This is a genomic window from Alteromonas halophila, from assembly GCF_014651815.1.
Taxonomy (GTDB): domain Bacteria; phylum Pseudomonadota; class Gammaproteobacteria; order Enterobacterales; family Alteromonadaceae; genus Alteromonas; species Alteromonas halophila.
Genome location: NZ_BMXP01000007.1, coordinates 1 through 57671, shown reverse-complemented (window position 1 = coordinate 57671; position 57671 = coordinate 1). Strand labels below are relative to the sequence as shown.

53 protein-coding genes (1 of these 53 running past the window's edge) are annotated in these 57671 nt (G+C 51.2%); 29 read left to right on the top strand and 24 right to left on the bottom strand.

The window, feature by feature from the left end:
• Nucleotides 1–135, top strand: the end of a protein-coding gene (locus IE054_RS13200; RefSeq protein ID WP_189407151.1) for a phosphoenolpyruvate carboxykinase. The gene continues 1440 nt to the left of window position 1, outside the view; only the last 135 of its 1575 coding nucleotides appear in the window; its start codon lies off the left edge, out of view; the stop codon is at nucleotides 133–135.
• 183 nt (nucleotides 136–318) lie between these two features.
• Entirely contained in the window at nucleotides 319–1491 is a 1173-nt protein-coding gene (locus IE054_RS13195; RefSeq protein ID WP_189407149.1) for an MFS transporter, read from the top strand.
• Nucleotides 1492–1534: 43 nt separating this feature from the next.
• Here the strand turns inward: IE054_RS13195 and envZ are convergent, their stop codons facing one another.
• The 4 genes from envZ to IE054_RS13175 all read right to left on the bottom strand — a co-directional run bounded on the left by envZ (nucleotide 1535) and on the right by IE054_RS13175 (nucleotide 5739).
• Complete coding sequence (envZ, locus tag IE054_RS13190; RefSeq protein WP_189407146.1) at nucleotides 1535–2860, bottom strand: two-component system sensor histidine kinase EnvZ; 1326 nt, start codon at nucleotides 2858–2860, stop codon at nucleotides 1535–1537.
• A gap of 29 nt (nucleotides 2861–2889) precedes the next feature.
• On the bottom strand, nucleotides 2890–3615 hold the full coding sequence (ompR, locus tag IE054_RS13185; RefSeq protein WP_189407144.1) for an osmolarity response regulator transcription factor OmpR: 726 nt from the start codon (nucleotides 3613–3615) through the stop codon (nucleotides 2890–2892).
• 153 nt (nucleotides 3616–3768) lie between these two features.
• On the bottom strand, nucleotides 3769–4668 hold the full coding sequence (locus tag IE054_RS13180) for a phosphoribulokinase (RefSeq protein ID WP_189407143.1): 900 nt from the start codon (nucleotides 4666–4668) through the stop codon (nucleotides 3769–3771).
• Nucleotides 4669–4788: 120 nt separating this feature from the next.
• A complete protein-coding gene (locus IE054_RS13175) occupies nucleotides 4789–5739 on the bottom strand; it encodes an ion transporter (protein WP_189407141.1) in 951 nt (316 codons plus the stop codon).
• 420 nt (nucleotides 5740–6159) lie between these two features.
• Here IE054_RS13175 and IE054_RS13170 point away from each other — a divergent pair, with 420 nt between their 5' ends.
• The gene (locus IE054_RS13170) at nucleotides 6160–7026 is read left to right on the top strand and encodes a PEP-CTERM sorting domain-containing protein (RefSeq protein WP_189407138.1); all 867 of its coding nucleotides are present in this window, start codon (nucleotides 6160–6162) and stop codon (nucleotides 7024–7026) included.
• An 80-nt stretch (nucleotides 7027–7106) separates the two neighbouring features.
• Here IE054_RS13170 and purD read toward each other — a convergent pair whose 3' ends face one another.
• From purD to prmA, 6 genes are all read right to left on the bottom strand, one after another.
• A complete protein-coding gene (gene purD / locus IE054_RS13165; RefSeq protein ID WP_189407136.1) occupies nucleotides 7107–8399 on the bottom strand; it encodes a phosphoribosylamine--glycine ligase in 1293 nt (430 codons plus the stop codon).
• 13 nt (nucleotides 8400–8412) lie between these two features.
• Entirely contained in the window at nucleotides 8413–9228 is an 816-nt protein-coding gene (locus IE054_RS13160) for a class I SAM-dependent methyltransferase (RefSeq protein WP_189407133.1), read from the bottom strand.
• A gap of 219 nt (nucleotides 9229–9447) precedes the next feature.
• Nucleotides 9448–11046, bottom strand: coding sequence for a bifunctional phosphoribosylaminoimidazolecarboxamide formyltransferase/IMP cyclohydrolase (purH, locus tag IE054_RS13155; RefSeq protein ID WP_189407131.1), 1599 nt, complete (start codon nucleotides 11044–11046; stop codon nucleotides 9448–9450).
• A gap of 78 nt (nucleotides 11047–11124) precedes the next feature.
• Entirely contained in the window at nucleotides 11125–11418 is a 294-nt protein-coding gene (gene fis / locus IE054_RS13150) for a DNA-binding transcriptional regulator Fis (RefSeq protein WP_012520109.1), read from the bottom strand.
• Between the two features lie 30 nt (nucleotides 11419–11448).
• Complete coding sequence (gene dusB, locus IE054_RS13145; protein WP_189407128.1) at nucleotides 11449–12447, bottom strand: tRNA dihydrouridine synthase DusB; 999 nt, start codon at nucleotides 12445–12447, stop codon at nucleotides 11449–11451.
• A 210-nt stretch (nucleotides 12448–12657) separates the two neighbouring features.
• Nucleotides 12658–13536: a 50S ribosomal protein L11 methyltransferase gene (gene prmA / locus IE054_RS13140; RefSeq protein WP_189407126.1), complete on the bottom strand. Its 879-nt coding sequence runs from the start codon at nucleotides 13534–13536 to the stop codon at nucleotides 12658–12660.
• A gap of 202 nt (nucleotides 13537–13738) precedes the next feature.
• On the opposite strand from prmA, the gene IE054_RS13135 reads away from it, so the two are divergent.
• A complete protein-coding gene (locus IE054_RS13135) occupies nucleotides 13739–14479 on the top strand; it encodes a substrate-binding periplasmic protein (RefSeq protein WP_229805144.1) in 741 nt (246 codons plus the stop codon).
• On the opposite strand, the gene IE054_RS13130 is transcribed toward IE054_RS13135, so the two are convergent.
• From IE054_RS13130 to IE054_RS13115, 4 genes are all read right to left on the bottom strand, one after another.
• A complete protein-coding gene (locus tag IE054_RS13130; protein ID WP_189407120.1) occupies nucleotides 14455–15975 on the bottom strand; it encodes a S10 family peptidase in 1521 nt (506 codons plus the stop codon). The genes IE054_RS13135 and IE054_RS13130 overlap by 25 nt on opposite strands.
• A 208-nt stretch (nucleotides 15976–16183) precedes the next feature.
• Nucleotides 16184–16477, bottom strand: a complete 294-nt coding sequence (locus tag IE054_RS13125; RefSeq protein WP_189407118.1) for a high-potential iron-sulfur protein — start codon at nucleotides 16475–16477, stop codon at nucleotides 16184–16186.
• A gap of 213 nt (nucleotides 16478–16690) precedes the next feature.
• Entirely contained in the window at nucleotides 16691–17338 is a 648-nt protein-coding gene (locus IE054_RS13120) for a flavin reductase family protein (RefSeq protein ID WP_189407115.1), read from the bottom strand.
• A complete protein-coding gene (locus IE054_RS13115) occupies nucleotides 17331–17522 on the bottom strand; it encodes a zinc ribbon domain-containing protein (protein ID WP_189407113.1) in 192 nt (63 codons plus the stop codon). Before IE054_RS13115 ends, IE054_RS13120 begins: the two co-directional genes overlap by 8 nt.
• A gap of 168 nt (nucleotides 17523–17690) precedes the next feature.
• Here IE054_RS13115 and IE054_RS13110 point away from each other — a divergent pair, with 168 nt between their 5' ends.
• From IE054_RS13110 to IE054_RS13100, 3 genes are all read left to right on the top strand, one after another.
• Complete coding sequence (locus IE054_RS13110; RefSeq protein ID WP_189407110.1) at nucleotides 17691–17987, top strand: HNH endonuclease; 297 nt, start codon at nucleotides 17691–17693, stop codon at nucleotides 17985–17987.
• Nucleotides 17988–18083: 96 nt separating this feature from the next.
• Nucleotides 18084–20201, top strand: a complete 2118-nt coding sequence (locus IE054_RS13105) for an exonuclease domain-containing protein (RefSeq protein ID WP_189407108.1) — start codon at nucleotides 18084–18086, stop codon at nucleotides 20199–20201.
• A gap of 63 nt (nucleotides 20202–20264) precedes the next feature.
• Entirely contained in the window at nucleotides 20265–20531 is a 267-nt protein-coding gene (locus IE054_RS13100; protein ID WP_189407105.1) for a TIGR03643 family protein, read from the top strand.
• 109 nt (nucleotides 20532–20640) lie between these two features.
• Here IE054_RS13100 and IE054_RS13095 read toward each other — a convergent pair whose 3' ends face one another.
• From IE054_RS13095 to cutA, 8 genes are all read right to left on the bottom strand, one after another.
• Nucleotides 20641–21075: a hypothetical protein gene (locus IE054_RS13095; RefSeq protein ID WP_189407103.1), complete on the bottom strand. Its 435-nt coding sequence runs from the start codon at nucleotides 21073–21075 to the stop codon at nucleotides 20641–20643.
• A 245-nt stretch (nucleotides 21076–21320) separates the two neighbouring features.
• Entirely contained in the window at nucleotides 21321–22214 is an 894-nt protein-coding gene (locus tag IE054_RS13090; protein ID WP_229805143.1) for a hypothetical protein, read from the bottom strand.
• A 302-nt stretch (nucleotides 22215–22516) separates the two neighbouring features.
• A complete protein-coding gene (accC, locus tag IE054_RS13085; protein ID WP_189407101.1) occupies nucleotides 22517–23860 on the bottom strand; it encodes an acetyl-CoA carboxylase biotin carboxylase subunit in 1344 nt (447 codons plus the stop codon).
• A 13-nt stretch (nucleotides 23861–23873) separates the two neighbouring features.
• Nucleotides 23874–24332, bottom strand: a complete 459-nt coding sequence (gene accB, locus IE054_RS13080) for an acetyl-CoA carboxylase biotin carboxyl carrier protein (protein ID WP_189407098.1) — start codon at nucleotides 24330–24332, stop codon at nucleotides 23874–23876.
• Between the two features lie 8 nt (nucleotides 24333–24340).
• Complete coding sequence (gene aroQ, locus IE054_RS13075) at nucleotides 24341–24787, bottom strand: type II 3-dehydroquinate dehydratase (RefSeq protein WP_189407096.1); 447 nt, start codon at nucleotides 24785–24787, stop codon at nucleotides 24341–24343.
• A gap of 287 nt (nucleotides 24788–25074) precedes the next feature.
• Nucleotides 25075–25854, bottom strand: coding sequence for a M23 family metallopeptidase (locus IE054_RS13070; protein WP_189407093.1), 780 nt, complete (start codon nucleotides 25852–25854; stop codon nucleotides 25075–25077).
• 9 nt (nucleotides 25855–25863) lie between these two features.
• Entirely contained in the window at nucleotides 25864–27645 is a 1782-nt protein-coding gene (locus tag IE054_RS13065) for a protein-disulfide reductase DsbD (RefSeq protein WP_189407091.1), read from the bottom strand.
• A gap of 10 nt (nucleotides 27646–27655) precedes the next feature.
• A complete protein-coding gene (gene cutA, locus IE054_RS13060; RefSeq protein ID WP_189407088.1) occupies nucleotides 27656–27988 on the bottom strand; it encodes a divalent-cation tolerance protein CutA in 333 nt (110 codons plus the stop codon).
• Between the two features lie 155 nt (nucleotides 27989–28143).
• Between cutA and IE054_RS13055 the strand changes: the two genes are divergently transcribed.
• The 12 genes from IE054_RS13055 (at nucleotide 28144) to IE054_RS13000 (ending at nucleotide 42241) form a co-directional block, all read left to right on the top strand.
• A complete protein-coding gene (locus IE054_RS13055) occupies nucleotides 28144–28641 on the top strand; it encodes an FxsA family protein (protein ID WP_189407086.1) in 498 nt (165 codons plus the stop codon).
• Between the two features lie 236 nt (nucleotides 28642–28877).
• Nucleotides 28878–29168, top strand: coding sequence for a co-chaperone GroES (locus IE054_RS13050; RefSeq protein WP_189407083.1), 291 nt, complete (start codon nucleotides 28878–28880; stop codon nucleotides 29166–29168).
• A gap of 42 nt (nucleotides 29169–29210) precedes the next feature.
• The gene (groL, locus tag IE054_RS13045; RefSeq protein WP_189407081.1) at nucleotides 29211–30854 is read left to right on the top strand and encodes a chaperonin GroEL; all 1644 of its coding nucleotides are present in this window, start codon (nucleotides 29211–29213) and stop codon (nucleotides 30852–30854) included.
• A 139-nt stretch (nucleotides 30855–30993) separates the two neighbouring features.
• The gene (locus tag IE054_RS13040) at nucleotides 30994–32103 is read left to right on the top strand and encodes a Gfo/Idh/MocA family protein (RefSeq protein WP_229805141.1); all 1110 of its coding nucleotides are present in this window, start codon (nucleotides 30994–30996) and stop codon (nucleotides 32101–32103) included.
• A 337-nt stretch (nucleotides 32104–32440) separates the two neighbouring features.
• Nucleotides 32441–33598, top strand: coding sequence for an NAD(P) transhydrogenase subunit alpha (locus tag IE054_RS13035; RefSeq protein ID WP_189407076.1), 1158 nt, complete (start codon nucleotides 32441–32443; stop codon nucleotides 33596–33598).
• A gap of 1 nt (nucleotide 33599) precedes the next feature.
• Nucleotides 33600–33884 (top strand): NAD(P) transhydrogenase subunit alpha part 2, encoded by a 285-nt coding sequence (locus IE054_RS13030; protein ID WP_189407074.1) that lies wholly within the window; start codon nucleotides 33600–33602, stop codon nucleotides 33882–33884.
• An 11-nt stretch (nucleotides 33885–33895) separates the two neighbouring features.
• On the top strand, nucleotides 33896–35284 hold the full coding sequence (locus IE054_RS13025) for an NAD(P)(+) transhydrogenase (Re/Si-specific) subunit beta (RefSeq protein WP_189407073.1): 1389 nt from the start codon (nucleotides 33896–33898) through the stop codon (nucleotides 35282–35284).
• Nucleotides 35285–35393: 109 nt separating this feature from the next.
• Nucleotides 35394–36227: an SEL1-like repeat protein gene (locus tag IE054_RS13020; protein ID WP_189407070.1), complete on the top strand. Its 834-nt coding sequence runs from the start codon at nucleotides 35394–35396 to the stop codon at nucleotides 36225–36227.
• A 234-nt stretch (nucleotides 36228–36461) separates the two neighbouring features.
• The gene (locus tag IE054_RS13015; RefSeq protein WP_189407068.1) at nucleotides 36462–37289 is read left to right on the top strand and encodes a tetratricopeptide repeat protein; all 828 of its coding nucleotides are present in this window, start codon (nucleotides 36462–36464) and stop codon (nucleotides 37287–37289) included.
• 299 nt (nucleotides 37290–37588) lie between these two features.
• Nucleotides 37589–38011 (top strand): hypothetical protein, encoded by a 423-nt coding sequence (locus IE054_RS13010; RefSeq protein WP_189407066.1) that lies wholly within the window; start codon nucleotides 37589–37591, stop codon nucleotides 38009–38011.
• A gap of 116 nt (nucleotides 38012–38127) precedes the next feature.
• Nucleotides 38128–40038, top strand: coding sequence for a biosynthetic arginine decarboxylase (gene speA, locus IE054_RS13005; RefSeq protein WP_189407365.1), 1911 nt, complete (start codon nucleotides 38128–38130; stop codon nucleotides 40036–40038).
• A 211-nt stretch (nucleotides 40039–40249) separates the two neighbouring features.
• A complete protein-coding gene (locus IE054_RS13000) occupies nucleotides 40250–42241 on the top strand; it encodes a serine hydrolase domain-containing protein (protein WP_189407064.1) in 1992 nt (663 codons plus the stop codon).
• Nucleotides 42242–42254: 13 nt separating this feature from the next.
• Here IE054_RS13000 and IE054_RS12995 read toward each other — a convergent pair whose 3' ends face one another.
• A complete protein-coding gene (locus IE054_RS12995) occupies nucleotides 42255–43355 on the bottom strand; it encodes a serine hydrolase domain-containing protein (RefSeq protein ID WP_189407363.1) in 1101 nt (366 codons plus the stop codon).
• 360 nt (nucleotides 43356–43715) lie between these two features.
• On the opposite strand from IE054_RS12995, the gene IE054_RS12990 reads away from it, so the two are divergent.
• The 3 genes from IE054_RS12990 to IE054_RS12980 are packed head-to-tail and all read left to right on the top strand — an operon-like array spanning nucleotide 43716 to nucleotide 46485.
• Complete coding sequence (locus IE054_RS12990) at nucleotides 43716–45101, top strand: DNA-3-methyladenine glycosylase 2 family protein (protein ID WP_189407060.1); 1386 nt, start codon at nucleotides 43716–43718, stop codon at nucleotides 45099–45101.
• Nucleotides 45102–45115: 14 nt separating this feature from the next.
• A complete protein-coding gene (locus IE054_RS12985; protein ID WP_189407058.1) occupies nucleotides 45116–45574 on the top strand; it encodes a methylated-DNA--[protein]-cysteine S-methyltransferase in 459 nt (152 codons plus the stop codon).
• Nucleotides 45575–45576: 2 nt separating this feature from the next.
• The gene (locus tag IE054_RS12980) at nucleotides 45577–46485 is read left to right on the top strand and encodes a DMT family transporter (protein WP_189407056.1); all 909 of its coding nucleotides are present in this window, start codon (nucleotides 45577–45579) and stop codon (nucleotides 46483–46485) included.
• 27 nt (nucleotides 46486–46512) lie between these two features.
• Here the strand turns inward: IE054_RS12980 and IE054_RS12975 are convergent, their stop codons facing one another.
• Nucleotides 46513–47937, bottom strand: coding sequence for a sensor domain-containing diguanylate cyclase (locus IE054_RS12975; protein ID WP_189407054.1), 1425 nt, complete (start codon nucleotides 47935–47937; stop codon nucleotides 46513–46515).
• 243 nt (nucleotides 47938–48180) lie between these two features.
• Between IE054_RS12975 and glmU the strand changes: the two genes are divergently transcribed.
• From glmU to IE054_RS12940, 7 genes are all read left to right on the top strand, one after another.
• Nucleotides 48181–49542, top strand: coding sequence for a bifunctional UDP-N-acetylglucosamine diphosphorylase/glucosamine-1-phosphate N-acetyltransferase GlmU (glmU, locus tag IE054_RS12970; protein WP_189407051.1), 1362 nt, complete (start codon nucleotides 48181–48183; stop codon nucleotides 49540–49542).
• 74 nt (nucleotides 49543–49616) lie between these two features.
• Nucleotides 49617–50642, top strand: coding sequence for a Gfo/Idh/MocA family oxidoreductase (locus IE054_RS12965; protein ID WP_189407048.1), 1026 nt, complete (start codon nucleotides 49617–49619; stop codon nucleotides 50640–50642).
• A 75-nt stretch (nucleotides 50643–50717) separates the two neighbouring features.
• Nucleotides 50718–51485: a DeoR/GlpR family DNA-binding transcription regulator gene (locus IE054_RS12960; protein ID WP_189407046.1), complete on the top strand. Its 768-nt coding sequence runs from the start codon at nucleotides 50718–50720 to the stop codon at nucleotides 51483–51485.
• Nucleotides 51485–53317, top strand: a complete 1833-nt coding sequence (gene glmS / locus IE054_RS12955; protein WP_189407045.1) for a glutamine--fructose-6-phosphate transaminase (isomerizing) — start codon at nucleotides 51485–51487, stop codon at nucleotides 53315–53317. The genes IE054_RS12960 and glmS overlap by 1 nt, the downstream gene beginning before the upstream one ends.
• 153 nt (nucleotides 53318–53470) lie before the next feature.
• Nucleotides 53471–54289: a TnsA endonuclease N-terminal domain-containing protein gene (locus IE054_RS12950; RefSeq protein WP_159120557.1), complete on the top strand. Its 819-nt coding sequence runs from the start codon at nucleotides 53471–53473 to the stop codon at nucleotides 54287–54289.
• Complete coding sequence (locus IE054_RS12945) at nucleotides 54276–56360, top strand: TnsB C-terminal domain-containing protein (protein ID WP_159120558.1); 2085 nt, start codon at nucleotides 54276–54278, stop codon at nucleotides 56358–56360. Before IE054_RS12950 ends, IE054_RS12945 begins: the two co-directional genes overlap by 14 nt.
• Nucleotides 56357–57550 (top strand): ATP-binding protein, encoded by a 1194-nt coding sequence (locus IE054_RS12940; RefSeq protein ID WP_189407042.1) that lies wholly within the window; start codon nucleotides 56357–56359, stop codon nucleotides 57548–57550. The genes IE054_RS12945 and IE054_RS12940 overlap by 4 nt, the downstream gene beginning before the upstream one ends.
• Nucleotides 57551–57671: the final 121 nt, after the last annotated feature.

Here is a 57671-nt window from a genome sequence, read left to right as displayed (position 1 = left end):
GACACGTGGCAAAGTGGTGATGAGTATGATGCCTATGCCAGCCGTTTGATCGCGCAGTTTCAGAAAAATTTTGCTCGCTACGAAGTGAGCGAAGAGATCATCAACGCCGGTCCTCATAACGATTCCCAACGATAATCACAACCGTGATTACTTTCACCCGCAGCATCCGCTGCGGGTTTTTTATCTTGCCCGAATTTCGTCACTGTGACACAGTAATAGCGATTAAAAAGAGGCGAAACAGGCCCAGAGTCCAACAAACGCCCACCCTACAGACAAACCCTGTTTTTAACATTTCCTGATATCCAGCGAGGAGTATGCATGCAGCGTCGACCTGTGACGGTGGTGGTCTTTGCCGGCTTTTTTCTGCTCGGTAATCTTTTTATTCTGTGGGGGATCCTGCTGCCCGATATCGCGCGTAACCTGGCGATGTCGGAACTTGTCAGTGGCGCACTGTTTTCCTTATTTTCACTGGGCATGATGATTGGTGCCATACTGGGCGGCAAATATGCAAACCGGTATGATTTTGTTTCTCTCTTAGGGATCCTGTTTGCGCTTGATGCCGTGTCAGTCATGGTAATGACGCACTTCACGCACTGGTCGGGTGTGATTGGCATGGCGTTTATTATCGGCATTATCAGCTCGGCTATTATCACCATTGGCCACACCCTCATCGCACAGATTTACGCACAGAAACGCTTTGCCATGATGGGACTAATGGACTTTATGTTCAGTCTGGGTACGCTGGCAGCGTCATTTTTTGTCACCCTGATGTATCAGGTTAGAGAAGACTGGCACCTGCCCATGCAGGTGTTGTCGTTTATCATGCTGGGGGTGGCGGCACTGGCTTTTTTCACTGCCAGTGCCAATGCCCGTAAGGTCGCCACGTCTGCCTATAACCAGGATAAACGTACGCTGGCATTTACACAGATTATCCGTCAGCCGGTTTTTATGTTTATGGCCTTGCTGAGCTTCGGTTATGGGGCTGTTGAGTTTGGTAACGCCAACTGGTTTGTCAGCTATGCCCACAATGGTCATGGCTTCAGCGGCGAGCAATCACGAAACCTGCTGGCCTGCTTTACGGCCGGTATGGTGATAAGCCGGCTTGGTTTTGCGTGGCTGCTGCGAATTGTCAGCGTACCGCGTTTAATCGTTCTGATGGCGACCATGTCACTGATGGGGACACTGGGTATAAAGCTCAGCAGCGAATTGGTATCAATGGGTGCCAGCAATCTGTTACTGGGGTTAGGGCTTGGCGGTCTCTTTCCGTTGATGCTGTCAGCTGCCATGAGTATGGATGAACAAAACGGTCCGGTGCTGTCGGGGATCAGCATTATCGGCAACTCCACAGGCGTTCAGGTTGCCTCGTTCAGTACCGGGGTATGGGCCAATTACGTGCCTTTGACCGTCGCGTTCTGGGTCATTCCCATCGCGGGATGCTGGTTATGGCTGGCGGCGGTGGGATACAGCAAAATGGTCCGGCAAGGACAGTAGCTGAGGCGCGGCAGGTGCACGTGCAAACCTGATAACGTGACAACTACAACTTGTCGCGCTGCGGCAGCCAGAATTCAGCAATCAGACCGCCCTGAGGATGGTTGCGAAGCCGGATCTGACCCTCGTGCGCTTCGATAATACGTCGCGTAATCGCCAGTCCAAGCCCTGAGCCCAGACTGCCCCGGGCCTTATCGCCCTGTGCAAACGGCATAAACACGTCGCTCAAGCTGGCTTCGGGGATACCCGGACCAAAGTCGCGAATTTTGCAATAAACACGTTGCTCGCGCGCATCATAAAACGTATTGATAACGATAGTATCCGAGCCATAGCGAAAGGCATTTTCAATCAGATTTTCAATCACCCGCTTAATGGCAATACGGCGCAGGTTAAGTGCGGGCAGGTCGCCGAGCTTCAGTGCAATATGGTGTGATGCGTCAAGCTGACGGGCCTGAGTTGCCTCGCTTATCAGCGTGTTGAGGTCAGCCTGTTCGTGAATTTCTTCGGTATCAAAGCGGGCGTACTCGATAAACTGATCGATAATGGCATTCATATCTTCAATGTCATTGACGATCCCTTCTTTTATCCAGTCCTGTTCGTCGGGGAGCATTTCTGTCGCCAGCCGGATACGGGTGAGCGGTGTGCGCAAATCATGGGAAATACCCGCAGTCATCAGCGTCCGGTCGTGCTCAAGTTGTTTGATGCCCTGGTTCATGCGGTTAAACGCACGGGTTACCGCCATAATCTCACTGCTTCCCTCTTCTTCCAGCGGCGGAGGAAAGTGCCCGCGTCCTACTTCGACCGCCGCGCGCTGAAGCGATTGCAATGGCCGCGTCATGCGGCGCACAAACAGCCAGCCACCGGCCACACTTAAGATCCCAATCACCATAAGGTACATGGTCAGCGGCGAGATATTGGCCTCGTTGAGACCCGTAATAGGGATGGCGATCCAGGTGTCCGGATAACGCTGCACCGAAATCCAGACCAGGTAGGGGGGCTCGTTTGCGGCGCTGCGATCTGAGCCGGTGCTGATGCGCACATCGGCATTCATCTTAAGCTGATCAGATACTTCGTCCGACATAAAGCCATAAAACGTGGCGTTTTCCAGTCCGGTCTTTTGCGCGTCACTTTCATCAATGACACGAATGGCGGTTTGCTTGTAATAACGTTCCCGGGCCGCCTGGTTGCTAACCAGCAAATCATCAGCAATCACGCTTTTCACCTGGGTGGCCAGCAGACTGTTAATTTGCTGATAGCTGGGGCGAATAAAGTAGTAGGTGACCGACAGATAAGACACCACCTGATTGATAAGCAGCAGCACGCCTATCAATAAGACAGTCTGGCCGAAGGCACTTTTAGGGAGCAGTCGCACGACAGGGGCGGCAGGTTAGGCGGCTAACATCATGCGCTTTTTTCGCCGTCCGGCACAAACACATAACCCAGTCCCCATACCGTCTGTATGTATCTGGGGTTGGTCGGATCCTTTTCCAGCATGCGACGAAGGCGTGATACCTGGACATCGATACTGCGCTCCAGTGCACTGTAATCCCGGCCCCGGGCCAGGTTCATCAGCTTGTCCCGCGACAAGGGCTCGCGCGGATGGGTAACCAGCGATTTAAGCACGGCAAATTCGCCGCTGGTGAGGGTCATAGGGGTGCCCGAGTCGGTCATTTCGCGGGTCGCCAGGTTCAGTGCATAGGTGCCAAACTCGACAACCTGTTCATCCCGGGAAGGTGCGCCGGGGGCTTCATTTGACTGGCGACGCAGCACCGCTTTCACGCGAGCCAGTAATTCGCGGGGATTAAAGGGTTTGGGCAGGTAGTCATCGGCGCCCATTTCCAGGCCTATAATACGATCTACTTCGTCGCCTTTTGCCGTCAGCATGACGATGGGCAGCGGATTATCGGACTTGCGGATGCGGCGGCAAATCGACAGGCCATCTTCGCCGGGTAACATCAGATCCAGGACCATCAAATGAAAATTCTCCCGTTCCAGCATGCGATCCATTTGATCAGCGTTCGCCGCTGCCCGCACCTGATAGCCCTGTTCTACCAGATAGCGCTCAAGCAGGCTTCTGAGACGCATATCATCGTCAACAACAAGAATTTTTGAGGTTTCCTGACCCATACTGATATCCCGGACGTTTTTTTATACTATAACCACAAGGTTGGCATCGACAAAGCAAAACTGCCTGCAGTGAGGACAGTGCTTTGTTACAAATAGTGTCATTGATGGCGGTGTTGCATGACGCGTGTCATCGCTGCCAGCTTTACGCTGCCGTTAGTCACTCACCCAGTCCATCTGATGACCGGCGCGTCGCTTCTTCGCCAGCAGATCTTCTATCAGTGGTGTCAGGATCAATTCCATGGCCAGCCCCATTTTGCCGCCCGGCACCACCAGTGTGTTAATGCGTGACATAAACGCACCATCGATCATTTGCATCAGATAGGGGTAGTCGACATTTTTCATTTCCCGGCGAAAGCGCACCACCACAAAGCTTTCATCCTGTGTCGGGATTTCTCTGGCACTGAAGGGGTTTGAGGTATCGACAGTAGGAACACGCTGAAAATTGACATGGGTGCGGGAAAACTGTGGGGTAATATACTGAAAATAGTCATCCAGCCCACGCACAATGCTGCTCATTACCGCTTCTCTCGAATGGCCCCGGTCAGTGGTGTCGCGTACGATTTTCTGGATCCACTCCAGGTTCACAATGGGCACCATGCCGACCAGCAAATCAACATGTTTGGCAACATCATTTTCTTCGGTTTTTACGCCGCCATGTAACCCTTCATAAAACAGCAGGTCGGTGTTTTCGGGAAGATCCTGCCAGGGGGTAAACGTACCGGGCATCTGGTTGAACGGTACCGCTTCATCAAAGGTATGCAGGTACTGGCGAAAACGACCGGTACCGGCGCTGCCATATTCCCGGAATACCGTTTCAAGCAGTTCGAAATCATTCGCTTTTGGCCCAAAGTAACTGATATGACGTCCCTGTTCCTGCGCTTTGCGGATCTCCACTTCCATCTCGGGACGAGTGAACCGATGAAAGCTGTCACCGCCGACCACGGCCGCATTGATCTTCAGGTTCCTGAAAATGTGGCGGATAGCATTGGTTGTTGTGGTAGTGCCAGCGCCGGAGGACCCGGTAATGGCAATAATCGGGTGTTTTACAGACATAGCGTCACTTGAGGTTAAGCCGGACCCTAGTTATAAGCTTATGACTATCATTAATCAAGGGAAGATACGCACTCGCCGCCAGGGCTGTACAATTTCTGTCAGGGCCAGATATGAGACGTTTTATTCCATTGAAGTGTCGCTTTGACTGTCATCATGGTTGCGATGGTGGTGCTGTAATAACCTGATGATAAGCTCGGCTTCTTCCTCGTCCAAATCAAGCAGCTCTCTGACCCGCTCCAGATGATGTGCGTCATGTTCGCTGATCGCTCCATCGGCAATAATGGTTTTAACGGTGTCCTGAAACCGGGCGCGGCGCTGCTGCATGTGTGCGGTAAAACTGGATGACAGGATCCCCGCTGGTAACGCATACAGGCCCACACCCAGCAGGGTTATAAACCCGCCAAAGACCTTTCCCAGAGCCGTCACTGGCACCACATCGCCATAGCCTACCGTAGTAAGAGTGACCAGCGCCCACCATAACGACGCAGGGATACTGGTAAATACGTCGGGCTGTGCATGGTGCTCCAGGTAAAAAATAATGGTGGCAGCGATAACCATTAATATCAGCAGCATGCTGGTGGCGGCGAGCAGCGTGCGGGCTTCTTTACGTATTACCGTGAAAATGGTTTGCATAGAGCGTGAGTAGCGGCCAAGCTTGATCATGCGTACAACCCTCAGCAGGCGTAATACCCGCAAGTCAATATTGACCAGTGACCCTAAATAAAACGGCAGTATCGCCAGCAAATCAATCAAGGCCATGGGGCTTAACAGGTAGTCGATACGCCGTTCCCAGCGCGGCTCATCCGGGTTCTTCGGATGGGGGATGAGCGGTGCTACCCAGATCCTTAACAGGTATTCGATGCTGAATATCGCCACCGACACTACTTCAAACATCGCGAGTTCGACATGCCACTGCTGGTACAGTGCCGGCACCGTTTCCAGCATCATGGCAACCACATTGGCGATGATAAGCACGATCAGTAACATGTTGACAAGGCGTGCGCTGCCAGTGCCGACGGGTGAGGAGGGAGGCGTGTGCAAGGCGTGGTAAACGTGGCGCTGAAAAGACATAGGCTTACAGTTCCGATTCTGTCATGGCGTCTTCCCTATATACAGCGTTCGCTGCGTTGCTTGTTAGTACAGCAGAGTTTGCGAAGATAATCTATAGACGAACTCGCGACAATGACCTCTGCAAATAGAGAGGTGGGCAGTGCGGATAATCAAAGTGTCAGATATTTTTACAGTTTTTGATGGCGCTTACTACTTTGGTTTAGTTGTTAATAAAATGCGATAAAAATCAGGTAGTAAGTACGCTACAGGCTATCTGAAGCTGTCGAAATTCTATTCATATGCGTGTTTTCTTATGTCGGTGATTTTAACAATGTCGTTTGCTTATGGTTAAAAGTTCAACAATGTCAATGAGATAAGTGGTTGGACCTAAACTTGCTACTGCTGCCCCTGCGGGAACGCAAAAACTAAAAAGGAAATAACATGAAGAATGTATTAACAAGCGCCGTTGCAGCGCTGTCCTTAGTTTCAGGGGTTGTTCAGGCAGCGCCCATAGAGAGTGGGTCTGGCTGGATCAGCAGCGACAGGTTTGGCTATGAAGGCACCATTACAGTGTACAGTGATGCGGGGCTCGCCAATCAGGTTGATCTGATTAATGTGAGTGAGCGAGACCTGTCACTCTATTCGATTTTTGGCAACCCTGGGGTTGGTGCTGATGCAGCAATTGCGATGGGCTCCTGGTGGTACAGTACTGCGGTGGATGGTACAGGAGCCCCCCGTGGTAATGGCTGGGGTAATACACACGGTAATACCGGTGCTGGTTTTATGCAGTATTACAACGCGGCCTCGTACAGCGATCCCGCTGCATTGCAGGATGTGAGTTTCGGATTTGATAACTTCAATGGAACCCACTGGACTGACTTTTTGTTTTCTATGTCGGTACGTAACGGTGATTCTGCATCGCGCTTAAGTGCACCAAGCAATGTGGCAGACGCCGGGACATTCCTGGAACTGGATATTGACTTACATGCCACCGGTCTGGAAGGCTTGCAGATTGGCAACATGATTGAAGCCAACGGCGATCCGCTGGGTGTGACTGGCAGCATGAGTGGCCTGTTCCTGGGTAGCGAAACACAGAACGGTCAAACCAACGACGGCTTGTACTACGTGTTTGACTTTGACCTGAATATGGATAACTGGGCGTACGCGAACCGTGATGATTTGGTTGGTATTGAATACGCCAGCAGCACGTTTGCGGTCAATGTTTCGCAGGTTCCAGAGCCTGGTGTGCTGGGGCTGTTCGGTCTGAGTCTGATTGGGCTGGCGATACGTCGCCGAAAGTCTGCCTAGCAGAAACCTTCTAATTGCGTCTCGCAAAAAAAACGGGCTTTAAAGAAAGCCCGTTTTTTTATCTTTAAGACAGCGCCTCTTTACTGCGCAGTACTTTCCCGGCTAATAGCCCGGTGGGCGATATCTGTACGGAAGTAGGCATCGGTAAAGTGCAGTTTGCCGGTAAGGTCATACGCACGTTGCTGCGCCTCAGTAACATTTTTCCCCAGTGCAGTGGCACACAATACCCGGCCACCGCTGGTGACGACATCGCCATCCTGAAGCTTGGTGCCGGCGTGAAAGACTTTACCGTGTTCATTATCGGCAGTGTCCAGGCCGCTTATTGTATGGCCCTTTTCATACGCACCGGGATAGCCGCCTGCGGCGAGGACCACGCCAACCGCGGCGCGTTCGTCAAATTCAATGGCTTTGTCATTCAGCTCGCCTTCACAGGCAGCCAGACACAAGTCCACCAGATCAGACTGCAAACGCAGCATAATGGGCTGAGTTTCCGGATCACCGAACCGGCAGTTATACTCAATCACTTTTGGTGTTCCGTCTGCCATGATCATTAACCCGGCATACAAAAAGCCTTTGTACGGCATACCTTCTGCTGCCATACCGTCGACGGTCGGCATTATGACTTCCTGCATAATACGGTCGTGGATGGCCGGCGTGACCACTGGCGCCGGTGAGTAGGCGCCCATCCCGCCGGTGTTCGGACCAGTATCACCATTGGCGGCACGTTTGTGATCCTGACTGGTGGCGAAAGGCAGCACGTTTTTACCGTCAACCATGACAATAAACGAGGCCTCTTCGCCATCCAGAAACTCTTCAATCACTACCCGGCTGCCGGCTTCACCAAAGGCATTGCCGGATAACATATCGCGGATAGCGGCTTCGGCATCGGCTTCATTCATGGCGACAATTACGCCTTTACCCGCGGCCAGACCATCGGCTTTTACAACAATCGGCGCGCCCATTTTCTGCATGTACGCAATGGCCGGATCTACTTCGGTAAAGGTCTGGTAGCCAGCGGTAGGAATAGCGTGGCGCGCCAGAAAATCTTTGGTGAACGCTTTCGAGCCTTCCAGCTGCGCAGCAGCCTGCGTTGGCCCGAAAATGGCCTGGCCTGCTGCCTCAAAGGCATCTACGACACCTGCAACCAGCGGCGCTTCCGGACCGACAATAGTCAGTGCTACATCGTTGTTTTTAGCAAAATGAAGCAGGCCATCAATGTCGGTCACATCTATCGCAACATTTTCAAGCTTGTCTTCGCGTGCGGTACCGGCATTACCCGGGGCAACAAACACAGTAGCTACAGAAGAAGATTGCGCGGCCTTAAACGCCAGCGCATGCTCGCGGCCGCCGCCGCCAATTACAAGTACGTTCATCAAATGTCCTGTCTTACGATTTGGGTTTTACAAATTTAAGCGTCATGCGATTACTCTCGCCAATGGTGAGGTATTTTTCGCGATCTTTTTCATCCAGCGCCAGACGGGGTGGCAGGGTCCATACCCCGCGCGGATGATCGGCATTATCCTGCGGATTAGCGTTTACGTCGCTACTTTCAGCGAGTTTAAAGCCCGCTTTTTTGGCCGCATCCATGACCACCGAGCGCTTCATGTAGCCGCTATCTTTCATGGCGGCGTCATTGCCTGATTCTGGCATTTCATGCTCTACCACACCCAGGATACCGCCTGGTTTCAGCGCCTTAAAAAAGCTTTCAAAGGCTTTGTCAGTATCTTCTTTGCCGCCGTTCATGTACCAGTTGTGTACGTTTCTGAAGGTCAGCACCGCATCAGCAGAGCCTGGTTCGGCAATATCATGGGCTTTGCCAGGATGAAAGGCGGTAAGGGTGACGTCTGAGTAATGATCGGCTTTTTCCATTTTGTCCTTAAAGCCGTCCAGTGACTTGCGGTAATAGTCATGTGACTCTTCATCAATAAAAAAGTGCGCCGCAACGTAGTTGCCCTTTTCCTTTAACATTGGCGCAAGGATGTCGGCATACCAGCCGCCGCCCGGCCAGATCTCAACCACCGTCATATCTGGCTGAATGCCAAAGAACCGAAGGGTTTGCTGTGGGTTACGGTATTCATCGCGCACTTTTGCGTCTGCACTGCGATGCTCACCTTTTACGGCGTCGGTCAGAGCATCCGCAAAAGCGGTAGTACCGCCAAGCCCCAGTGAAGCAGCGAGTAGATATTGCGCAAACTTTTTCATGTCGTATTCCTTATTGTCAGTGTTTTACTGTCGTTATCGTGCCGGAGAGTGTGCAAACCCGTCTACAGCATAAGCCGTTTTTAACGTGTTTGCTCCTTTCCTGATACTGCCTGCACATACTTTCAGATTAAGCCTACACCCTGGCGGCCCATCACGCTGACAAGTTAACGATAAAGCCAGGCAGATTACCGCATACGCTGCCCGGCTTGTGGTATACCGTTAGTGGCGGAAGTGGCGCATACCAGTGAAGACCATCGCGATACCATGCTCGTCAGCTGCCGCGATGACTTCGTCATCACGCATCGAGCCACCGGGCTGGATCACCGCTTTGATACCCGCTGCCGCTGCCGCATCAATACCGTCGCGGAATGGGAAGAACGCATCAGAGGCCATCACCGACCCTGCGACTTCCAGTTTTTCGTCGGCGGCTTTAATACCGGCAATTTTCGCCGAATAGACACGGCTCATCTGGCCGGCACCGACGCCGATTGTCATGCCATCTTTGCTATAGACAATGGCATTAGACTTCACATACTTGGCCACTTTCCAGCAGAACATCAGATCGCGCAGTTGCTGCGCATCAGGCTGAACCTTGGTGACCACTTTAAGGTCGTCCATCTCCACCATGCCGAAGTCGCGCTCCTGCACCAGCATGCCGCCATTGACGCGCTTATAGTCGTAGCCTTCAGTTAGTTGCCCGTGCCAGTCGCCACAGGCCAGCAGGCGGACGTTTTTCTTAGCTGCAATTACGTCTTTGGCCTGCTCTGAGACAGACGGCGCAATGATCACTTCGACAAACTGACGATCAACAATGGCCTGCGCCGTCGTAGCGTCCAGCTCACGGTTAAACGCAATAATGCCGCCAAACGCCGAGGTAGGATCGGTTTTAAATGCGCGGTCATAAGCGGCTAAACTTGTTTCGCCAATTGCCACACCACACGGGTTTGCGTGTTTGACGATCACACAGGCTGGTTCGTCGAACTCTTTCACACATTCCAGCGCCGCATCGGTGTCCGCGATATTGTTAAAGGACAAGGCTTTGCCCTGCAGCTGCTCGGCCGTCGCGACCGAGGCTTCCTGCACCTGGTTCTCTACATAAAACGCCGCATTCTGGTGGCTGTTTTCGCCGTAGCGCAGATCCTGCTTTTTGCTCATCTGCACATTAAACGTGCGTGGGAATTCACTGTGATCGTGACCGTCGTCGTCTTCACCTTCAACCGCGTCAAGGCGGGTACCAAAGTAGTTCGCGATCATGCCATCGTATTCGGCCGTATGCTCAAAGGCTTTCACCGCCAGGTCAAAGCGGGTCTGGTGTGTCAGTGAATTTTCATTCTGCTGCATCTCAGTAAGGACACGGGCGTAATCGTCGGCGTTCACCACAATGGTGACATCACGATGATTTTTGGCAGCCGCGCGAACCATGGTAGGACCGCCAATATCGATATTCTCGATGGCGTCTTCCAGTGTACAGTCGTCTTTGGCCACCGTATCTGCGAAGGGGTAAAGGTTAACTGCAACCAGATCAATGGCGTCTATTTCATTTTGCGCCATGACGCTCTCGTCCTGGCCGCGGCGACCTAAAATCCCGCCGTGAATTTTCGGATGCAGGGTTTTAACGCGGCCATCCATTATTTCTGGGTGCCCGGTGTGGCTGGAGACCTCTTTGACTGGCAGTCCTGCTTCACTGAGCAGGCGGGCTGTGCCGCCGGTGGACAACAGTTCAACGCCAGCCTCGTGCAGGGCGCTGGCAAATTCTACAATTCCGGTTTTGTCTGACACACTAAGAAGTGCGCGGCGAATAGGTTTTGGTGTTTGCATAGGTGTCGGTACTATCACAAATGGTTGAAACAAAAAGAGCACCGAAAGGTGCTCTTAAGTGGGCAATGCCCGTCAATCTTAGTTCATGCCGTACTGCTTCAGCTTCTTACGCAGTGTGCCACGGTTGATGCCCATCATGATGGCGGCGCGGGTCTGGTTGCCACGCGTGTAAGTCATGACCTCTTCCAGTAAAGGCGCTTCAACTTCTGCCAGCACCATCTCATATAAATTGTCGATGTTGGCGTTGTCCAGCTGCTTAAGGTATTTGTTAACCGCCTGCTTTACGGAATCACGCAGTGGCTTTTGCGCCTGAGTCTGAGAAGGCGTTGTTACTGTGGTAGTAAAAGGTGAAGTCACATTTTGATCGAACATAATACAGTCTTGCTCTTTGGTTAGTCATCACTATGCTGCGGGAGAAATCTGTCGGGTTTCTCGACGTTGCAGCGATTGAAAATAATCGTCTATCGCCGTGAGCTGCGCATCGCTTTGCTCAATGGCGTTAAAGATTTTACGAAACTGACGTTCCTTATCATGCTCCGAGAGATACCAGCCCACGTGCTTTCGGGCAATTCTTACACCGGCAATGTCACCATAAAAAGCATGCACATTGGCTACGTGGCTGCGTAGCACGTCATGTTGTTCTGACAATGGTGGTGCACTCAGGGTTTCACCGGTTTCAAGAAAATGCAGTATTTGCTTGAAAATCCAAGGGTTTCCCTGTGCGCCCCGGCCTACCATCAGACCATCTGCGCCAGTGTAGTCGAGCACCTCTTGTGCTTTTTGCGCAGAGGTAATATCGCCATTCGCAATAACCGGAATAGTCACTGCTGCCTTAATTTTGGCAATGGTGTCGTACTCTGCGTGTCCTTTATACATACAGGCGCGTGTTCTGCCATGAACAGCCAGCGACTGAATGCCGTTTTGTTCAGCAATACGGGCAATATCAACCCCGTTGCGGTTGTCCGGATTCCATCCGGTGCGGATTTTTAATGTGACAGGCACATCCACCGCCTCAACCACTGCTTGTATAATTGACTCAACCAACTCCGGATACTGCAAGAGTGCGGAGCCTGCGAGTTTTTTATTCACTTTTTTGGCCGGACAGCCCATGTTGATATCGATGATCTGCGCCCCGTTTTCAACATTAAACTGTGCTGCCTGCGCCATGAGTGCAGGATCAGCCCCGGCAATCTGAACCGACCGGATCCCTTCTTCGCCACTATGGTCCATGCGCGCCATCGACTTGGCGGTTTTCCATACCCGCGGGTTACTCGACAACATTTCAGACACCACCAGACCTGCCCCCATCCGTTTGCAAAGCTGACGGAATGGTCGGTCGGTCACGCCTGCCATCGGCGCGAGCATCAAATTGTTATCAAGCTGATAGGGTCCAATACGCATAATTATTCAACTACAACTGAACAGAAATTATACACCCGGCTCAAACGGGGCGCTAAGTGTACGCGTTTTCGCTAAACATGAAAAGGCTAAAAATCGCACAAAATTTGGTGCTGGACTCTTGACAGAATCGAAAATCAGAACATTCCCAAGCCAGATAATCCCTGATGTCGGCCCGGGGTATCTTCGAATTTATCATCAAAAGTCAGTAGGTTAGCGACGCTGCCCACTGACGCGCGCCCACTCTCCTTCTGTCACACTGGGGGCCAGGTCAACGTCAGTGCTGTAAGCGGCTTCAATGTCGTTGACCTGCTCGTTGAGGATCCCTGAGAGCACCAGTTGTCCCCCCGGTTTACAGAACGCGGTAATGGTTTCACGCAGCGACAACAAAGGCCCGCTTAAGATATTGGCGACAACGACGTCGGCACTAATGGTTGGCTGGTTCTGCGGTAAATACACAAAGAGCCGGTCACTGACAGCATTGCGTCTGGCATTTTCCTGTGTCGCCTCAAGCGCCTGAGGATCGATATCGATGCCGATAACCTTGTCAGCACCCAGCTTTAATGCCGCAATGGCAAGAATGCCGGAACCACAGCCAAAATCGACGACCGTTTTTCCTTTAAGTGATAACCCGTCCAGCCAGCGCAGGCACAGCGCAGTTGTCGGATGGGTGCCGGTGCCAAAGGCCAGCCCGGGATCCAGCAACACATTAACCGCCTCCGGGTCTGGTACCTCGCGCCAGCTGGGACAAATCCACAGACGCTCACCAAATTGCATGGGATGAAAGTTATCCATCCACTCGCGCTCCCAGTCTTTGTCTTCCAGTGCATCGAGTTTATAGCTGAACGTGTCACCTAACACTGGCATGTGTCGAAGCTGACCAATAATACCGTCAATATCGTCGCTGGCATCGAATAAGCCAATTACCCGTGTGTCGGGCCACAGCATCACTTCGCCAGGTTTGGGTTCATACATCGGCGTGTCTTTTGCGTCGACGAAGGTTACCGCCTGGGCGCCGACCTCGCTCAGGCAGTCGCCTATCGCTTCAGCGTTTTCCGACGAGGTTTCGATAAGCAATTGTATCCAGGCCATGGTATTCCTTGGTTAAAGTATGTGACGATGATGGCAACGTATTGTACCAGTGTGGATAAGGAAGCGGCAGGGCAAAGGGGGCAATTCTCGCAGGCCGTTGGTGAATACAACAAAAAGGTGTATCTTAGAGTTTTCTGGCTATGCCTGTTGGTGATACATGCGCCTGTCACTTTCTGCGCTTTCGATATTGGCGGCATCTACAATGTCGGCTTCTGTGCTGTCAAAAACGCTGGATGTTGTCGTTGGCTGGAACAAGCCACCTTATGTTATGTCTGACGCCGATTCAGGCTTTGAGCTGGAGCTGGTCCGGCAAATTCTGCACGAATTAGGTCACGAGATGCGGCCGGTCTATGTGCCCATGGGACGTACCATGATGATGGTGGCAGAAGGCGAGGTGGATATGGGGCTGACCATGAATCTGCGCCACACCATCAACGCGACATTACTCACCGACCCTTATGTTATTTATCAGAATGTCGCCGTCACCCGCCAGGACCGACAGCTGGATATCAATTCAATTGATGCGTTGGCCGGACACAGTGTGATTGCGTTTCAGACAGCCACTGAAGTACTCGGTCCGGCGTTCGCGCGCATGATTGAGCGCACCTCGGGATACCTGGAAGTACCGGAACAACGCCGACAGGTCAGTATGCTGTTACTAGGCAGCGTCGATGTTGCCGTGCTCGATCGTAACATTTTTACTTATCTGAAAGGGCAGCTGCCTGATTCGCAGCAGCATGCCACCGTGATCCACGAACTGTTCAGTATCAGCCCTTACAGCGCGGCAATCCATGATCCCGTGTTGCGAGAGCAGTTTGATGAGGTGCTTGCAGAGTTTATCGCTGACGGTCGGTATCAGGCGTTACTTGACAGGTTTGGGCTGGTCAATCTGCATGACAGACTGCCAGCCCCTGACAGTCAGTTTGCCGAGGACAAAAACTGACGCAGATCTTCGGTCAGCTGTTCCAATGAAGGCTGGTGGATGTACATCATGTGACCGGCTTCGTAATACTTCATGGTAAGCCGATCCTTATCAATGCCATGATGATTCATTGAATACTCGGTGGCAAAAAATGGCGTGGCTAAGTCATAGTAGCCATTGGCGACAAAGATACGGAAATCTTTGTTCTGACGCATCGCCCGCGACAACGTCGGGGTCATCGCCAGAAAACCCTGGCCGCGTGCGCTGTTACCTATCTGCCAGTTCCAGTTACGGAACACGTCACCTGAGAGTACGTTATATTTTTCCTCGCGCAGCACATCCAGCTCGGTGGCCATGTAATGTTGCAGGGCCGCTGTATACGCGCCGTCTATGGCATATGAGGACGGATCTGCTTCAAAACTGCTGGAAACCTGGACTTCATCTTCTCCCAGATAACGGCTGTCCAGCCGGCCTACAACGTCGCCACGGTCACGCAGTAACTCTTTCATAAAATAGAATTCGTTAATACGCATATCGGTTTGTTCAATATAGGTTTTATCAAGGCCGGTATAGGCATGCAGAGCATCGACGACTGACGCCTTGCTGTCGTCACTGGCCAGATCGCCTTTTAGCAGGACGCTTGCATACTCGCCCAGCGCAAAGTCTTTAACTTCACTCAGAAAGCTCCCCAGGCTGTCGTACTGCGCTTTATTGGGGATCGCGTCATGATACCAGGCCGTCGCCGCGTACGTTGGCAAAAAGGTCAGGTAAGGAAGATCATTACCGTCGGTGAAATCGCCGGTCTGAAAATCAAGGATGGACGAAATTAGCATGACCCCATTTAAGTCAATGCTGCCCCAGCCTTCCTGTAACTCTCCGACCATCGCCGCTGCGCGGGTTGTGCCGTAGCTCTCACCCGCCAGGTACTTAGGGGAATTCCAGCGCTTGTGCTTGGTGATGTATAACCGTACGAACTCGGCCAGTGCCTGCGCATCCTCTTTTACGCCCCAGAACGCTTTCCCTTCGGTTTCCCCCAGTGGTTTCGAGTAACCGGTGCCTACGGGATCAATAAATACCAGATCGGCCATATCCAGCAGGCTGTCCGGATTATTTTTAATCGGGTAAGGCGGTGCGCCGACCTTGCTGGCATCGCTCGGCAGCACCACGCGTTTTGGGCCGAACAGGCCCATATGCATCCATACACTGGAAGAGCCCGGGCCGCCGTTAAACACAAACAGTAAAGGGCGTTCGGCGCGATTATCCACATCTTCACGTAGGTAGCTGATGCTAAAGACCGACGCGGTTGGCTTGCCGTCTTTGTCTTTCAGGTGAATATCGCCCGCATGCACACTGTATTTTATCGTGTCGCCATTGATTCTGGCTTTGTGCGTGGTTTGCGACATGGCAGCTTCCGGCACTGGCGCGGTGGTCGCGTCTTTTTCCTGAGCGCTGGCAGTGAAAATACTTAGCAGGCCAATAAGAGCGAGACAGTATGGAGTTATCCGGGATGGGTGCATGGGCAAAGTCTCCTTGCGGTTGCAGGGTAATAAAAGGTTATTGATTTTATAATGCGAAAACGTTCACAGACTGAACATTCTGGTTATTCTGGCTTAGCGTGCCTGAGAAACACAATGGCAGCCAGATTTTTTCGTTGTATTGCGGGGTATTAAGGGCAAGTGAAGCAACAGGCGCGCAGGTCGACCCTTGCCCTGCGCGCCACATCAATTAGCTCGGACGTTTGACCCAGGCACTGCACCAGCCGTTCACATCGACCAGTTTGCCAGGGAAAATAGCGCAGGGGCGCTGACTTTTCCCTTCGTCACCCTGTATATACATGCAATTTCCACAGTTTGACCCATCCACAGTGGAAGAAGCGGTATAGTTCAGTGCCTTGGCTGTCGGGTCGTCTGCATCCAGTGGTTCCTGCGCATGCGCCCGCAGCGCTGTTCCTCCCAGTGTTAAACCAATTAGTGTTGTACCAGACATCTTGAGGAAACCGCGACGATCAACCGATTTCATAGTTATCTCCAGAGTAATAAAATTGAGAATGATTCTTTTTTAATCACTCTCTAAAATACAAAAACCTGCGTATAAGCAGGTTTCAGACAGCCGGTTGCAGTCAGGTAACCGGCTCCTTTTGTCAATGGTATATACTTATACGCGTATTTTCAGGATCTGACAAAAAAAGTTTTCTGTCTTTGATCTTTATTAAGTTTTTTTCAGATCGTGCCGCTATTTGCCATTTTTTTGATGCAGAGGCTGGTCAGGTTTGGCATACGCGTACTGCGCCAGCCGGGTAGTCTGATGATAGCTGTCGAGCCCTGAAATACAGGCACTACCTAACGCTTCAAGGTCGACATAGCCATCGTCAGCAATGTGGGTGTCTGTCACCAGCACTTCCTGAACTGCGCCAATCAGTAATTCTGTGTCGTTGCACAGCACTTGCCGCTGCACCAGTCTCAGTCCGATTTTGACGTGACTTTCTGCTACATACGGTGCGTTGAGTGCTGTGGAATACCAGGGGGTTAATCCTACCGCGCTGAATTCGCTGGTGTCTGCCGGGTATCTGGCAGCAGTCTGATGGGCTTTGTCGGTCCAGCTGTGATGCACGTGGTTCAGCGTATAGTCGTGAAACTGCTTAATGTTAGACAGAGAATCACGTTGCACGGAATGCGGGCGCATAATCAGACCGAGCAACGGTGGGTTAGCACCAATATGAACCGGTGAGCTGACAATGGCCAGATTGTCCGTCTGCCCGTCACTGGTCCCCAGCAGACAGGCCGACTTAAAGCCGGACAGGCTGTTCACGAAATTAGCGCGGTATCGCGCCTCCATGTCGTTAATTTGCTCAGCCGATACTGACCGTATTTGCTCAGTCATTTTCGCGATTCGCCTGCAGCGACAAAGTATCGCCATCGCGGCTGACATGCAGCTCAATTGGCTGGCAGCAAATCTGGCAGTCCAGCACCTGCTGCTGGCCGACATCGTTCATTTCATCAATCTCGACATCGTTGGGTGCCATGCAGTAGGGGCACTCAAAGGTCATCGGTTGGGTTAAGCTCATGGTGTCTCCTTATTCGCATCAATAAGATTGCCTTGACCCGGCACCTGGCTGTGCGCTTGAGCGGCGATAAACTTATCTGCACCTTTACTAGAGGCTTTTACGCAGCAGGTAAGCCGGTGGATTGCCAAACGCATTGCAAAGAATGGTTTAACCTGTGAATATTGGCCCATGCCGCTACCGAAACGTACCGGGATCTGCCCATGCTGTGGGCGCGAAACCCGGCTGACATATCACCATCTTATTCCCCGTCACATGCACCGGCGTGCCTACTTTCGTAAAAACTATTCACGGCAGGAACTAAGTCAGGGCATTTATATCTGCCGGCAGTGTCACGACGGGATCCACCGCTTTTATACTGCAATGGAGCTGGCCAAACACCTCAATACACTGGACAGGTTGTTAGCTGATGACAGTCTTGCGGCGCATTTCGCCTGGGTTGCCCGTCAGCGTATTCGAATTGATTAAGGCGCTGCGGTCATCGATAACAGTTCGCCTCCTGCACTTTCGCGGTTACACTGAACAGCGTATACTGTTTAAAAGTACAGTGCTTATGGATGGGATATGCGTAACAAAACGTTGCCGGCAACCTATTATCTTGATCATTTTCACGAATTCCTGGGTTTTTTTGAGGGCGCTAACCGGGCATTACTGACGTGCGAGGCGCACGCGTTTATCAGGGACTTTCGGGCACTCTGCAAAGATCAGCAGTGTCTGATTGCCCGCGCCGCGAACCGGAAGTATGCGGTCATCAATCGTCATCATTTCAATTATGCAGAAATTGACACGCCACAGGCGCATCTGGATGCACTGACCGAGACGGGCTGGTTTGGTGATATTGCTCAGGCATCACTGACTGACATTGCCGGAGCGCTGACCAAAGATGCAATTATTACCCTGTTGCGTCCTGACGGTGCAGGCAGTTTAAATGCCAGAAAAAAAGACGATCTGGTGTTACTGCTGGAAAGCCAGGTCCGCGTGCATGGCTGGCCCTCCTCGTTGCCAGAGGACTATCTGGTCAGCCGCTTTAATGACACGCTTCGCTATTTGTTATTTCTTTATTTTGGTCACAGCAAGGGCCGGCTGAATCAGTTTTCTATGCGCGATTTAGGGATCATGCGCACCCGGGCCGATGCAACGCAGGACAGTGCGCGGTTTGATGATAAGGATGAAGCGGTCAGAGCCTGGACGTATGTGAATGACTATCAGCGCGTACCATTCTGGAGTGATACCGAGAAGCTGGTGGCCGCTCGCACTGAGATGCCTGTTCTGCGAAGCCCGGCGGCGCAGCAATACCGCAATCGCTATTTGCTGCGACTGGGTCTGGCGCTGCTGGCCACTGAGCCTGACACTGCATTGAGTGTGCTGGCGCAGGCAGACAGTGACGAGGCTCAGGAAAAGTGGATAAGAGAAGCCTACAAAGCAGGCCGTAAAGACGAGGTAAAAGCCCGCCTGGAAACACTGATTGATACTCCGCCCTCTGATACGTTGCTAGCCTTTGCGGAGGATTTTTACGCCAGAAAGTTTCATAAAAAGCGGACCAGTGCGGTAACCGATATGCTGCGTAGCGCCAGTCGCACGCTCGACCTGGATGAAAGCCACCGCCACGAGGTCGAAGCCGGTGTTCTGGGTTTTTACCGGCGTGAGGGACTGCACTGCTGGCGGACTGAAAACCGGCTGTGGCGTAGTTTGTTTGGTCTGACGTTCTGGCCTCTGCTATTTGAGCGTGATGTGCTGGTGACAGAGTTTGACCGTCGTCCTCAGTCGCTGAAACACAACACCTTTTACACGCAGTTTAGCGAAGACATCGAAGCGTTGCTTAATACCCTGACTGATACGACCGCGCTGATGCAGCATGTTACCCGCATGGCAGGCGCGCATTATGGCAAAGTAAATGCGCTGTTTATGTGGCACCAGCGTTTACTTGAGACGATTAGCGCTTTGCTTGACCACGCACCTTTGCACAGTGTTATTACCCTACTGCGCATGATGAGCGAGGACTTTGCCGGACTCAGTGACGGATTCCCTGACATTATGGTATTCGACGGTGAGATCCTGCGCTTTGAAGAAATCAAGGCGCCGGGTGATCAGTTAAGGCGCAATCAGCTGACCACCATACAGCGCATGCAGCAGGCGGGGTTTGAGGTGAATATTACCCAGGTAAACTGGGTGCGCGACCCGAATCAGCCCTATGTGGTCGTCGATATAGAAACTACCGGTGGCAATAATGCTTACCACCGGATCACTGAAATTGGCATGGTAAAAATGCAGCATGGTGAAATCATTGACCGCTATCAGACACTGCTCAACCCGCAGCGCCGAATTCCAAAATCCATTACCCGACTGACTGGCATTGACGATGCCATGGTGGCTGATGCGCCGCTGTTCAGTGAGGTGGCAGACATTATTGACGAGTTTACCGAAGGCTGCGTATTTGTGGCGCACAACGTGAATTTTGATTTTGGCTTTATCCGTCAGGAATTTGCACGCCTTGAGCGCACATTCCGGCGGCCCAAGCTGTGTACGGTCAGGGAAATGCGTCGTGCCAAGCCCGGCCTGCCCAGCTATTCGCTGGCGGCACTGACTGCGCAGTTTGGTATTAAGATGGACAGGCACCACCGTGCGATGTCAGATGCACAGGCTGCTGCCGAATTATTAACGATCGTTCATGCGGCGCAGTGAACAGCGAGGCGTGACAGCCGTATTATTTGTCATAGTTCGAAAAAGACAGACAGGCAGATGAGAATGGCATCACGATTTAATGACGTCGATACCTCCCGCATTATAGAAATGGCATGGGAAGACCGCACACCGTTTGAAGCTATTGAGCGTCTGTTCGGCCTAAGCGAAGATGACGTTATTCAGTTTATGCGTCACCAGCTGAAGCCTAAAGCGTTCAAAAACTGGCGGGCGCGTGTCAGCGGACGCAAAACCAAACATCGAAAGCTACGCTCACCAGACGTTGAGCGGGGTTATTGTCCGTCGCAGTATAAGCCGGACGGCGCCGGCTAGTAAAAATGCGTAGGATCCTATCGTGCCTTAGCGAGTAAGAAGTGTGTAGTTGCAAGGCAGATTTTGCCGGCAATAGCTGTCGCCCATGGTAAACAGCCCTTCGCCGGTATTACTCTCTGGGTAGTGTGCTGACGGGCAGCAACAACGCCATAATTTGCTGTCGCCATGGCGTGGGAAATACGCTGGTGTTGCTGGCATCATTAACAGCTCCGGCACGGCATACGGCTTCATACAGCGTATCATACCGAAACGAGCTGTCTTTCACGGCTTCGACATCTCTGAGAATACGCTCAACAAACTGTGTAACATTCTGGTCGGGATGTTTGTTTAGCTCGGCGGCAATCGCACGCGTAACATAGGCTTCCCACTCTGGCCGGTAACTGTTGTTAAGACGTTCAGGGTGGTGCGCCAGCTCGCGAATATCATCGTCCAGGTTAACGATGTCACCGTCTTTATCAAACAGAATACGTAGTGCAAGCAATACGTCAATGGACAGGTACTGAACGGGAAGTTGTGCTTTAAGTTGACGATAAGGTGTTTGCATAACAATCAAATTATAGTCAAGGTTGCATTAAATTCGAGAAGTCAGTTCTGCATGTTACAAAAACATATTATCCGCCAGTCATAAAGCCTGCAGCCTGGCCGGAGAAATCATTTTTTATTAAAAAAACGTAACCTGAGGGGAGTGAACTGGGGCTGCGAGACAACGTATCTACCTATGCACTGTTGAAGTGTGTACGCGTTCTTGCTGTTTGGCCCACCTCTGGTGGGCCTTTTTTATAACGTGTATCAGGGATAATGAAGTGGGAATTTGACCCCGGTTAATACCCGCGACACACTGTCCACCACGTCAAGGCGGACGAACCAGTCAAGTTGCCAGTCCGACCACAACTCGCCTTCAAGTTCGGCAGACATGCCATGGCCGGTGCCCAGAAAGTCCTCGGTTAACTCAGCGCGGGGACCAAACCCTTCGCTCACATAGGAATAGTGGGCAAAATACTCAAGAGGATAGTTACCCATCTGCCATTGCCCGCTGAGCCCCATGACCGTCTTGGTTTCGTCTTTATCCAGGCGCTTAATCAGCTCAACAAACACGGTGGCTTCGTTACTGAAACGCCAGCGATACTCACCGCGTAAAAAGTTACCATTGGTCATGCGCTCTGCGCTGATTTCAAAGCTTTGCGCCTGCCCCATGCGCGCCGAATATTCCAGCTCGATATAGTCCAGGTCGTCGGGTGTCGACAGAGCATTGGCCGGATTGGTGTTGTGAAGCTGACCGACAACCAGTTCCAGCGCGCTGTCGTTCGGCAGGTAACGTACATGCCGTAGTCCCTCAATCCAGCCATCCTTCGACAGTCCGGACGAGGATACCCGTCCTTTATAAGTGGGAATGACGCCCGCTTCGGTTTTACCGTAATCGCCGGTATGCCGTACAAACAGACGGCGCACATAGATGCGATCGGTATTGTCGCTGCCAAAGGTATTGTGGCTGGAAGAAAAGTCATCGCCGCTGACCACAAAACTGTTAAGTGACCATGCGCTGTTTTCGCTGAATGTCACAGATGGGTAGTAACGCAACCGGTATTGTTCACGATGCGCGCGGTTACTGCGGTTATCAAGTCGTACCTGAACATCCAGGTTGTGTGAATACCCTGGGGTTGCTGCTACCGGAATACTGAACAAAAGCGCACAGCAAAAACACAGCAAACAAAGGCGTATCGTCATAGAAGGTGAAAATAATAGTTTAACGTATGCCAATAGTGCCACGGGTTTATGACAGTAGTATAAAATGCACACAGAAAAAAGCCGGTGACAGGCACCGGCTGAAGAAAACGTCAGGTTTCCTAAGGGAAGTGTGGGAGAAACACATCATTTAACAACACGAAGTATACGTTTCACCCCGCACATGCTCCATCAGGCTTTGTCGATTAAACCAATCGATAAAACGCGCCGGGTATCTTCCCAAGGTGTCCGGCGCGTCCTCTTTAGCTAATACCGAGTTTCTTTTCCAGATAGTGGATATTGGTACCACCCGCGAAAAAGTTTTCATCAGACATGATTTTCCGCTGCAGCGGAATGTTGGTTTTAATGCCGTCGATGACCAGCTCATCCAGCGCGTGGCGCATGCGGGCAATAGCTTCATCACGGCTCTCGCCGTAGGTAATGAGCTTACCAATCATTGAATCATAGAACGGCGGCACCGCATAGCCAGCATAGATGTGCGAGTCCCACCGGACACCAAGGCCGCCGGGAGAATGAAACATATCAATGTGCCCCGGACTGGGTACGAAGGTTTCAGGATCTTCAGCATTGATACGGCACTCAATGGCATGACCGCGGATCTGGATTTGTGACTGATCAATAGACAGAGGCTGCCCCGCCGCAATACGTAGCTGTTCCTTGATCAAATCGACACCGGTGATCATTTCAGACACCGGGTGTTCGACCTGAATGCGGGTATTCATTTCAATGAAGTAAAACTCGCCGTTTTCATACAAAAACTCGAAGGTACCTGCGCCACGGTAGCCAATTTCAATACAGGCGCGACGGCAGCGATCGCCGATTTTACTGCGCATTTGCTCAGAAATACCCGGCGCTGGCGCTTCTTCGACGACTTTCTGATGACGACGCTGCATTGAGCAGTCACGTTCACCCAGGTGTATGGCATTACCCTGGCCATCCGCGAGCACCTGAATTTCTACGTGTCGGGGATTCTCAAGAAACTTTTCCATGTAGACGGTGGCATTACCAAACGCCGCGCCTGCTTCCGCCTGCGTGGTTTCAATCGCTTTAATCAGCTCTTCCTCTTTACGCACCACACGCATTCCTCGTCCGCCACCGCCACCGGCGGCTTTGACGATGATGGGATAGCCGATGCGCTTGGCAATACCTTTATTGCGCTCTGCGTCATCGTTAAGTGGCCCGTCTGAGCCGGGAACACAGGGCACGCCGGCTTTTTTCATTGAGTTGATGGCCGACACCTTGTCGCCCATCAGACTAATGGTGTCTGCGGTAGGACCCACGAAGATAAACCCGCTTTTTTCAACAGCTTCGGCAAAGTCAGCGTTTTCTGCGAGGAACCCGTAGCCCGGATGAATGGCAATCGAATTGGTGACTTCTGCCGCCGCAATAATGCGGGGAATGTTCAGATAACTCTCAGTGGCAGAGGCTTTACCAATGCAAATTGACTCATCGGCCAGCAAAACGTGTTTGAGATTCTTATCCGCGGTGGAATGCACAGCAACGGTTTTGATGCCCAGCTCTTTGCAGGCACGCAAAATACGCAGTGCTATTTCGCCACGGTTGGCAATTAGTACTTTATCTAGCATAGCGGCCGCCTGGTTATTCGATGACGAACAGTGGCTGATCAAACTCCACCGGATCCTGATTATCAACCAGGATGTCTTTCACAACACCGGCTTTATCGGCTTCAATCTGATTCATCATTTTCATTGCTTCAACAATGCAAAGTGTATCGCCAACTTTCACTGACTGACCCACTTCTACAAATGGTTTCGCGGTAGGCGACGAAGCGCGGTAAAAAGTACCCACCATCGGTGATTTGACAGTATGACCGCTCGGTGCGGCCGGTGTTTCGGGTTCACTGGGTGCGGCAGGAGCAGCCGGTGCCTGAGGTGCGGCCTGCGGTGCCGGTGCTGCATAATTATACTGCATCGGTTGCGGCGCACCGGACGGCCCCCGGTGAATACGTACAGACTCTTCGCCTTCGGTAATTTCCAGCTCGGCAACGCCAGATTCTTCTACCAGCTCAATAAGTTTTTTAATCTTTCTTATATCCATGTTCTGTCTCAGTTATTTTGTTGTTTAGACGGTAAATTCAGTGCGGCGGTTAACGCCAGCGCATAGCCAATCGGACCCATGCCCACGATAACGCCTGCGGCGACATCTGACAGGTACGAGTGATGCCGGAATGATTCGCGGGCGTGAATATTCGACAGGTGCACTTCAAAAAAGGGGACCTGCACCGCAAGCAGCGCGTCCCGTAAACCAATACTGGTATGAGTAAGTGCACCTGGATTAATAATGATAGCGTCGGCGGTGTCCATGGCCTGATGTATACGATCAATGATGGCGTGCTCAGCATTTGACTGGAAATGGGATAACGTCGCGCCGGCAGAGTCTGCCTGCGCCGTCAGAGCGTCAACAATGTCCGTGAGCGTCTGGTGCCCGTATTTATCTGGCTCTCGCCGCCCCAACAGATTCAGGTTAGGGCCATTAATAATCAAAATATTCATCAAATTGCTGCTATCGTGCTTTAAAAGTTACGTCGTTGAGTCATTTCAGCAAAATTCATAGCAAGTTGCACGAAATAAAACCAATTGTACGTATCGTTTTCGGCAACTGAGCCTGATTATAGTTCCGTTCACAGATTTCGCAGCAAAATACTGGTCTAATCAGGTGATTTCGATGCAAAGTTAGGAAGGTAAAAGAAGATGCGAATACGTCTGTCATCATTCAGCGAGTCCTGCAGTGCGTAGTCGAAAGGCAGGTTTCGCAAGCAATGGCTAATCTCTTGGTAACCTTAATGAGTGCTGGTGTCGATGAGTGGTGGCGAGAAGCGGACCCGCACCGATTCAAACCGGCCATGACTTTTCGCCCGGTAAACGGCAAAGTGCAGATGCGGCAGGGAGGAAAAGCCGGTGTTACCAGTATCACCAATATGTGCACCCCGGGCGACCTGCTCACCCCGGCTTACCCGCACACCCTGATGCTTCAAGTGATAATATTCACCGGTGGTACCGTCATCATGCAGGATAGCGATATAGTTGGCGTCACCGGCGTAACGTTGTGAGGCACCACCGGAATTACTGTCCGCTTTTACATCGATCACTACGCCACCGCGCGCTGCATAAACCGGGGTGCCGACATCGGCGGCAAAATCCAGTGCGTAGCGTGAATCCCCCGTGTGGCTGAACTGCCCGTCGTAACCCTGGACGATGGGATACGCGTCGATAGGTTTCAGAGGCGGTGAATAGCGTATGTCATCATTGTGCGTGGCATTTAGCTCGCCCGGTGTCCAGCGTACGCGCATCGTACGCCAGAAAGCGGCAGGATTGTCCAGGGTAGCAAGTGTAACCGGTGTGTCATCGACAAGTGCATAAGTGGCATGGTGTGAGGCAAGCTGCGGCGCATAAACGGTGACAACAACCGGTAATGGTGCGTGCCGGTACAAGGTTAACGTGTAGCGGTCATCGTCGCGCTCGGTGGCGAAACAAAACCGCTGCTGATCAAAACAGCGGGTGTCCGCCAGCGCGTTGTAGCTATTAACTGTGAATAATACACAGAGAAGAACGACACGCATGCATCTTCCTTACTCAGGCAGCACCTGCTCAACATGTCGGGCAAACGGTGCCGCTTTCATAAAGCCGGTAACCCGTGATTGTGGCACTTCCGTCCCGTTTTTATTGAAAAACAGAATGGTAGGCAGACCCAGTACATCAAACTCATCCTGAAACGCCAGATTGGTGGGCGTATTCTCGGTCAGATCAATCTGCATCCATACCGTATTATCTAACGCCTCTACCACGGCGGCATCCGGGAAGGTATACTTTTCAAACTCTTTACAGGCTACGCACCAGTCGGCATATAAGTCCACCATCACCGATTTTCCCTGAGCGTTGGCATCTGCCAGCTTGGCCTCAAAATCTTCGAGGTTTTTCACCACCACAAATTCCGGGTGTGCCTGCCCGGCGCTGCTGGTGGAGCTGGACTGGGTAAGTGAACTGTCGCTAAACAGCGTTTGGTAGCCTACCATGGCACTGGTAAATAAGCCGATAAAGATAACCAGGCTGCGCACGCCTTTGCCCAGTGATGCGGCACTGCCCTGATTCATCACCTGGTAATAGGTAAAGGCTGCCAGGCCCAGTGCCGCATAGAACAGATTGACATAATCACTGCTCCACAGGCGCTCGACAAAAATCAGCGCGACGGCCAGCATCATAAAGCCGAAGGTAACTTTGACAATGTTCATCCAGTTGCCAGCTTTTGGCAGCAGTTTACCCCCTGTTACGGCAAACAGTACCAGCGGGATCCCCATGCCGATGCTGAGCACGTACAGGGCAATGAAGCCAAAGACCATATCGCCGGTTTGTGCAATAAACAGCAAAATACCGGTGAGCGGTGCGGTCGTGCAGGGCGAGGCGACCAGACCAGACAGCACACCCATGATAAACACTCCCACAAACGAGCCACGGGTCTGATCATTGCTAAGGTTGTTCAGGCGCTGTTGCCAGGCCGCCGGTAACTGAATTTCATAGGCACCAAACATGGCGATGGCCAGCAGCACAAAGGCCACGATGAAGACGCCCAGAATTACCGGATGTTGCAGCGCAGCCTGAAATTGTACGCCCGCCGAGGCCACGATCAGCCCCAGCAGCGAATAGGTTATGGCCATGCCCTGCACGTAGATAAACGACAGTGACAGGGCCCGTGACAGCTTAATGTCTTTACCCTGACCAATCACAATGCCGGAGATAATGGGGTACATAGGAAACACGCAGGGCGTAAATGCCAGGCCAATGCCCAGCACCAGAAACAACAATAAGGTGATCGCCACACTGTCGCTACTGCTTAACCGGTCGGCCAGTGAAAACTGCTCAGACTGGGTAGCATTGCCAGTCTGTGATGACGCAGTGCCGACTTCGCTCAGGTACACCTGCTTCACCGTTGGCGGGTAACATAAACCGGCTTCTGCGCAGCCCTGATAGCGCACTTTAACCAGCGCATCCTCGGTTGCCTTGCTAACCGGCAGGCGAATCGTCAGATCTTCAAAAAAGACTTCAGAGGTTCCGAAAAACTCATCCTCAATCATTTTTCCTTTAGGGAAGGCGGCGTTGCCAAGCTCCGCGCTGTCGCTGACAAACTTAAACTGCTTTTTATACAGGTAATACCCGTCAGCTATGGCGAACCTGATAACGAGCGTGTCATCCTGCTGATTAAAATCAAATTCAAACGCCTCATCAACCTTCAGAAACGTCTGTTCTTCGCCGCCAAAAACATCATCCATGCCGTCATCGTTGAATTGGGCGTGAGCCAGTTGTGGCGTAAAAGCAACGGTGAGACTCAGTAAAACCAGCAGTAACAGGTGCTTCATAAATCCTCGTTTATTGGCGTTTAAGTGGCGCGCTGACTTCGTCGTGAAGCCAGGTTATATACGCATCACTGCCACTCACATCATTAATTATCAGCCATTGGGGGACGGCATACGGGTGCAGCTCAGAGACCTTATCAAACGCAGCCTGTTGCGCGTCTGATGTGGTCTTTATGATAACCTGACACTCATTGTCAGACTCAACTTTACCATCCCAGTGGTATACCGACTCTAACTGCGGTAGCAACTGCACACAGGCCGCAAGCCGCGCTTCAATTAATGCATCGGCAATCTGTCTGGCCGACGCATGACTGGGGGCTGTCGATAAAATAATTATGGCTGCCATAACACCTCCAAAAGACCTGATCGTACGCCCTATTCTTTCACAGTTATTCGCCGTCTGTCTCATTAGGTTGTCACCTTGTCGACACAGTGCGAACCCATTGCAAAGTCTGCGTGTCGCCCCAATACAGTCATATTGAGCAAAAACTGGAGAGCCCGGTGCGACTACTATTTTTACTTTTTGCCGCCATGCCCATTATCGAAATTGCGGTACTGGTACAGGTTGGCGGCATTATCGGCGGCTGGAATACTATTGCCCTGGTCATCATTACCGCCTTTGCGGGCGCCTACCTGGTTCGCCGGGAAGGCCTGCACACGTTACAGACTGCGCAGCAAAAGATGCAGCAAAATACTATTCCGGGCCGCGAATTGGTAGAAGGCATGATGCTGGTGGTGGCAGGCATCTTATTGGTAACCCCCGGCTTTATTACCGATATTCTCGGCTTTCTTTTCGTGTTGCCGGGCACCAGGCACATCCTGGCCGCACACATCAGCAAGCATATGAAAATGCGGGTGGTCACGTCTGCAGGTCAGTACACCCAGACCGGAGCTGGTGCGCATTATGAGCAATACCGTACCCGCAAAAACGATGACGACGTGATTGAAGGCGAGTACGCCGATAAAACCGAGCAGGATCCTGACCGCCGGATCCGCTAATTTTCTGTGGCCACGCGAACAGGCTGGGTCCTGTTCCGGGCCGCCAGCCAGCCGCCTTGAAAAAAATTTGTATTTTTTGATTTAAAACACTTGAGTTTGTCCGGCTACTCCCCCATTTATCCGGGCAGAATGATTTTTTGTCCTGAGAAATCAGGACACTTGGGTAAACGACACACGTACAACGTGCGTCGATTCATAAACTTACTTGAATAGTGAAATTTTCAGGAGACTTGAAAATGGCAATTCGTCCTTTACACGACCGCGTAATCATCAAGCGCGCAGAGCAAGAAAGCAAATCTGCCGGAGGCATCGTGCTGACCGGCTCTGCCGCGGAGAAATCCACGCGTGGCGAGGTGATCGCAGTTGGCAATGGCCGCATCCTTGAAAATGGTGATGTAAAAGCTCTGGACGTTAAAGTTGGCGACACCGTTATTTTCAACGACGGTTACGGCGTGAAAACTGACAAGCTGGATGGCGAAGAAGTGCTTATCCTGAGCGAAGCCGACATCCTGGCCATCGTCGAATAACATCCGTTTATCCCGTTTTAACCGAATTTAGAGGAATTTATCATGGCAGCGAAAGAAGTACGTTTTAGCGACGACGCCCGTCAAAAAATGCTGAAAGGCGTAAACACACTAGCAAACGCAGTAAAAGTAACGCTAGGTCCTAAAGGCCGTAACGTCGTTCTGGATAAGTCATTTGGCGCACCTACCATCACCAAAGACGGTGTTTCGGTAGCCAAAGAAATCGAACTGGAAGACAAGTTCGAGAACATGGGCGCACAAATGGTGAAAGAAGTGGCGTCTAAAGCCAATGACGAAGCCGGTGACGGTACCACTACTGCAACGGTTCTGGCTCAGTCAATTGTTGCCGAAGGCCTGAAATCTGTTGCCGCAGGCATGAACCCAATGGATCTGAAGCGCGGTATCGACAAAGCCGTGTCTGCAGCCGTTGAAGAACTGAAAGCCCTGTCTACTGACTGTGCCGACAGCAAGTCTATCGCCCAGGTAGGGACTATCTCTGCCAATACTGACACCGAAGTAGGTGAAATCATTGCCCAGGCAATGGAAAAAGTAGGCAAAGAAGGCGTTATCACTGTTGAAGAAGGTCAGGCCCTGCAAAACGAGCTGGACGTGGTTGAAGGTATGCAGTTTGACCGCGGTTACCTGTCGCCTTACTTCATCAACAATCAGGAAAACGGCACTGTTGAACTGGATAACCCGTTCATCCTGCTGGTTGACAAGAAAATCTCTAACATCCGTGAACTGCTGCCTACACTGGAAAACGTAGCGAAAGCCGGTAAGCCACTGCTTATCATGGCAGAAGACGTAGAAGGTGAAGCGCTGGCAACACTGGTTGTTAACAACATGCGCGGTATCGTGAAAGTGGCTGCGGTTAAAGCACCAGGCTTTGGCGATCGCCGTAAAGCCATGCTGCAGGACATTGCGATTCTGACTGGCGGTACGGTTATCTCTGAAGAGATTGGTCTGGAGCTTGAAAAAGTTCAGCTGGAAGACTTAGGTACAGCCAAGCGCGTGGTTATCAACAAAGACAACACCACTGTGGTTGACGGTGCTGGTGACGACCAGGCAATTGAAGCGCGTTGCGGTCAAATCCGTGGTCAGATTGAAGAATCATCTTCAGACTACGACAAAGAAAAACTGCAGGAGCGTCTGGCCAAGCTGTCTGGCGGTGTTGCGGTAATCAAAGTCGGTGCTGCCACCGAAGTTGAAATGAAAGAGAAGAAAGACCGCGTTGAAGACGCGCTGCACGCAACCCGCGCAGCCGTTGAAGAAGGCGTAGTCCCTGGTGGTGGTGTGGCACTGGTACGTGCGGCAGCGAAACTGGCCGAACTGACTGGTGACAACGAAGACCAGACTGTGGGCATCAAACTGGCACTGCGCGCGATGGAATCGCCACTGCGTCAAATCGCCTACAACGCCGGCGCAGAAGCGTCAGTGGTTGTTAACTCTGTGAAAGGCGGCGACGGTAACTACGGTTACAACGCAGCGAACGACACCTACGGCGACATGCTGGAAATGGGTATCCTGGATCCAACTAAGGTAACCCGTTCAGCGCTACAGTTTGCCGCGTCTATCGCGTCACTGATGATCACCACCGAAGCCATGGTTGCTGAAATCCCGAAAGAAGAAGGTGCAGCACCAGCAATGCCTGACATGGGCGGCATGGGTGGCATGGGCGGCATGATGTAAGCCAGCCTAAGCTTAATGCTTTATAAAAGGCGCTCTTCGGAGCGCCTTTTTTGTGTCTGCTAATCCAAAAGCCCGTTGCATGAATGGCAAGGTAGGATAAGCTAAATTTTATAAAGCCATGTCGAATCAAGGGAAGGAAATGAAGTGGGTACTATGTGTAGTTGCAACGCTTGTAATGTGGGGGCAGGCGATGGCGGCTGATAAATTGCGTATTGGTGTGGCGGGTCTTACTCACACACACGTGCACTGGATTTTTGAAAGTGAGAAGCGCGGCGACATTGAAATTGTCGGTATTGCTGAATCTAATCGCGCGCTGGCAAAGCGTTACAGTGAACAGCACGGTTACTCGATAGACAAGGTATACCCCAGTCTGGAGGCGATGCTAGACGCCACTGAGCCTGATGCTGTTACCGCGTTCGGCAGTATTCGCGAACACCTTGAGGTGGTTCAGGCGGCCGCGCCCAAAGGGATCCACGTCATGGTGGAAAAGCCGCTGGCGATAAACCTCGAGCATGCACAACAAATGGCCAGCCTTGCTAACAAGCACGATATCCATCTGCTGACAAATTATGAAACCACCTGGTACCCGACCAACCACAAAGTAAAGCAGGTACTGACCGCCGACGCGGTAGGCCCGATGCGTAAAGTAATTGTACGTGACGGCCACAAAGGTCCGGTAAAACTGGGCATCAACGAAGAGTTTCTCGACTGGCTGCTGGATCCGGCTGAAAACGGTGGTGGGGCGATAATGGATTTTGGCTGCTACGGAGTAAACCTTATGACCTGGCTGACGAATGGGCAGCTTCCTGATTCGGTCACTGCCATTACCCAGCAACTGCAACCCGGGAATCACCCCTTAGTCGACGATGAGGCCACCATAATATTGACCTACCCGGATAAACAGGCGGTGATTCAGGCATCATGGAACTGGCCTATTGGCCGCAAAGATATGGAAGTGTATGGCGAAACCGGAGTGCTTTATGCCGATAACAGACACACATACCGCAAACGGGTGGCCGAAGGTTACGATGATTTTGCCCAGACAACAAAAACATTGAGTGAACGCCCATACCCCTATGATGATCCCTTCAGTTACTTCAAGGCCGTTATAGACGGCAGCATTACTCCTGAACCCTATGCGTTATCTTCGCTGGAAAATAATATGCTGGTGATGAGAATTCTCGATGCTGCCAGGCTCAGTGCCTCATCGGGTAAACAGATCACCCTCGAAAAAAATCAGGTGCAATAACGCACAGTTAATCTGCTAGCGGGGAGGAACATAAACCCTGGTGTAAACCTCCCTTGCCCGGTTTTATTCAACACAAGAGGCCCGATAGGTGGCCTCGACGCGTTCCTGCGACTGAAAAATAGCGGCTATTAATTAATCTTTCCCTCCGGTTTGCTACGAGCAGAGAAACAAGGCTGCGATGGCTAACAGGCAAAAAACTTTTGATTGCTTAACGCTCTCATCCTGCTACCTTCATAAAATGTATTTCTTATGAGCATGTTAGCGATAAGCATAATAAATGCCATCAACTGGTCGGATGATGTCATGCTCAGGGTAAGTAGACGAATCGGAGACGTGTGTGAAAATACTTGTTTTAAATGAGTCTGTGGGGCCGGAGCCCTTCGGAAGGGCCGACAAGCGGTGCGCGGTGACGCCTTCCACTGTACAGCGCTTCAGCAAAAATGATATTGAAATCATTATTGAGGCCGGGGCTGGCATAGCAGCCGGTTATGAAGATGACGCTTTCACAGACGCAGGGGCCTCATGCGTCGAGGACATCGGCCCCCATTTATCCGATAGCGATTTTCTGGTGTGTGTTAACCGCCCGGGTGACAAGCATATTGATGCACTGAAAGGCGGCGCGGTGGTGGTTGGGCACCTTGATCCGTTTTTCCAGAAGCCGCTGATAGAGAAGCTGGCTGACAAAAAACTCAGCGCCATCTCGGTTGAAATGATCCCCCGTTCATCGCGGGCCCAGAAAATGGACGCGCTAAGTTCACAGGCTAGCCTGGCGGGTTACGTCATGGTGATGCAGGCGGCCAGTAACCTGCCTTCTATCTTGCCCATGATGATGACCCCATCGGGCACCATCAAGCCGGCTAAAGTCTTTGTGATTGGTGCCGGCGTTGCCGGGCTGCAGGCTATTGCCACCGCGAAACGACTGGGCGCCAATGTGCTGGCGTACGATACCCGCGAGGTGGTGGCCGAGCAGGTTGAGTCGCTGGGCGCCAAATTTCTGAAAATTGATATTGGCGAAACCGGCCAGACCAAAGACGGCTATGCAAAAGAGCTGACCGACGAGCAAAAAGCAAAGCAGCAGGACGCGCAAAAAGACGCCATTGCCAGTTCAGATATTGTGATTACGACGGCGCAGCTGTTTGGCCGCAAACCACCGCAACTGATTAGCCGCGATACCTTAAAGCTGATGAAGCCCGGCAGCGTGGTGGTGGACATGGCCGCCCAGGGCGGCGGCAATGTGGAAGGCTCCGAGCCCGGTCAAACCGTCACCGTTGAAGGCGTGACGCTTATCGGTACCGGTGACTGGAGTCAGCAGGTCGCGCGCGCGGCCACCGATATGTATGCCAATAACGTCTATAACCTCATTGATGAGTTTTACTCGCAGGAGGAAAAACAGTTCAACCTTGATTTAGACGATGAAATTTTAAGCGGTTGTGTCATTACCCATGACGGCGCAATACGTAACGACATGCTCTTAAACGCCTATAAGGAGGGGTAACATGGACACTATTTATCTGCTTTTCATTGTGCTGCTGGCCGCCTTCCTGGGCTTTGAGCTAATCCGTAAAGTACCGGCCACCCTGCACACACCGCTGATGTCAGGCTCTAACGCCATTTCCGGCATCACCCTGGTGGGGGCGCTGGTTTCAGCCGGCTCCGGGTCGGGCATGCTGACCACTCTGCTGGGCACCGCCGCCGTGGCACTGGCCACCATTAACGTTGTGGGCGGCTATCTGGTCACCGATCGCATGCTGGGCATGTTTCGCAAAAAAGACGGTAAGTAAGGAGACAGCCCATGACACCCATTTCAATGACCATTAATTTGGCCTACGTAGTTGCGGCTACCCTCTTTATTGTGGGTCTGAAGTTACTCAGTCACCCATCCAGCGCCCGGCGCGGTAACCTGGTTTCATCCATAGGTATGCTGATAGCGGTGGTTGTCACCCTGCTCGATCAGCAAATTATCAGCTATACCTACATCATTATTGGCGTGGTGATTGGCGGGGCTATTGGTGCCTGGAAAGCCAAAACCGTGCAAATGACCGCCATGCCGCAAATGGTTTCGCTGTTTAACGGTTTTGGTGGTGCCGCGTCCTTACTGCTGGCGTGGGCGACACTGTCTGCCATCGCGCCGGAAAGCCGTAGTGCGGTCAGCCTGTTTGTGTTTATTTCACTGTACTTCACCTTGCTGGTGGGCGGCGTGACGTTTTCTGGCTCCATTGTGGCCTGGGGCAAACTGGCGGAAAAATTTCCGACCAAAGCCATCATTTTTACCGGGTTGCGTGAGCTGAGTATTCTGCACCTGATTGGGTTAGTGGTGGTTGGCTACCTGTTTGTTACTCAGCCTGAAAACCCGCTGTGGCTGTGGCTGGGCATTGGTCTGGCGCTCAGTTTCGGACTGTGGGCAACTCTGTCTATTGGTGGGGCCGATATGCCGGTGGTTATTGCGTTGCTGAACAGTTATTCCGGCGTTGCTGCCTGCGCCGCCGGTCTGGCAGTCGCCAATACTGTGCTGATCGTGACCGGGCTGCTGGTCGGCGCGTCAGGGCTGATTCTTACCTCCATCATGTGTAAAGCCATGAACCGGTCGCTGTCCAATGTATTGCTGTCAGGTTTTGCAACACCGGTAGAAGCGGGTGAGAAAATCGAAGGCGATATTAAAGTACTATCGGCGCAGGATGCTTACTATGTGCTGGAAGCCGCTCAGGCCGTGCTGGTGGTTCCCGGCTACGGTATGGCCGTCGCGCAGGCGCAGCATGCGGTGCGTGAGTTACAGTCGTTACTGGAAAGCAACGGTGCCACCGTCGAGTATGCTATTCATCCGGTCGCAGGGCGTATGCCGGGCCATATGAACGTGCTGCTGGCCGAGGCCGACGTGCCTTACGACCATTTGCTGGAAATGGACGATGTGAATCCACGCATGGAGAATTACGATGTAGTGATCGTCATCGGCGCTAATGATGTGGTCAACCCTGCCGCCAAAGAAATGAAAGGCAGCCCAATCTACGGTATGCCAGTCATCGAAGCGTATCGCGCAAAAACCGTGTTTGTGCTGAAACGTTCCGCCAATCCCGGTTTCGCGGGCGTGGACAATCCGCTGTTTTTCAAAGACAACACCCGTATGGTGTTAGGCGATGCCAAAGAAACCATCAATAGTGTAATCCGCGAGTTCGGCGACGATTAATCGTTCCGGACTCAAAAATAAGCCATACAGAGTATGTGTTTTTATAGTTGGCAAAGATATACTGATGTAGAAACCGGAATTGTAGGAATTACTTCAGGGAACAGAAATTATGAAAACACTCATTACGTTAATTACCACCCTCATGCTTATGCCCTCAGCAGGCGCACTCACACTGACCTACGGAAAATGTGACAGTGACGCCTGCGTCGAGCGTTTTAAAGAAATAAAAAAACATGCGCGCAATCACGTGAGTGCCAACACACTGCTGGGTGATATGTACCTCAATGGATACGGCACAGACGTTAACGAGGGCGAAGCGCTGGAAGCGTACGAAAAGGCGTCGCGCTGGGGGTCTATCTACGGTAAGTACAAAGCGGGTCTGATGCTGGTTACCCGGGACGATGCAGAGTCGAAAGAGGAAGGCATGCGCTACCTGCGTGATGCCGCCAAAAAAGGCCATCGTAATGCGGCGTATTTTATGGGGGAAGTTCTGTCTAATCCGAAATACGGTGTTCAGAACGTCGCAGAAGCAGACCAGTGGCTTGCGGTACTGGTAGAAGCTAAACATGAGGTTGTACCGCAAACACTTGCCCGGCTGGACCGTGAAGGTCGCTTAAACGAAGAAACTTTTCCTTTAACGCTAGAGGCCATGTCCAGGTTTGATATGGCATTGCCAGAAAAAGAGCAGGTAGTGATGAAAGCCGGGCGTGCCGCGCCAGATGATGATAAATACGAAATCATTGAAGTTAACGGCCCTGAGCTTGCTGAGCTTATCGACCTGGGAATAGAGTTTTATGCGGAAGAACCCAGCGATTTGAATAAGGTTACAACGGGTACGCGCATTCGTGGCCGCTCCTGCTCTGATAAAATGAACAGCTGCGGTTCTGTACCGGAAGACCAGTTTATCCGTTACTATCGTCAATTTATACTTGGAAAACGCTAATAACGACAAGGCTTTGAAGTGATAACTGAGGCAAGCAGCCTCCTCCCTCATACTTCACGGCGCAAACCTGGCTCACTGTCATCGTTGGTTATATGCGATCTATCCGCGAGTTCGGCGACGATTAATCGTCCCGGACTCAAAAAATCAGCCGTACAGGGCAGGTGTTGTCACTGTTGGCAAAGATGTACTAATGTAGAAAACGGAATCTAAGAACGACTTCAGGGATCAGAAATTATGAAGACTCTCATTACGTTAATTACCACCCTCATGCTTATGCCCTCAGCAGGTGCACTCACACTGACCTACGGAAAATGTGACAGTGACGCCTGCGTCGAGCGTTTTAAAGAAATAAAAAAACATGCGCGCAATCACGTGAGTGCCAACACGCTGCTGGGTGATATGTACCTCAATGGATACGGCACAGACGTTAACAAGGACGAAGCGCTGGAAGCGTTCGAAAAGGCGTCACGCTGGGGGTCTATCTACGGCAAGTACAAAGCCGGTCTGATGCTGGTTACCCGGGACGATGCAGAGTCGAAAGAGGAAGGCATGCGCTACCTGCGTGATGCCGCCAAAAAAGGCCATCGTAATGCGGCGTATTTTATGGGGGAAGTTCTGTCTAATCCGAAATACGGTGTTCAGAACGTCGCAGAAGCAGACCAGTGGCTGGCGGTACTGGTAGAAGCTAAACATGAGATTGTACCGCAAACACTGGCCCGGCTGGACCGTGAAGGTCGTTTAAACGAAGAGACCTTTCCTGCCACACTCAAGGCAATGTCGACCTATGATATGGCGGTGCCTGAAACTGATAAGCAGGTTGAAGTCAAAGCAGGCCGCGCGGCGCCCGAGGATGATAAATATGAAGTTATTGAAGTAAATGGCCCGCAGCTTGCCGAGCTGATTGATGTAGGCATCGAGTTTTACGAAGAGGCACCCAGCGATTTAAATAAAGTGACAACGGGTACGCGCATTCGTGGCCGCTCCTGTTCTGATCGTATGAATGGATGCGGTGGTGCGCCTGTCGATCAGTTTATCCGCTACTATCGGAACTTCATCCTCTAAATGCACAAAAAGCTGACTAATTAGCACCCATTAGGCTCAGCAGTTCCAGTTTATCCGCCACTGTCTTCTTCGTGGCGGATAAGCCTGGCAGGTGCCGCCCATCACCTGTCAATTCATAACCTACGCAGAAAAAGATTGTTACACCATTCATCGTCACTCTCTACTGACTCATGTACAATTAACCATCGCTGGTGGAATTCCAGTACTGGCAGGTAATCGCACCAACAACAATAAAAAGCGGTCTGTTTTCTTTTAATTTTCGCAGGGATGTTACCAACCTCTACAAGGTTACACTGGTTATGACGACAAAGAAGTACCAGATAAAAGCAATGGGTCATTGCTTTGTGGTAAGGAAGTCAGGTCTTTGGGAATTATCAACAGATTTGCAATATATCTCTGAACTGGCTGATATTCTGAATAAACGCCAGGGTAACGCGTTCTATCTGATCGTCGACATGCGTGGTATGCGTGTTCCCCAGGAAGTGAAAAGCAACAATGAAAAGTATCCAATTTTCCTGGACAGACGTAACCAGAAGGGAGAAATCTGGTTGCTGGACGATTTTGCGCAGGCCGATCATCTGCTGAAATATTTTAAACAGGTAAGCTTCGCGCTTAAACGTACCACCTCCCGGGACGAGTGTGTTGAATGGCTCGCACAGTACTTGTCGCCGTCTGAGGCAGACGCTGTCACAACGTGGCTGGACGAAGAAAAACGACAGTAGAGTGTACAACACTCTTTTGGCTGCAGGCATCAGATGTCTATAATGCGCAGCAACAATTCCCATAAATTACTTAGTCGGCCCAGTCGGCTACTACATACAGGCGTGAGGTGAAAACGTTGGCAAACTGGAGCATTGAAGAAGCGGAACGGGTGTATGGTGTCTCGCAATGGGGCGGCGGTTATTTTCAGGTAGGTGAAAATGGCAACGTACACATTACCCCGGTACCGGAAGATCCAAGCATCCGAATCGATTTCAAATCGGTGATCGAAGAAATTCGTGAAGAGGGCGTGCAGTTCCCGGTGGTGGTTCGTTTTCATGACATTTTGCGATCCCAGGTTGCCAGCTTAAATACGATATTTCGAAACACCATCGAAGAAGCCGAGTACAACGGTCGCTACCAGGGCGTCTACCCGGTTAAGGTCAATCAGATGCGGGAAGTGGTGGAAGAAATTGTCGACGCTGGCGCCCCGTTTAACTATGGCCTGGAAGCCGGCTCGAAAGCCGAATTGCTGACTGTACTGGCGATGAACGTTAATGAGGACTCACTTACAGTCCTCAATGGATATAAAGACGCCGAATTTATGCAGCTTGCGCTGCTGGGCCGCAAGCTGGGGCGGAAAATCGTCGTCGTCGTAGAAAAATACAGTGAATTGCTATTGCTGGTTAAAACGGCAAAAGAACTGGATATTGAGCCGATTATTGGTGTACGCGCCAAAATGACCGTGAAAGGCCGGGGGAAATGGGAAAGCTCAGGCGGTGAACGGGCAAAATTTGGCCTGACCATATCAGAGATCATCAAAACGGCACGTTACCTTGAGTCGCAGGGCATGGCGCACTGTCTCAAACTGCTGCATTTTCATATTGGCAGCCAGCTCACTGACATCCGCGCGGTAAAAGAGGCCATGACGGAAGGCGCCCGGATTTACGCCGACCTGCATAAAATGGGTTTTGCACTGGATTACGTAGATGTCGGCGGTGGTCTTGGGATTGACTACGACGGCAGTAACTCTACCAACGAATCATCACGTAACTACAGCATGCAGGAATATGTATCTGATGTAGTGTATGGCATGAAAGAAATGTGCGACCTGGAAGAGGTGCCGCATCCTACCCTCATTAGTGAAAGTGGCCGTGCCATTACTGCCCACCACAGCTGTGTCGTGACCGAGATTGTCGGAGAAATTAAGTCCAACAGTGCCCAGGTCGATACCCGCGCCGCAGATGGCGAGCACTTCTTTGTGAAAAACATCCGCGAGTTGCTGGAAACCTACGATCAGCAAACCAACATGCAGGAAGTGTATAACGATGCGTCGCAGTATAAAGAACAGGCGCTTGACGCGTTCAAGCTGCGGGTTCTGAACTTAGAGGAGCTGGCTAAGATTGAGTCGATGTACTGGCAGATCATGGAGCGCCTGCAGGTCTGGTATGCCAAAGAAGAGTATGTGCCAGAGGAGTTGCAGGAACTGGATTACAGCCTGTCATCCCAGTACCTGTGTAACTTTTCCGTGTTCCAGTCGGCAGCCGACACCTGGGCCATTGATCAGCTGTTGCCGGTGGTACCGCTCACCCGCATGAACGAACCGCCTTCGGTGAATTGCTCGCTGGTCGACATTACGTGTGACAGCGATGGCAAAATCGATCAGTTCACCATCGGTCGTGAAATCACCGACGTACTGCCCATGCACCCGCTGAAAAAGGATGAGCCATACTACGTCGGGCTGTTTCTGACCGGCGCGTATCAGGATGTCATGGGCGACATGCACAACCTGTTTGGCCGCCTAAACGAGGTGCATATCTTCAGTTATGATGATGATCCGGAAGACTTCTATATTGAAGAAGTGGTGAAGGGTTCATCTGTGGAAGACGTACTGAATATCATGCAGTACAACCCGCGCGCTATGGCGCAGGACATGAAACGATTAATTGATAAGCAGATTTCTACCGGCAATATCAACCCGCGGGAAGCGGTACGCTGGACCGATTTTTACGAGAACTGCTTAAGCGGCTATACCTATCTGAAACCCTAGTTTTCACCAGCCCGGAAACCGATGTCGGGCGCAGTGGCGACTGCGCCTGCCCATTGCTCTATACGTAATAATGTAAAAGCAAGTAGTGCGTTGGTAAGTTTCTGACTGCCTGACTATTTTGACATTTACAGGCTAACGTCTACCTTTATAGCATACTGACACAGGAGGTTTGCAGTCTGGGTCTGCCCGTCAAATAACAAGGAACGTTACCATGCAAACTTTCTTCTCCACCCTGCTCATTGCTGCCTTGCTGCTAACCGGCGTTGTGCCCGGCTACGCGCACGCTGAAACCTCTGCTGAGCCCGGCAACTCAACGGTAGTGACCGCCTCATACGCCGAGCCAGAAAAGTGGAAAAAGTATACCAAAGGTGGCGTTATTCGGTTTGAGGCAGACGAGCAGGATACCTACATTGCCGTTGTGCATATCACTGGTGCAGGGAGTAGCGAGGAAGCTGCCGGAAAAGCCTGGCGCATGGTCGATGAAGATTTTAATCGCGAAGTCAGGGTGAATACCCCCCGCAATACTGATGGCGGCTGGAACGAAAAGCGTCGTATAGAGTACGTGACAACCGCAGCCGAAAACAAAGGTGTTTATGCATATACGCACCGGTTGGATGAGCAGTGGTATGTGGTGTTGCTGAATGGCTCTAATGGCACCATCAACAAACGAAGCGCCGCTATTATTGAGTTGCGCGACAGTTTCAGGGTAAAGGGTTATAAACCCGAAGATCTTTCTGGACAAACTGCGAAAAAACTCACTGATAAGGATATCGAGCAACTGCTGGCATTTGTTGAGTCGGCTGCCGAAGCACTTAATGTACCCGGTGTGGGTATTGCGGTGTCACAGAAAGATCAGGTGTTGTACCAGGGGGGTGTGGGGTTTGCGAACAAAGAGACGCGGCAGCCGGTGACGGCCGATACCCTGTTTATGGTGGCCTCTAACACCAAAGGCATGGCAACCCTGCTGCTGGCTAAACTGGTTGAGCTGGGCAAGCTGGATTGGAAGGACAAGGTCGTTGAGCATTATCCTGAGTTTAAACTCGGCGATGAGCAAACAACACAAAGCGTGCGTATCGAACACCTGGTTTGTGCATGCACCGGCCTGCCGCGACGCGACCTTGGCTGGATATTCAATAATGACTCGACAACGTCAGCGAAGATTTTGTTTAAAGACCTGGCGACTACACAGCCCACCAGTGAATTTGGCGAATTGTATCAGTACAGTAATGAGCTTGCCGCCGCCGCAGGCTATATTGCCGGACATGTTCTCTATCCGGACATGGAACTGGGTGCGGCCTTTGACAAAGCTATGCAGCAGTACATTTTTGATCCGCTGAACATGGACAGTACGGTGTTTTCTATTGAAGCAGCGCTGCGCCAGACGCATGCAGTTCCGTATGCCGATGATCATAACGGCAATATCTCTGCCATCGAACAAAGCCCGGAACGTGGCTTTAATCATACCGTATACCCGTATCGGCCCGCAGGAGCCGCCTGGTCGTCACCTGCGGATATGATCAACTATGTGCAAAACGAAATCACAGCCGGGGTGGGGCCAGACGGCAAACAGCGGTTTGCCAGAGAGCCATTACTTGCCCGCAGGACTCCGTATGTTAAGACGGGAGAAGGTGAAGCCTATGGCATGGGATTACAAATGGGAAAAATAGCGGGTATTGAAACACTCTCTCACGGCGGCTCTATGGCCGGTTACATGTCAAACTGGTATGCCTTTACCGACGCCAGCGTGGGTCTGGTGGTACTGACTAACTCGGACGAAGGCTGGGCACTACTCGATCCCACTGCACGCAAACTGGTTGAGTTAATGTACGATGCGAAACCCCTGGCGGCAGCGCAAATTGAGGTAACCGCTGAACGCAAGCGAATCTCTCAGCAAACTCAGCAGCAGGAATTTGCTTATCCCGGTGATGCTGACATCTTACGTAATCTGGCCAGTAGGTATAGTAACGATGTGCTGGGCGAGTTGCGTGTGTATGAAGAGGACGGAGACATTTTTCTGGATCCCGGCGTGTGGCGGACGCAGCTTGGCACAAAGGAAAACAAAGATGGCACCCAGTCTGTGGTGGCTGTAGCCCCGTTCCTTCTTGGTGTGGAATTTCTGGTTGAAGAAGTCGATGGCAAAAAAGCACTAACAATTAGTTACGCCCAGGACTCCTACACATTTACTGAACAGGCGGGTGAGTAAGGGCGTTGCCGTTTCAGGGGGACGTGTTTTCAGCCTGTTCAAAATACCGTTCCCAGAACTCAGCGGTGGTGGTGTTGATCATGTTCGATTCAGCGTTGGTCAGCATCACGTACCCGGCACCATATTCGGGCGCGAACGCCACATCGGCGCGGTAGCCCTTAACCCAGCCTCCGTGGTAGTTAATGCGATGGCCATCGAAGTCATATATACGCCAGCCAAGCCCGTAGTGAGCACTTCTTAAGTGTTCACGCCAGCCACGGCGGTAAGTTTCACGACGAGTTTCCACTCTGGGGGTGGTAACTACGTTGATCATTTCATCTGAAATAACCGTGGGAAATTCGCCCAGCAACGCCTGCAGATATACCGTCATATCGCGGATGCTGGCATTGACCCCGGCTGCCGGCGCAAACCGGTAGTAATTACTTTCTACCATACCTTCGCGCCAGCGGTTGCGGGCGATGGCAATATGCGGCCTGGCCCATTCTTCAGAGGCCAGCAACCCGCCTTTCCCAGCGCTTGCAGTGCGCATGCCCATTGGCGTGAATAGCTCTGTTTGTAACAGGCGGTGATACGAAGAATTTTGCGTGATGAGGTAATAATCCAGCGCACCAAACAAGGCGTTCTGATAGGTATAGCAGTCGCCGGGAGCACAAATCGGTTCCAGTTCGCCGAGTGCTGTTAGCACCCTTGTCAGGCTGTAGTCGGCTTCTATCAGGTTGTCGTAGGCATTCGGCATAAAGCCGCTGGACTGCCCGACAATGTGCTGAAGCTGCAATTTCTGGCCTGTATCACCATTAAACGGGATATCGGGCAGCATGGTTTCGATAGGTGTTTCCCAGTTAAGCCGGTCCTGTGAGACCAGCTTGGCGCTGAGCAGTGCAGTAAATGTTTTTGACACAGAGGCCAGCCTGAATACTGTGTTTTCTGTGATGTATTCTCCACCGGAATGGGTCTTGCCAAACACGTAGACTTTTGGTGTTTCACCTTGCTGATAGTATACAAAGGCGTAGCCGGGCACATTATATTTCACTGCCTGGCGCTTAACGTAACTGGCATAATCGTCCAGCCAGGCCTGCCCATTGGCGGCCAGCGAGACAATCAGAAGAGTGAGCAGCGCACTGCAGCGAGTTATCACGCGAAGAGACGAGGCAAACAAAACGGGCAAGGTTACTCCAAAGCGTGGGGATACCGATTCAGTCGGTAATTATCATTATAAGCTTGAGGTATTATGCGTATGGCATTGCGGATAATCAACTTCAACCGTGGTAATACCCCTTTATGGTGCTCTGTGTCTTACCCGATTGAGCAACGCGCGGCGCTCAAACGGGGGCGGCCTGCCAGATACATAGCAGCAGGCAGTCGATGTGGATCAAAAGCAGATTATACGTTGCATTACAGAGTGCCGATTTTGTCGCCTTATACCGCGTTTTGCAGGTTACAATAAAGGCTTACCCAGCAATCGTCGGTGCAAGGTGTGGAGAGCAGTTTACGACAGTATTATCAGCAGGCGCGGCAAAGTCGCGATCCCAGATTTGATGGTAAGTTTTTTGTTGCCGTTAAAACCACCGGGATATTCTGCCGGCCTGTGTGTCCGGCCCGTTTGCCGGCTGAACACAACGTTACCTACTATGCGCATGCTGCACAGGCGCTTCAGCACGGCTATCGTCCGTGCCTGCGTTGTCGCCCGGACAGTGCCCCGCAGTCACCGGCGTGGCGCGGCGTGCAAAGTTCAGTAACGCGGGCGCAAACGCTGCTGTCGGCTATACCACCACAATCTGTGGCGCACATTGCTTCAAGACTGGGTATCAGTGAGCGTTATCTGCACAAACTCATCACCACTCACCTTGGCATGTCGCCAAAAACGTATCAGAATATGCAGCAGGTACTGTTTGCAAAGCAACTGTTACAGCACAGCAGCACGGATGTGGCGACAATCGCCGATGCTGCTGGCTTTAACAGCGCACGACAACTGCAACGACAACTGAAGCAGTACTGTAAAATGACCCCATCGGCCCTGCGCCGTCCGCTATCAAAGGCAGACGCTGACCAGGGACGGGCCCCGGTTGCCACATTGTATCTGGCTTATCGACCACCCTATGACTGGTATCAGGTGCGCGACTTTCTGCGTCTGCGTGCCATCACCGGTATTGAGACCGTGCGCGACAACAGCTATTGCCGGCAGGTGACTTATCCGGGCGGAACGGGCCAGATTACGGCAACGCATCAGCCGGACAAACACCGCTTTAAAGTCGAGCTTGCCCTGTCGTCACTGACACACATCTATCCGCTTATGACCAGTGTTGCCAGGATACTGGACACGCATGCCGATCCTGTTTTAATCGCTACCTCATTAAGCGAGGCAGGGCTTCGTCAATCGCAGTTCTCTGCAGGGTTACGTATTCCGGGTGTGTGGAGCCGGTTTGAAGGCGGTTGCCGGGCAATCCTAGGGCAACAGGTGAGTGTAAAAGCCGCCATTAATAAGTTGTCAGAGTTTGCTGCCTGTTTTGATCGGCAAACGCCGTGGGGCCGGGCTTTTCCCTCGCCAGAGCAGGTGGCAGAGGATGATCTTAGCTGGCTGGCGATGCCGGGCGCACGCCGCAAGGCTTTACGCGATTTTGCCTGTCTGATGGCCGCAACGCCTGACGCTGACGACAACGCGGTGCTGGCCATCCCGGGTATTGGTCCATGGACACTCCATTACCTTAAAATGCGGGCTGATCACGATCCGGACCAGTATCTGGCTACTGACCTGATTGTCCGTAAAATGGCCAGCGGCCTCGATCTCAACCCAGAGCGGGCTACCCCGTGGCGCAGTTACCTGACCGTCGCATTGTGGCAACTCGCCAGCGCACAAACCTGACATAAGGAGCGACCATGCATTATTATCAGCGCCTGATGACCCCCTGTGGTGAGTTAACGGTGCGCGCCAGCGACAAAGGGCTGACTTCCGTGGCCTTTGATGACACAAGCGAAACACCGGCGCGTCCATCCGGTCTGACTGACGAAGCATGCAGTCAGCTCAGTGACTACTTTGCCAGGCGCAGGACCCGGTTTTCATTGCCACTGGATGCCGGTGGTACACCATTCCAGCAACAGGTATGGGCCGCACTAACTACCATTGGCTACGGTACAACGGTCAGTTATGGTGCCGTGGCGCAGCAGCTGAGCAATGCCAACGCAGTACGCGCCGTTGGCATGGCCAACAGCAAAAATCCGATTGCCATTATTGTGCCGTGCCACCGTGTTATTGGTGCAAACGGCACATTGACCGGGTACGCAGGCGGGTTGTCACGCAAGGCATTTTTACTTAGGCACGAAGGAGTCGACATTTAGTCATGAATGTAAGAGATCTGGCTGCGCTACTGCTGCTTGCGTCTATCTGGGGCGGTTCGTTTATCTTTATGCGCGTTGCGGCGCCGGAATTTGGTATTTACGTGCTGGTGGCTATCCGCACCGTGCTGGCAACACTGGTTTTGCTGCCCTTTTTAATTGCGGCGAGGGCAGTGAAGGAATGCCGGCAGCATTGGCTGGCAATTGCGCTGGTGGGCATGGTGAATACCGCCATTCCGTTTGTGCTGTTCAACTATAGCAGTCTGCACCTGGAAGCCGGGGTGAATGCAATTCTAAATGCGACAGCGCCCATGTTCGGCGCGCTGACTGCCTGGCTCTGGCTGGGCGATCGGCTCAACCGCGTCGCGGTAGGGGGGCTGGTTCTTGGCTTTGCCGGGGTAGCGGTGATCAGTCAGCAAAAAGTGGGGGAAGGAACGGTGAGCATTGCGCCCATCCTTGCCGCACTGGTGGCCACTACCTGTTATGGGCTGGCTGCATCGATGATGAAGCGCTGGTTATGGGGCGTAAAGCCTATCGCTGTGGCCGCAGGCAGTCAGGCCATGGCATCACTGATGCTGTTACCGTCTGCCATCATGACATTACCGAGTACCCTGCCGGGACAGGCCGCCTGGCTGAACGCGGTTGCGCTTGCGGTACTGGGAACAGGTATTGCCTATATTCTGTATTTTTACCTGATTGGCAGTGTCGGGCCGGCAAAAGCCATTACCGTGGCTTACCTGGTGCCGGTGTTCGGTATTATCTGGGGGCTTATTTTTCTTGGTGAAAGTCTGTCTGTATGGTCAATGGCAGGCGGCGCCATGATTCTGACCGGGGTTGCTCTGACCACGGGCGTTGTCAGGTGGCGGCGCGCACCGGCTACGCCGCCTGATGAAGGCAGTCAGCCACCACGCTGACTATTGCTGTTCTGGTAACTGGCTGAATCAGGTATCGGCCAGTTGCATTCTTACCAGGTTACAGCCATCCCGTCTGGCCTGATACAGGGCATCTTCGGCATGAGCGCTGACTTCTTTTAACGGACGGCCACTGGCCGTAAATGACACGCCAAACGAGGCCGTCAGTTGCAGCTCAGGATGCCCGGGTAATGGCGGCAGCGTCGCGATGCCATGACGCAGATTCTTCGCCAGTTCAAATGCTTCATGCGGACCGGTTTGTGGCGACAGGATCATAAATTCCTCACTGCTCCAGCGACCCAGAATATCGGTCTCGCGCATATTGTCTTTTAGGAAACTGACGATTTTGTCCAGCACATCATCACCGGTATTGCGCCCGTATGTATCATTAATTGCACTGAAGTTGTCGATATCGACCAGGATAATACTCAGTGATGCATTTTTTGCGGTGGTGTCTTTATAGATTTCTTCAATACCGGCTTTATCCGGCAGACGGTTGGCACTGCGGATCACCAGATCCGGCTGCATATCGCGGCGGAAATAATAAAGCAGATTGTAGATAAGCAAAAACAGGGCAAACACCACTACCAGCAGTGTTACCACGCTAAAAATAAAGGCCTGCGAAATTTCAGTCTGACGCTCGTCCAGGGGGCTTAACAAATAGACCGTCCAGTTAAACTGATTGAGCGTCACTTCGGCAATCAGGTAATCTTCGTCATGAATCCTCACCAGCTTATTATTCAACGCCTGATTGTTTCGTACGTCCTCCGGCAATGCGCTGAACCAGTCTAAGTCGGCCAGGTTCGAAAACTCCGAGTAGGATGCCATCAGTTGCGGATCAGAGGACAACATGATGTCGCCGTGATCATCAACGACCAGAAAGTCATAGCCATAGGTTTGCTTATAGCTGTCGAAAATAGTGATAAAACTGTTGAGACTTTTACCCACGCCGAAGAAGCCCAGGAATTCACCGCTGTCATTGAAGATTTTTATATCTATATAGAAATGTGCGTCTTCCCATTTACCAATATCTGCTACGGCGTTAGCGGCCTGATCCTTGTACTTGAAGTACCAGTTTATCTCGCCTTTTACCAACGGAAAGGTGGTGCCATCTGAATTGTACTGGACACGGTTTTTGTCACTGGCGATAAAGAACGTCATGCCAAACTCATCTTCCAGACGTGCCAGCGTATCGAGGATAGCAGCCTCATCCGGGCTAGGCGTATTCATGAGCTTGACCAGTTCACGGGATTTGCCCAGCGCTTCTGAAATATGCAGGGGCTTTAGCATCTGTTCGACAATTAACGAGACAGCGGGGGAAAGTGATTGTTGCTGCGCCCGGCTCTGTTCAGCCACGACTTTTGACACACTGAAATGCACCAGTGTGACAATGGCAATGACGACAACCGCAAACAGCAGCAGAATACTGCGATACAGAGTTCGAAATGCGTTCATTGACTACGCAGACTCCTTTGCCAACGTGAACTCAACATCATAATTACCGTAAGAGTATACCTGCTTGTTTTATGAACTACTAGGAAATAGTCATCCCTTACGACTTGTCGAATATATCACTGACTTCCGGTCAGGCCTTGGGTTACACTAGCCAGGGCGGCCATCGACGCGTTTGCCCCTTCTCTGGCGTTCACGGCAGCAGGCGAATACTCAACAACAAATACAGATAAAAAAGGATCTATCATGGCATTTTCGGTGATCATTCTGGCAGCAGGGAAAGGCACACGCATGAAGTCGTCACTGCCCAAAGTTCTGCACCCTATTGGCGGTATTCCTATGGTACAGCGTATCATCAACACCGTGCAGGCGCTGGATGCCGACAACGTGCATCTGGTCTACGGCCACGGCGGCGATCAGTTAAAAGAAAGCCTAACCGGCGATAGCTTAAACTGGTGTTTGCAGCAGGAGCAGCTTGGCACCGGGCATGCGGTTCAGCAGGCTGCACCAGAGATAAAGGATGAAGAAGATGTGCTGATCCTGGTTGGTGATGCACCGCTGATTGAGCAGCAAACGCTGGCTCGCCTCAAAGCCGTGAAAAGTCAGTGCGACCTGGCGCTGCTTACCGTCGAACTGGACGATCCTACCGGTATGGGCCGCATCATTCGTAAAGATGACAATATTACCGCCATTGTTGAGCACAAAGATGCCACCGACGAGCAAAAGCGCATTAACGAAATCAACACGGGCATGATGATGATGAATGGCGCCGATCTGAAGCGCTGGTTAGATGCCCTGAGCAACGACAATTCGCAGGGGGAATACTACCTCACGGATGTGATCGCCATGGCCGCCAGTGAAGGCAAGCGTATTCAGGCCGCCCAGCCTGATACGCCGGTTGAGGTTGAAGGCATTAACAACCGCGTGCAGCTGGCTCGCCTTGAACGTGAACTGCAACAGCGCCAGGCCCATGAACTGATGATCCAGGGCGTGTCGCTAGCCGATCCGGCCCGCATTGATGTGCGTGGCTCACTGACCACCGGACAGGATGTACGGATTGACATCAACCTGGTAGCGGAAGGTAATGTGATCCTGGGAAATAATGTCACTATTGGCCCTAACTGCGTGCTTAAAAACTGCGAAATTGGTGATAACAGCGTGGTTGAAGCAAACTCTATTGTCGAGGAGGCTATTGTGGGTACCGACTGCTCAGTGGGCCCTTATGCCCGATTACGTCCGGGCGCGGTGATGCACGCGAATGCCAAAGTGGGCAATTTTGTGGAAATGAAAAAAGCGGTACTGGGCGAAGGTGCGAAAGCCAATCACTTAACCTACCTTGGCGATGCGGAAGTGGGTAAAAACGCCAATATTGGCGCAGGAACGATTACCTGTAACTACGACGGTGCAAACAAGTCGAAAACCTTTATTGGTGAGCAGGCCTTTATTGGCTCTAACTCATCGCTGGTCGCGCCCGTGAACATTGGCAAGAATGCCACCGTGGGGGCGGGCTCTACTGTTACCAGTGATGTCGACGACGACAGTCTGGCGGTGGCCCGCAGCAAGCAGCGCAATATCGCCAACTGGTCACGCCCGAAAAAGCGCACTTAAGTTGCGTGTAAGTACACAGCGCCTACAGATTGGCGCTGTGCGTTACGTTTCACCAACCGCACAACGAGACAGATATGATTACTACTTTGCTGGTCGGTTTTGGCTTTTCAGCAAAAACCTTTCACCTGCCCTTTTTAGAGACGCTTGATGACTATGGCGTAACCGGGGTTGTGTCGTCGCGTCCCGACGCGGTGGCGGAAACCCTGCCGGGTGCGGCTGTCTGGCCGTCACTGAGCGAAGCATTGAAATCGGCCAGTTTTGACTTAGTGATCATTACCACCCCCAATCATTTGCATGCCAGTCAGGCCAGAGATGCGCTGAATGCCGGGAGTCATGTTCTGGTAGAAAAACCCTTTACACTGTCATCTGAAGAAGCCATTCAGCTGGTTGCACTGGCGGACAGTAAAAATCTGAGTTTAACGGTGTATCAGAACCGGCGCTTTGATGGCGACTTTATGACGTTGCAGACGCTGCTTAGTGAAGGTCGCCTGGGCACGGTGCGGCGCCTGCAGAGCCGTTTTGACCGCTTTCGCCCGTTCCCCCGTGATCGCTGGCGTGAAAATGCTGGCCCCGGGAGCGGGATTACCTGGGATCTGGGCCCTCACCTGCTCGATCAGGCGCTGGTGTTGTTTGGCATGCCGGATGCGCTGTACGCCGATATTCAGATCCTGCGTGACGGCGGCAAAAGCGATGACTGTTTTGACATCAGTCTGTACTACCCTTCTGTTACCGTAAAACTCGGGAGCTCGCCGTTTCAGGCGGGGCCGACGCTGCGTTTTGATGTGCAGGGTGATGCCGGCAGCTACCGTAAGTATCATCTCGACCCGCAGGAAGCCGGATTACGTGATGGGGTAAGCCCCGCTGATGCAGGTATCGGTGAAACCCACGCCAGTGATCATGGCGTGTTTTATAACGAAACTTCGTCTAAGGAAATTGAAACCTTACCCGGAAATTACTTACGTTTTTATCAAGCGCTAATTGCCACTATACACCATCAGGAAAAATCTCCTGCGCCTGCTGAAGACGCGGTGCATGTGATCCGATTACTTGAGATTGCACGTAAATCCGCTCAGACCGGCACACAAAAAGCCGTAAAGTAACGGCGAACTTTATTTCACAAAGAAAGTTATTTGGTCTAATATAGCTTTCATATTGTAAATCCAAATGCTTTCATAATGAAACAAAGTGACACGCAGCAACGTCGCAATGCCATTGTAGATTGGGTAAATCAGCACGGTACCGTGCAGGTTGAGACACTTGCACACCATTTTGGTACCTCCGAAGTCACCATTCGCAAAGACTTGTCCCTGCTCGCAAACGCGCAACGACTGATCCGTCAGTTCGGTGGCGCTGCGCCGCTACCCGGTACACCCTCTGTACCCACCGCTGACAAAGGTAAAGCGTATCTTGGGGCGGCAGCGGCAGCTGTCATTGGGCAGCGCAGAAAGCTGGTGATTGACTGTGGCAGTACCACACAGACGCTGCTGCCGCACTTGGCGGCACTGGATAACCTCATGGTTATGTCTAACTCCCTGCATGTGGCAAACGTGCTTACCAACAACCCCAATGAACCTACTTTTTTAATGACCGGGGGAACCTGGGATCCACACTCGGATTCTTTTCAGGGGGCCATGGCAGAGAACACGGTTGCTGCCTACAGTTTTGATATTGCTTTTATCGGTGCATCAGGCATTGATGTGGGCCGTGGCACCACTACTTTGAATGAACTGACCGGGTTAACCCGCACCATGGCGGCCAGCGCAAAAGATGTGGTGGTCATGGCCGAATCAAAGAAATTAGATGAACGTATGCCAAATCTTGAACTGGCATGGTCACAGATAACCATGCTGGTTACCGATGATGGTATTACAGCAAAAGATAAACAACGAATAGAAGCGCAGGGCGTCACAGTTAGGGTGGCATCGCGTAAAGGAGAAAACTGATGTGTGGAATAGTTGGCGCAGTCGCCGAACGTAATGTGGTAGAGATCCTGCTGGAAGGCCTTAAACGTCTGGAGTACCGTGGATACGATTCTGCCGGAGTTGCATTGCTAAGCAGTGAAGGCGACCTGACCCGTATTCGTCGAACGGGCAAGGTTCAGGAGCTAGTTGATGCAGTGTCTGAAGGCCATGCCGTTGGCGCAACCGGTATTGCCCACACACGCTGGGCCACGCATGGCGGCGTCACTGAAGCCAATGCACACCCACACTGTTCCACCGAGCGAATCGCTGTAGTGCACAACGGTATTATCGAGAACTATCTGGCGCTGCGTGAAAAGCTGACCGAAAAAGGCTATCAGTTCACCAGTGATACCGACACAGAAACCATTGCCCACACCGTGCATGAAGAACTTAAAGCCGGTAAAAGCCTGCTGCGCGCTGTACAGGATTCCGTGACACAGTTTCACGGTGCCTATGGCACCGTGATTATGGATAAAGAAGACCCCTCCCGCGTTGTGGTCGCCCGTTCAGGTAGTCCGCTGGTCATTGGGCTGGGTCTGGGCGAGAACTTTATCGCCTCTGATCAGCTTGCCCTGCTACCGGTTACCCGCCGGTTTATCTTCCTGGAAGAAGGCGATGTGGCAGAGGTGACCCGCCGCGAAGTGACTATCTTTGATAAAAACGGAGAGCCTGTTGAGCGCGAAGTGGTGGAATCCAACATCGAACATGATGCGGGTGACAAGGCCGGCTACCGCCATTACATGCTAAAAGAAATTCATGAGCAGCCAACGGTGGTGCGTAACACCCTGCAGCACCGCCTGGATGAGCAGGGCCTGTTACCGGATATCTTTGGTAAGGGCGCAGACGCTATCTTAAAGGACGTGAAACACGTACAGATTATTGCCTGTGGCACCAGCTACCATGCCGGTATGACCGCGCGTTACTGGCTGGAGCAATATGCGAATGTGTCGTGCAGCGTAGAAATTGCCTCGGAATTCCGTTACCGCAAATCCGTAGTGCATGAAAACAGCCTGCTGGTCACTATATCGCAGTCCGGCGAAACCGCCGATACGCTGGCCGCATTGCGACTGGCTAAAGACTTAGGCTATATGTCCAGCCTGACTATTTGTAATGTACCGGGCTCATCGCTGGTTCGCGAATCTGACCTGGCCTTTATGACCCGTGCCGGGGCCGAAATCGGTGTAGCCTCAACCAAAGCATTCACGACACAGCTGACGGCCTTTTTGATGCTCACTCTGGCGATTGGTGAACATAAAGAGATGAGCGGCGACGACAAACAATCCATCGTCAAAGCGCTGCACAGTCTGCCGGCCAAGCTGGAAGAAACATTGCTGATTAACGAAGGCATTGAAGATCTGGCAGAAGAGTTTGCTGACAAGAATCACAGCCTGTTTTTAGGCCGTGGCGATCAGTACCCGATCGCGATGGAAGGCGCGCTGAAGCTGAAAGAAATTTCCTATATTCACGCCGAAGCCTATGCGTCTGGCGAGCTTAAGCACGGCCCACTGGCGCTGATTGACGAAGAAATGCCGGTTATTGTGGTGGCACCTAACAACGAACTGCTGGAAAAACTAAAATCCAATGTTGAAGAAGTGCGTGCACGTGGCGGCATCATGTATGTGTTTGCTGACAAAAATGCCGCGTTTAAAGGCGATGAGAGCATGCGGGTGGTCAACGTACCACACTGTGAGCAGCCCATTGCCCCCATCATTTACACGCTGCCGTTACAGTTGCTGTCCTATCACGTCGCCCTGATTAAAGGCACCGATGTCGACCAGCCACGTAACCTGGCGAAGTCAGTGACAGTGGAATAGTTACGACGGGACGGGTGATTCGTGGTGTTAGAGCATATTATATTTGGTACTAGACATATTATATTTGGCAACAAATAAAAATTCAGCATTAAATTAGGTAATAAAAGTAGATTAGTTTATGCTCTATGTCATAGATGGCATAGGGCGTAGGCGATGAAGAAACTGCAATGGCTGACAAAAGAAGAAATCGATAAGCGCTTCGCAAGCGGCAGAGGAATGGGCCGTAAAAGCGAATATCAGCCATGGATTTACATTCAAGAAATATCCAGTGATGGCACGAGTTATCGTGCCTTATCTCACCGCACCGGCAGAGTAGTTCACTTGCTTTCCAAGCTAGAATACCTTGCTTTTTCACTCTACGACTGGAATGAGTCAATTTATGACATTCGAGAGCAGTATCCGTTTGCTCTAGAAACCACTCTGGAAGTAGCCGATAAAGCGGGCATAAAACATCCGCAAAAAGGCAATAAATATCACGTATTCACCACTGATTTGTTATTAGACTTTGATGGGTTAGAGAGCAATCAAATCGCGATTCAGGTCAAATACAATGATGAGCTGATGGATAAAAATGTTATTGCTAAGCTCGAAATAGAAAGGCGAAGTTGTCTGGCCAAAGGAATGCAGTGGAAGTTAATTACTGAACTCGACATACCTCATGTTCAACAAGCCAATATTGACTGGATACTAGGAGGAAAGGACCTTCACATTGGCGAATCTATTCAAATGCAAGTTTATGATCTTTGGGAAGAGATAAAGCGCTTCCCTGACATTAAGCTCGCTAAAGCTTGCTCAGATTATGATAAGCGTCATGGGCTTCCGTCAGGGGAAGCATTAAAGCTAGCTCGAAACGCCTTCAGCTACCGATTGCTGGCGTTTGATATCCATAAGCCCTATCAATACCTTATCTGCTCTGACATCCATAGCGTGACCTTCGGGTTCGATAGCGGAGATTTATATGCTGTTGGTTAATAGCGTAGTTGAAGATAACGGTCAATTTTATAGGGTGTTAGCCATCACACCGAATCACGCTATTTGGATTGATATATATAAACGACTTGCTGATCCTATCGAATTTGACATAAGCGCAATAGCCGAAGCTATTCAAAACAAATACGCACGAGTCGTCAATGATCCGTTCATTGATGAAACACTAAAACACCCCACCGAAGCTCAAAAAAACCGGCTAGAAGCGAACTGGTTAGTTATGCAAAAAGTTGCTGATAATCCTTATCGGCTCTTCAAGCATGGATGGCTTCGACTCTACGAGGAAGTTATCGATCAGAATCATCCTGAGTTTTCTAAAAAACACTTTTACAAGCTCCTGCGTCAATTTTTACAGCGTGGCCAGAACAAAAATGCCCTAAGACCTGATTTCCACAAGCAGGGTGCGCCAAAGCAACCGAGAAACATTGCTAATAAAAAAGTAGGCAGACCGCGTATCACGACTGTTGGCACAGGCATCCCAATTACGGATGAGATTAAACAATTGTTTAGGGAGGCCATTGATAAGTATTATTTGAATTCCATGAGAATGCCGTGGACAAAAGTTCATGACCTAATGCTACTTAAATTTAGGAAGCAATATCCCACTATTGCACGTCAAGATTCACCAACTGTTACGCAGCTAAAACACTTGTTTAATATGGAATACAAGGCCATTAAAACCGCACAAGCACGTAACACAGCAATAGCGTTCGAAAAGGACGTAAGACAACTTACCAGTACTGCAACGGCTCAAGTGTTAGGACCCGGAGACAGGTTTGAGTTTGACGCCACCATTATTGATCTTTATTTGGTCAGTGAAAAAGACCCATCAAAAATTATTGGTCGACCCACGCTTCTTATTGTAATCGATGTTTTTTCTCGTTTAACGGCAGGTTTCTACCTAACTTTTGAACCACCATCCTATGTTTTAGCCATGATGTCATTGGCAAACTGTTTAGAAAATAAAGTAGACGTTTGTAGGCGTTTAGGCATTTCAATCGAGTTTGAAGATTGGCCAGCGCTAGGTCTTCCAACGGCAGTATTAGCGGATAAAGGAGAGCTTCTTACCCACCAAGCAGATTCTTTAGTCAACGTGTTTAACACCCGTATAGAAAACGCAAAAGCTCGCCGCGGTGACGCTAAAGGCATTGTTGAACAGAGATTTAGAACCTTACAGGCTGAATTTAAGCCTTATGCCCCCGGCGTTGTGACAACAGAAACAGTTAAAAAAAGAGGGGGTAAGGATTATCGCTTAGATGCAAAACTATCTCTGCGACAAATGGAAGAGATAATTGCCTTACTTATATATAAGCATAATTTAAAAGGAATGAAAAAATATGATGCTGATGAAGGAATTCCCGAAGACCTGCCCTACACCCCAAAGGACTTGTGGAAATGGGGAATAATGAATAGGTCTGGTGCCTTAAAATCATATGACGTGGAAAAGTTTAAGGTACTAACTTTACCGAGAAATACCGCGACGGTTTCAAATGAAGGCATAAAGTATCAGTCTCTGACTTATAGTTGTTCAGAAGCATTCGAAAAAGGATGGTTTATTCGAGACAAGCACCGAACCAGACCACAGAAAGTCGAAATAGGATTTGACCCAAGGAGCACGAATAAAATTTATGTGTTCCCTCTGGGACAGACGTCTCAGTATTGGATCGCGCAGTTGACCGACCGAAGCCGTGCGTATAAAGATATGACGTTTTATGAAGCCAAGCTTTCTATGCAAGTAAGTAAACTAGCGAATAGTGAGGCTGCCAATGCCAATAAAGACAAACAGCTCTCTGCTGACGAAGAAATTCAAAAGCGCATGGAGTCAGCAGAAAAGCGTGCCAAAACTGGCAGTAAATCTGCGTCGAATAGTGCTCGTATTAAATCTATAAAAACTAATAAAAAGGAAGCTATAGCTCAAGAGCGCAAGGAACGTGCTGTCGGCAGCAACCCTGATAATGACCCTAAAACACCACCAAATAATGTTCAACCGATGAAAAGACAGGAAGATTTCTCTCACCCTGATATTCCAGATGATATTTATGGAGACGAAGATTGAAAACGCCTTATGTAGCGGTTACAGCAAATTATATTGATCCGGGGCTAGAAGAGTATCGTGGCAATCCGCTTATTGAAGCCTTGCCTAGGATTTACGAGGACGATCTTGTATTAGCAAAGACATTGGCATCCCGCCCAACACATAGTGAGGGTGACTTAAAGCTACATCCTAAATTGCGAATGCACGCGTTAGGGCGATTACTTGATGGTGACTTTTTTCATCCATTGCCAAACCACCTAAACCTCGAAAAAAAGTTGTCCCTGATGATTCGTAGCGGCTACGTTAAACGAAACCCTGCAAAACATTACGACAAACAATTGATGCAAGAAAACTATTTAAAATCTCAAGGAAAAGAAGAGAGAATTCAAGTATTCCCGACCACAGATCGATCAGTTCAGAGTACGACGTTAATTGGGTGCTCTGGCAGTGGCAAAACTACGGCGGTAAGGAAAGTTTTATCAACATACCCTCAATTAATTGAGCACCCTGACTACAATATGCATCAACAACTTGTCTACGTGGTTGTTGAATGTCCCTATAACGGCGATTTAGCGAGTCTATGTAAGAATTTCTTTCACTCGATTGACGAGGTGCTCAATACTAAGTATCACCGACGCTATGGTTATGAGATTCGAGTAGGCGAAAAAACTTTATTGCAAGCAATGAAACAGATAGTGATAGACCATTCGCTGGGTTTACTTGTGATAGACGAAATTCAGCACCTGCAAGATACCAAAGACAAACGTGATGAACTGTTAAAGTTTTTTACTGAATTGACTAATACCATCGGTGTTCCAGTACTTATCGTCGGAACCCCAAAAGCCTCGGGTATTTCGAAGGATTTGCGTGGCGCTAGGAGGGAAATTGGTTTTGGTAGTATGAACTGGGGAATATCCAAAACTGAAAGCGATATGAAGCAATGGCGGAGTTTTGCTATGCGACTATGGCGTTTTCAATGGGTTAAGAAGCGAACCCAAACGCCGGATAGCGATCTGCTTGAACACTTATTCGTACTGTCGCAGGGCATTATTGACATCACACTTAAGCTGTTTGTGATTGCACAGATAAGAGCAATTGTTACAAAAGCTGAAGAAATCACTATTCCATTGCTTGATACCGTTTATGCGGAAGAAATGAAAAGCGTACACCCTATGCTAGACGCTTTACGCTCTGGTAACGAGAAGGTGTAGTGGTCAAGTCATTTTGGCCACACCGTTGTAGCTATTCCAGTAACGCTTCTCCGATTCATTCGGCGTTAAACCACCGTTGTATGAATGCGGTCTCAGTCGGTTGTAATAGCCAATAATATAA

Excerpts from the sequence above, each read along its gene's own strand:
- IE054_RS13195 (WP_189407149.1), top strand. The coding sequence starts at position 319 with ATGCAGCGTCGACCTGTGACGGTGGTGGTCTTTGCCGGCTTTTTTCTG.
- ompR (WP_189407144.1), bottom strand. The coding sequence starts at position 3,615 with ATGGGTCAGGAAACCTCAAAAATTCTTGTTGTTGACGATGATATGCGT.
- IE054_RS13180 (WP_189407143.1), bottom strand. The coding sequence starts at position 4,668 with ATGTCTGTAAAACACCCGATTATTGCCATTACCGGGTCCTCCGGCGCT.
- IE054_RS13175 (WP_189407141.1), bottom strand. The coding sequence starts at position 5,739 with ATGTCTTTTCAGCGCCACGTTTACCACGCCTTGCACACGCCTCCCTCC.
- IE054_RS13170 (WP_189407138.1), top strand. The coding sequence starts at position 6,160 with ATGAAGAATGTATTAACAAGCGCCGTTGCAGCGCTGTCCTTAGTTTCA.
- purD (WP_189407136.1), bottom strand. The coding sequence starts at position 8,399 with ATGAACGTACTTGTAATTGGCGGCGGCGGCCGCGAGCATGCGCTGGCG.
- IE054_RS13160 (WP_189407133.1), bottom strand. The coding sequence starts at position 9,228 with ATGAAAAAGTTTGCGCAATATCTACTCGCTGCTTCACTGGGGCTTGGC.
- purH (WP_189407131.1), bottom strand. The coding sequence starts at position 11,046 with ATGCAAACACCAAAACCTATTCGCCGCGCACTTCTTAGTGTGTCAGAC.
- fis (WP_012520109.1), bottom strand. The coding sequence starts at position 11,418 with ATGTTCGATCAAAATGTGACTTCACCTTTTACTACCACAGTAACAACG.
- dusB (WP_189407128.1), bottom strand. The coding sequence starts at position 12,447 with ATGCGTATTGGACCCTATCAGCTTGATAACAATTTGATGCTCGCGCCG.
- prmA (WP_189407126.1), bottom strand. The coding sequence starts at position 13,536 with ATGGCCTGGATACAATTGCTTATCGAAACCTCGTCGGAAAACGCTGAA.
- IE054_RS13135 (WP_229805144.1), top strand. The coding sequence starts at position 13,739 with ATGTCGGCTTCTGTGCTGTCAAAAACGCTGGATGTTGTCGTTGGCTGG.
- IE054_RS13130 (WP_189407120.1), bottom strand. The coding sequence starts at position 15,975 with ATGCACCCATCCCGGATAACTCCATACTGTCTCGCTCTTATTGGCCTG.
- IE054_RS13125 (WP_189407118.1), bottom strand. The coding sequence starts at position 16,477 with ATGAAATCGGTTGATCGTCGCGGTTTCCTCAAGATGTCTGGTACAACA.
- IE054_RS13120 (WP_189407115.1), bottom strand. The coding sequence starts at position 17,338 with ATGACTGAGCAAATACGGTCAGTATCGGCTGAGCAAATTAACGACATG.
- IE054_RS13115 (WP_189407113.1), bottom strand. The coding sequence starts at position 17,522 with ATGAGCTTAACCCAACCGATGACCTTTGAGTGCCCCTACTGCATGGCA.
- IE054_RS13110 (WP_189407110.1), top strand. The coding sequence starts at position 17,691 with ATGCCGCTACCGAAACGTACCGGGATCTGCCCATGCTGTGGGCGCGAA.
- IE054_RS13105 (WP_189407108.1), top strand. The coding sequence starts at position 18,084 with ATGCGTAACAAAACGTTGCCGGCAACCTATTATCTTGATCATTTTCAC.
- IE054_RS13100 (WP_189407105.1), top strand. The coding sequence starts at position 20,265 with ATGGCATCACGATTTAATGACGTCGATACCTCCCGCATTATAGAAATG.
- IE054_RS13095 (WP_189407103.1), bottom strand. The coding sequence starts at position 21,075 with ATGCAAACACCTTATCGTCAACTTAAAGCACAACTTCCCGTTCAGTAC.
- accC (WP_189407101.1), bottom strand. The coding sequence starts at position 23,860 with ATGCTAGATAAAGTACTAATTGCCAACCGTGGCGAAATAGCACTGCGT.
- accB (WP_189407098.1), bottom strand. The coding sequence starts at position 24,332 with ATGGATATAAGAAAGATTAAAAAACTTATTGAGCTGGTAGAAGAATCT.
- aroQ (WP_189407096.1), bottom strand. The coding sequence starts at position 24,787 with ATGAATATTTTGATTATTAATGGCCCTAACCTGAATCTGTTGGGGCGG.
- IE054_RS13070 (WP_189407093.1), bottom strand. The coding sequence starts at position 25,854 with ATGCGTGTCGTTCTTCTCTGTGTATTATTCACAGTTAATAGCTACAAC.
- IE054_RS13065 (WP_189407091.1), bottom strand. The coding sequence starts at position 27,645 with ATGAAGCACCTGTTACTGCTGGTTTTACTGAGTCTCACCGTTGCTTTT.
- cutA (WP_189407088.1), bottom strand. The coding sequence starts at position 27,988 with ATGGCAGCCATAATTATTTTATCGACAGCCCCCAGTCATGCGTCGGCC.
- IE054_RS13050 (WP_189407083.1), top strand. The coding sequence starts at position 28,878 with ATGGCAATTCGTCCTTTACACGACCGCGTAATCATCAAGCGCGCAGAG.
- groL (WP_189407081.1), top strand. The coding sequence starts at position 29,211 with ATGGCAGCGAAAGAAGTACGTTTTAGCGACGACGCCCGTCAAAAAATG.
- IE054_RS13040 (WP_229805141.1), top strand. The coding sequence starts at position 30,994 with ATGAAGTGGGTACTATGTGTAGTTGCAACGCTTGTAATGTGGGGGCAG.
- IE054_RS13030 (WP_189407074.1), top strand. The coding sequence starts at position 33,600 with ATGGACACTATTTATCTGCTTTTCATTGTGCTGCTGGCCGCCTTCCTG.
- IE054_RS13025 (WP_189407073.1), top strand. The coding sequence starts at position 33,896 with ATGACACCCATTTCAATGACCATTAATTTGGCCTACGTAGTTGCGGCT.
- IE054_RS13020 (WP_189407070.1), top strand. The coding sequence starts at position 35,394 with ATGAAAACACTCATTACGTTAATTACCACCCTCATGCTTATGCCCTCA.
- IE054_RS13015 (WP_189407068.1), top strand. The coding sequence starts at position 36,462 with ATGAAGACTCTCATTACGTTAATTACCACCCTCATGCTTATGCCCTCA.
- IE054_RS13010 (WP_189407066.1), top strand. The coding sequence starts at position 37,589 with ATGACGACAAAGAAGTACCAGATAAAAGCAATGGGTCATTGCTTTGTG.
- IE054_RS13000 (WP_189407064.1), top strand. The coding sequence starts at position 40,250 with ATGCAAACTTTCTTCTCCACCCTGCTCATTGCTGCCTTGCTGCTAACC.
- IE054_RS12985 (WP_189407058.1), top strand. The coding sequence starts at position 45,116 with ATGCATTATTATCAGCGCCTGATGACCCCCTGTGGTGAGTTAACGGTG.
- IE054_RS12980 (WP_189407056.1), top strand. The coding sequence starts at position 45,577 with ATGAATGTAAGAGATCTGGCTGCGCTACTGCTGCTTGCGTCTATCTGG.
- IE054_RS12975 (WP_189407054.1), bottom strand. The coding sequence starts at position 47,937 with ATGAACGCATTTCGAACTCTGTATCGCAGTATTCTGCTGCTGTTTGCG.
- glmU (WP_189407051.1), top strand. The coding sequence starts at position 48,181 with ATGGCATTTTCGGTGATCATTCTGGCAGCAGGGAAAGGCACACGCATG.
- IE054_RS12965 (WP_189407048.1), top strand. The coding sequence starts at position 49,617 with ATGATTACTACTTTGCTGGTCGGTTTTGGCTTTTCAGCAAAAACCTTT.
- IE054_RS12960 (WP_189407046.1), top strand. The coding sequence starts at position 50,718 with ATGAAACAAAGTGACACGCAGCAACGTCGCAATGCCATTGTAGATTGG.
- glmS (WP_189407045.1), top strand. The coding sequence starts at position 51,485 with ATGTGTGGAATAGTTGGCGCAGTCGCCGAACGTAATGTGGTAGAGATC.
- IE054_RS12950 (WP_159120557.1), top strand. The coding sequence starts at position 53,471 with ATGAAGAAACTGCAATGGCTGACAAAAGAAGAAATCGATAAGCGCTTC.
- IE054_RS12945 (WP_159120558.1), top strand. The coding sequence starts at position 54,276 with ATGCTGTTGGTTAATAGCGTAGTTGAAGATAACGGTCAATTTTATAGG.